We start from the raw sequence: 57671 nt of genomic DNA on the forward strand, positions 1-57671 counted from the left end.
AAAGGGCTCACTTTCACCAGTTGCCTTTGTCGAACAGGTTGTGAGTGTCATTGAACACAAAGAGCGTGATAGTGAGGACCAATGAGTACAACCGTTGTCTTATATATCGAAGATAACTCTGATAATATGTTGTTGGTGGAGCGTCTGTTAATTGCCCGTGGCTGCCAGATGGTCAAAGCGATCAATGGCTCGACGGGGATTGAATTGGCGTTGGAACACACGCCCCACATCATTTTATTGGATATTAACTTGCCGGATATTGATGGCTATGAGGTGGCGCGCCGCTTGCGCGATAACCCCATAACCGCCACGATTCCGATTGTGGCCGTAACCGCCAACGCACTCAAGGGCGACGCTGAAAAGGCCTTAGCTGCTGGCTGTGATGGCTATGTTTCCAAGCCAATTAACCTGCGCGATTTGTGGAACGCCATGTTGCAGTTTATTCAAGCGCCGTCGGCCTAAATCAAGCAGCGCTGAACCAAAAAAGCGGTAGTTGAAGCAATTCAACTACCGCTTGTGTATTTAATTGACGCTTGCGACTTAGCTATACCATGGCTTGGATTGATTGGAACCGGCGAGCCAGAGCTTGACCTTCTCCATTAATGACATAACGTCGAAGGGCTTGCTGACATAATCAGTCCAGTCGGGGGTCATCAATTGCTTGACTTCGCCAGGGCTGCAACTCGCAGTTAACGCTACAATCGGGATATGAGCCAAGTGGGGGCTGGCTTTGACCGTCCGACAGACCGTCCATCCATCCATGCGTGGCAAATTCAAATCAAGCAATACAAGGTCTGGTTGGCTCTTTTGAATAGCTTCCAGGGCTTCGACCCCATCACGAGCCATCTCGGTTGTATAACCAGACCGTTGGAGCATTATTCCTAAAAGCTGACGGTTGTCAGGCATATCATCAACAACTAAGATGGTTGGCATATGGGTATCTCCTAAAATTGTACCTTCTGATCTGCTCGTATCCAAATGTACTGTAGCAAGCGAACCTTACTAGCTAATTTACAGTAGGACTCGTGGGCGATTGCATGGTTTGTTATGGAATGCTTGCGCCAATGACGTGGATTAATAAGTGATGGTTGTTTAATTAGTAAAAGTATATGCAAGTTTCTGCATACATGCCATGGTTCAATGGTCCGTAGCCGCTGTGGAAGGAAAGAGCTAGTTTTGGGGTTTACGATCTCACTCCAGTGGGTGACATAGCGCTTGAAGGATGTTGGCGCGGTGGGTTGGGCAATGGCCTAGGCTCGATTAGCAAGATTGGGATATTTGCCAATCATCAGGCTGCCTGATATACTCAATGCGTCCTCAGTGTACCGTGGGTTTGTACTCCACGCTGCAACAAGCTGCGTGCATGCATTCCAAAACAAACGCTAAATTCTGCAAATCAATGAAAGGGAGTACGGTTGGCTAGCAGCGTTTAACGCCTGCTGATCACCGTAAAATGCAGTATGAATGTAATTATTCCTACCGCTGGTCTTGGAACCCGCCTGCGACCACATACACATACCCGTCCAAAGCCGTTGGTTCCCGTGGCGGGCAAGGCCGTGATTGGCCACTTGCTCGACAAACTCAAAGTTCTACCAATCGATGACGTGGTGTTTATTACCGGGTATTTGGGTACACAAATTGAGGAATATGTTCGCAAGAACTATAACTTCAAGAGCCATTTTGTTGAGCAAACTGAGCTTAAAGGCCAAGCCCATGCGATTGCTTTGGCCCAAGATATGGTTTCTGGCCCAACTCTGATTTTGTTTGTTGATACGATTTTTGAAGCAAACCTGAATGTTTTGAACCAAACCGATGCAGACGGCGTGATCTATGTAAGCGAAGTTGATGATCCTTCTCGTTTCGGGGTGGCATTACTCGAAGATGGGGTAATTACCAAGCTGGTGGAAAAACCAAGCACCCCCGTTTCCAACTTGGCTTTGATTGGCGCATACTATGTGCGTGAAGTAAAAGACCTGTTTGCAGCAATCGATGTCTTGATTGAAAAGAACATTCAGACCAAAGGTGAGTTTTATCTGGCCGATGCCTTGCAATTGATGATTAGCAATGGCACCAAATTCAGCGCTGAAACTGCGACCATGTGGGAAGATTGTGGCACGGCTCCCGCCTTGTTACGCACCAATCGCTATTTGCTGCAACACGAAACAGGCAATGTTGAACAACGCGACGGCGCGATTATCGTTCCACCAGTGTTCATCGGCGAACATGTGGAGATTAGCAACTCGATTATTGGGCCGTTTGTCTCGATTGCCGACCATAGCGTGATTGTCGATTCGATTGTCCGCGATTCGATTATCAACCAAGGAGCCACCATTCAATCATCAACCTTAGAAGGCTCACTCATCGGTGAAGGCGCGCATATCAGAGGCGAATTCCAACACCTAAACGTCGGCGATTCATCAGTGATTACATTTGGTAGTACGATTCAGTAAATGCATGATCAATCAGGGGACTGGATGTCCCCACCAACCAGCTTGCAGCGTGGCACCGGCTTTCACCATCTTATCGCCGACGAACATCGGTTGATAGCACAGGTGTTGACCTATTGTCATGCCGCCGGATATGCGATTCCACCCTTGTTGGTGATTGATTATCTGATTGCAATCAAGACTAGCCCCTTTGTCTTGTTGTTTGGGCCAAGCGGGCAGGGCAAGACTGAATTGGCCCGCTTGTTTGCCCAGGCTTTGGTACTGCCCTTTGATGATCAATATACCTATGTAAATCTTGGCAGTAGCCTGCAAGCAAGCGAAATACAAGATCGGTTTGGGTGGATGAAGTTTGTCGAGACATTGGAGAATGCTGCTGCGCCAGCCAACGCTGGCCGTTTGTTCTTCCTCTGTCTCGATAACCTACGGCCTCACGATATTTATACCTACTTTGCGAATGTGAGTCGTGATCCTGATGGGATTACCCGTTTGGTGATGCGCGGCTATCCGCCGCATAAATGGCCAGCCTTGCCGAGTAATGTAATTATTACTGGCACGCTGGATGCTGAACATCCGGTTGATCGCGATCAAAGCTCATTGTTGGCTCAAATTAACTGTGTCTATATGCAGCCACAATGGTTGCAAAGCAACATTCGCACAGTTAAACGCCAACAACGGATGGCTCCGGTGGGCATGCAACGCTTGTTGCTTGATCAGCAATATCGCAGTGATGAGGCAGCAAGTGATCGCTTACACACGCTGCTTGGGCCTCATTTAGATGATATTTTGCAGCCACCAAGCGAATTGATGGCGATTCTGTGGCAAAGTAATTTGACCTATACCCAGACTTGGCGCAGTACCATGTTGCGGGCTGTGGCAAATAGCTTTACCATAGAGGGACACGGATTATTCATTCCATATGATGTGCTTAACAACGCCCAGTTTGCCTATTCATTTGTGATGGCACGCCAGTTGTTGTTAAGGCTGTGGGGGCAACCGCAACATAGCGCCGCAATTGAGGCCTTGTTGCATCGTCAACTTGCCCAACTACCAAGCACCACCTTGGTAGGCCTAACCGACTCTTTGCTCTATTAGGCTAGGAAGCTACGTATGCCAGTTCACAACGATCTTGATGATACTACCGTGGACATGCTCTTTCGTGATGCATTGCAGCAAGAATTAACGCATGCAGCACCAAAAGTCAGCTTACTTCAACGACTTAAATCGACCCCAAGTTATGAGCGTCGCGTGCGCGGTGGCGGGCCTGGTGGCCAACCATGCTCAAGCTTTTACTTGCTATTTTATGTGATGAATTCATCACGTGCATCATGGAGCATTTTGCCCGCTTAGGCTGGCACACCAAACCTATTGAAAGGGGGTGATGGGTGACACATCAGGGATTATCGTTGTGTTGGTTTTCGTACTCGTTGAATTAAGGAGATAGCCTTCATGCTCAAACGTCGTTTGACCCGCTTATTGGCCTTAATGGTATTGACCGTACCAACCTTGGCCGCTTGTGGTGGCGATGCAACTCCAACGACTGCACCCGCTGCAACCGCTACCAGCGCACCTGCAACTGGTGCAGAAGCAACTGCTACAACTGCGCCTGTTGCTGAAGCAACCGCAACAACCGCAGATGCAACTGCAGAAGCAACCACTCCACCAGCCGCAACTGACGGAAACATTCTTCGGGTTCACCAAGTTGCCTATCCAGATGTCTTTGATCCACAGAAAAGCTCGTACAGCGCCGAAATCGTGTTGCTGTCGCAAAACTACGAAGGCCTAACCCGCCTCAATGACAAACTGGAAACCGTGCCTGGTGCTGCCGAGAAATGGGAAGCAAACGCTGATGGGACCGTATTTACCTTCACTTTGCGCCCTGACCTCAAATACAGCGATGGCTCGCCATTGACCTCGAAGAACTTCGCGTATTCGATTCAACGCACCTGTGACCCAGTGACCGCTGGCGAATATCAATCAATCCTGTTTGATATCACTGGCTGTGCTGATTTCGCTGGTACGACCATCACCGATACCGCCAAGTACGATGCTGCTAAAGCTGCGTTGGGTGTTAGCACCCCAGACGATAGCACGATCGTCATTTCAACCGTTCAAGCTGCTCCTTACTTGCCAACGATTGCTGGCCTGTGGGTTATGTACCCAGCCAAGCAAGAGTTGATCGAAAAAGGTGGCGAAAACTGGTGGAAAGATCCTGCTGCGCAAGTTGGCAACGGGCCTTTCCAATTCAGCCGGATTGCTGAAGACCAACAAATTGACTTTGTGCGTAACGAAAATTACTGGAACAAAGCCAAACTGGATGGCATTAGCATGATCTATATCGACGATTCATCAGTTGCCTTGGAAGCATATCGCACCGGCCAACTTGATATCTTCGCTCCAGATCCAAGCCAAATTCCAGCTGTCCAAAGCGACGCTGACCTTGGCCCATTGTACATTTCATACCCAGGTGCCAACACGACCGGTTTGCAATTCAACACCACCACGGAACCATTCAACGATCCTAAGGTGCGTGAAGCATTTGCCTATGCGATCGATCGCGATACCTACTGTGAAGTGATTCGTAACGGCGACTGTTTGCCAACCTTGACCTGGATTCCTCAAGGGATTCCTGGCTATGATGCAACCGAAGATCGCTTTGCGTTTGACCCAGAAAAAGCCAAAGCAGCTTTGGCTGAATCAAGCTATGGCTCAGCTGAAAAATTGCCAGAAATCACCATGGCTTACAGCAGCAACGACACCGCTAACCAAGCTCGCCACGAGTTCTTGGCCAACACCTTCCGCGAAGTCTTGGGTGTTGAAGTTAAGTTGTTGCCATTGCCAAGCAAAGATTTGACCGCTGCTAAGAAAGACAACTCGACCTATCCTCAATTGTCATTGGGTGGTTGGATTCAAGACTATCCCGATGCTCAAAACTGGTTGAGCGTGTTCTGGAATAGCAACGCAACCTTTGCTCAACGCCAAGGCTACGGCAACCCAGCGGTTGACGAATTCTTGACCAAGGCCGACACCAGCACCGACGAAGCAACCCGCTTGGAAGCCTACACCGCTGCCCAAAAGTTGATCGTTGGTGACTTGCCAACTGCTATGATGTACAACCGGGTGAATAAATACGTGATCAACCCACGCGTAAGCGGCTTCTCAAAGACCGCTGCTGATGATCAATTCCCTGGCCAATGGACTTCATACAGCATCGAAATCAAGTAATTGATTTAACCTTCTGGGGAGTAGCGCTGGCCTGCGCTGCTCCCCACCTAAACCTAGCTCCCACTCTTTAAATTTTTTGCAAGCACCCTGTTAAATTGCAATCAAGGCTCGCGAGGCAACACCCCGGCTCGCTCTCGCGCCAATGGAGGCATGGCATGATTGGCTTTATAATTCGTCGCGTCTTGGCGATGATTCCGGTGTTGTTTCTCGTGGCATTAATCACTTTTTTTCTGATGAAACAGGCCAAAGGTGGGCCATTCGATCAAGAGAAAGAAGTTGCCCCGTCAACGATTGCCCTACTTAATCGTAAATTTGGTTTAGATAAACCTGCGTGGCTCAATACTGCTGAATTTAATAATCGTATGAGTGCTGATGGCCCATTCGCGGCAGTTCGTGGCTTGTTCGATAGCCAATTTGGCAACTATATGCTGAACGCAGTTCAAGGTGATTTGGGGCCAACCTATGCCTCAAAAGGCACTGAAACGGTTCAAGATAAAATTAAACAAACCTTTCCGATTTCATTGCGGCTTGGCTTAATTTCGCTTACTTTTGCCTTAGTGGTGGGTTTTCCCTTAGGAATTCTCGGTGCTTTGCGCCAAAATACGATCTTCGATTACTTTAGCTTGATTATCTCGACGATTGGCTTTTCGGTGCCAACCTTTGTGACTGGTTTGGTCTTGCTGCTGGTCATGAGCAAAGTCTTTGGGGTTGCGCCGATTAAAGATCCCTCGGTTTGGGAAGGCTTTAGTATGTCGTATTTTCCCCCAGCAATTATCTTGGGGCTTGGCACAATGGCTTATATTACGCGCTTGACCCGTAGTAGTGTGCTTGAAGTAAAACGCCAAGATTATATTCGGACAGCCAAAGCTAAAGGGCTTGGTGATCGGGTGGTGATTTTGCGCCACATCCTGCGTAATAGCCTGATTCCGGTCATCACAATTCTAGGGCCGGCGGTGGCGGGCTTGGTCACTGGTTCGTTTATTATCGAATCAGTCTTCCGCGTCCCAGGCATTGGCAGTGAATTTATTGGGGCAATTGGAAGCCGCGATTATTCAATGATTATGGGTTCGACCCTGTTTTTCTCATTGCTGGTTGCATTGGGCAATATTATGGTCGACCTTTCGTATGGCTTGATTGATCCACGGATTCGTAACAGCTAGGAGACTCGAACAATGGCAACCGCATCGAATGTGGCTGGTACAAATCCGGCCCAAGCTCAAGAATTTACGCGGCCTGTTCGGAGTCTTTGGAGCGATGCATGGCTGCGTTTGCGCCGCAATCGTTTAGCAATGGCAAGTATTGTTTATTTGTTTTTGCTGGCGTTGGTCGCAATTTTCGCCCCAGTCATCGCACCCCATTCGCCTGGCCGGCCAACCACAACCGAATTACGCGAACGGGGCGTTTATCGCCAAGCAGCGTGGGTTGTTGATGAGAAAAATCCTAAACGCAGTGGGATTTGGAAGTTTCCGCTCGGCACCGATTCTGCTGGCGGTGATGTGCTGAGTCGCTTGATTTATGGAACCAGGGTTTCGATGGTTGTGGGCTTTATTCCCATGATCTTTACCTTGACGATTGGGATTACGATTGGTTTGATTTCAGGCTTTGCTGGCGGCAAACTCGATAGTTTGCTGATGCGCTTCACTGATATTATCTTTTCGTTGCCCGATATTTTGTTCTTTATTATTGTGCAAACGGCCTTCAGCCAGACCGCATTCGGCAAGACGTTTAATGGCTTGCTGCTGATTTTCTTATCGTTCTCAGCTGTCAACTGGGCCAGTGTTTCGCGCTTGGTGCGTGGCCAAGTGCTTTCATTAAAAGAAAAAGAATTTGTTGAGGCCGCCGAGGCAGTTGGCGTACGCCGTGGCTCAATTTTGTTTCGCCACATTTTGCCCAACACGCTGGCCCCAATTATTGTGGCAGGCGCGTTTATTGTGCCAAGCGCGATTGTCACCGAAGCAACCCTCAGCTTTTTGGGGATTGGGATCCAGCCTGATACCAACCCAAATAATCCGTTTCCTACCAGCTGGGGCCAGATGATTTTGGAAGGTAAGTCGGCGATTGATTCGCAACCATGGATTTTGATCGCCTCGGCGATTGCGATTGCTTCAATTACGATTGCCTTTGTGGCATTGGGCGATGGGTTACGCGACGCACTTGATCCCCGTCAATAGATCAAGGCAAATTGCTCGACATCATGAGGAGCACATATGGCTGAAGCACCTTTGCTTGAGGTCAAAAACCTACAAGTTCAATTTAAAACCGCTGATGGCGTGGTCAATGCTGTCAATAATGTTTCATTTTCGGTCAATCGCGGCGAAACGCTCGGGATCGTCGGCGAATCTGGCTCGGGCAAAAGCGTTACCTCACTTTCGATTATGCGCTTGATTCCCTCGCCGCCAGGCAAAATTGCTGGTGGCCAGATTTTGTTCGATGGCGATAATCTGGTCGATTTTAGTGAGTCGGAGATGCGTAAAATCCGGGGTAATCGGATTTCGATGATCTTCCAAGACCCCATGACTTCGCTCAATCCGGTGCTACGGATTGGCAAGCAGATGACTGAATCGCTGCAATTGCACATGGGGATGACTCCCAAACAGGCTCGGAATCGCGCCATTGACTTGCTCTCAATGGTGGGGATTCCAGCGCCAGACAAACGACTTGACGATTTTCCACATCAATTTTCTGGCGGGATGCGCCAACGGGTGATGATCGCTATGGGGTTGGCCTGTAACCCTGAGCTGTTGATTGCCGACGAACCAACGACCGCACTTGATGTAACTATTCAAGCGCAAATCTTAGAATTACTTAACCGTCTCAAGAACGAGACGGGGACAGCGATTATTTTTATTACCCACGATCTTGGGGTTGTGGCTGGCATGACCGACCGCGTGATTGTGATGTACGCTGGGCGCGTGGTCGAACAAGCTTCGACCAACGAGCTATTCCGCAATCCGCGCATGCCTTATACCATTGGCTTGCTCGATTCGATTCCACGGCTTGATGGAATTCAAACGCGGCTCACGCCAATCCCGGGGCTTCCACCGGATTTGTTGGAAAAGACCAATCGCTGCCCATTTGCGCCACGCTGCGATTTTGTGCAAGAGCAATGCTGGATCGAAACCCCAAGTTTGCGCCAAGTTGCACCCGATCACACGGCGGCCTGCTTATTCGATATTGATCGTGATCAGCGCCAAGTGATGGCTGAAAAGAAAATTGCCGAAGAAGAAGCAGTCTTGGATGCAGCACTTGAGGATGTTTTAGCCCACGAACAAGCATCGTAGAACCAGAGGAAGGCCACATGGCAGTACAAAATGAGAATCTGCTCGATATTAACGGCTTAAAAATGCACTTCCCAGTGAAATCCAACGGTTTATTACGCCGCACGGTTGGGGCAGTTAAAGCAGTTGATGGCTTGAGCTTTTCAGTTAAACGCGGTGAAACCCTCGGCTTGGTAGGTGAATCAGGCTGTGGTAAATCGACGACTGGGCGGGCAATTTTACAATTGCATCGCCCAACCGCTGGCACGGTCAACTTCGATGGCAAAGAGTTGACAAAACTTCATGGCGAGTCTATGCGCCAGATGCGGCGCAAAGTGCAGATTATTTTCCAAGATCCGTATGCTTCGCTCAATCCACGCATGACCGTGGGCGATATTGTGGGCGAGCCAATTCGGGTGCACAATTTGCGCACTGGCAAAGAGGTGCGCACGCGGGTCGAGGAATTGCTGCGCGTCGTGGGTCTCAACCCGTACTTTATCAACCGTTACCCGCACGAATTCTCTGGCGGCCAGCGCCAACGGATCGGGATTGCGCGCGCTTTGGCGGTTGAGCCAGATTTTATCGTCTGTGATGAGCCTGTTTCAGCGCTCGACGTGTCGATTCAAGCCCAAATTATCAACCTGCTGCAAGATTTGCAAGGCCAATTTGGCTTGACCTATCTGTTTATCGCCCACAACTTGAGCGTCGTAAAGCACATCAGCGATCGGGTGGCGGTGATGTATTTGGGCAAAATGGTTGAGTTGGCTCCTTCGAAGCAACTCTATGCCAACCCAATGCACCCCTATACCCAAGCCTTGCTCTCAGCAGTGCCGATTCCCGATCCTGAAGTTGAGAAACAACGCCAGCGGATTATTTTGCAAGGCGATGTGCCAAGCCCGCTTAATCCACCTTCTGGCTGTCACTTCCACACTCGTTGCCCAATTGTGATCGACAAATGCAAAGCAGAAGATCCACCATTTCAAGATTATGGTGGCGGCCATTTTGTGGCTTGCTGGCGCGCAACCGAATCGCAAGCGCAAATGGAAAAGAAGTTGCAGTAGCAACGAGGGGTCGGGGTTCAGGGGCTAGGGGCCAGTAATGCTAGCCACACTTGCTGCCGAGCGATCTAAGTTACTCAATTCAAAGGCTCCACTCTGATTCGATGAGTGGGGCTTTTGGGTTTATTCGATGGCTATAGGCTCTGGGCTTTATGCTACCAAATATTTCTATAGCTCCACCCCTGAAGCCTTCATTTCTCTGCGCTTCTGCGTTAACGAATTGATCCACGAAGGGCTGAAACCACGAAGAACGCGAAGCGCGCGAAGGACATTTTAGCCACAGATTACACAGATTAGCGCAGATTATTAATTTCCCATAGCCAAGCGCCAACAGCCCATAGCCTTATTGCTCTGCGTTAAATTGATTGATCCACGAAGGGCTGAAACCACGAAGAACGCGAAGAGCGCGAAGTAAGGCTCTCGGTTATGGTCGAGCGGAATTCTGTGGTTTTCCACCGGATGTTCCGCAAGCCAATAGCCTAGATGTAATGGTTCATTGGCTTGGCAACCGTGTCCCCTCACCCCCCAGCCCCCTCTCCCACGAAAACGCGGGCGAAGGGGGAGCACTGGTTTTTACCCACGAATTGCCCAAGAACCACGGCATTAAAGCCCCTCGCCCGTCCGACGGGCGAGGGGTTGGGGTGAGGGGATCAGGCGGTGGTTAACCCCATGTACCAGTACACCTAGAGCCTAACTGCTTAAACCTTCATACTATGTTCTATGTTCTCACTTCATCCTTCATCCCTTATCCTTCATCCCTCATCCTTCATCCCTCATCCTTCATCCCTCATCCTTGGGTTCTAGCCTTGCCAGCGTTTGAAGATTACGCTGGCGTTGACTCCGCCAAAGCCAAAGCCGTTGGATAGAGCATATTCAATTGGCATTGGCCGTGGTTCTTTTGCAACCAAATCAATGCCTTCGCTAGCTGGATCGGGATTTTCCAAGTTGAGCGTGGCGGGAGCAATTTGGTCGCGAATCGCCAGCGCAGTGAAAATCGCCTCGACCGCGCCAGCAGCACCCAACAAGTGGCCAGTTGATGATTTGGTGGCGCTTACGGCTAAACCGGAGTTCTCGCCAAATACCTGCTTGATAGCTGCCAACTCGCCGCGATCGCCAACTTGGGTTGAGGTAGCATGCGCATTCAGATGTTGAATTTGCTCGGGTGAGATTTGGGCTTGACGTAATGCTAGGCGCATTGCTCGGGCTGCGCCTGAGCCATCTTCTGGGCCAGAGGTGATGTGATAGGCATCGGCGGTTGTGCCATAGCCCACTACTTCGACCAATGGCGTTGCGCCACGGGCTAAGGCATGTTCTAAATCTTCTAAGACCAATACGCCTGCGCCTTCGCTCATCACAAAGCCATCGCGCGCTTGATCAAACGGGCGTGAGGCGCTGGTTGGATTGGCGTTGAATTCGGTTGCCAAGGCGCGAGCGGCGGCAAATCCCCCCAAACTGACCGGATCGAGTGCAGCTTCGGTGCCACCACACACCGCAACATCGGCCTCGCCGCTATGGATTAGGCGTGCGCCATCGCCGATTGCTTGCAAACTGGCGGCGCATGCGGTGACTGGTGCAGCAATTGGGCCGCGAAAGCCATAGCGAATTGAAATATGGCCCGCTGCCAGATTGATTAAAAAGGCTGGGACGGTAAATGGTGAGAGCCGCTGTGGGCCTTTGCTATCTAAAGTGCGCACTGCTTGGGTAATGGTCGAAAAGCCGCCAACGCAAGAAGCAATCAAGGTTGCTGTGCGCTCTTGAGCATCTTCGGTTTCTGGCTGCCATTGGGCTTGCTGCAAAGCCTCGGCAGCCGCCGCCAAACCCAAGACGATAAAGCGATCCATTTTGCGGAGCTCTTTGCTATTGGCGATGGCGCTTGGCTCAAAGCCAGCCTGTGGGTCAGCTGCCAAACTTGGCACAACCCCGCCAATTGTGCTGGCCAAGCCTGCCCTAATTTGCTCTGGCAATGGCCCAATTCCCGATTGGCCCGCCAATAAGCGCTGCCAAACGACATCGACTCCGCAACCCAACGGCGAAACTATTCCCATTCCTGTAATCACAACACGACGCATAGTGCTTCCTTAACAGATGTTGCTTCGGATCGGAGCAATCACAGTCAACACTATACCGCAGTTTTTTCGCCAAGATCCTCCTGCTTTTAGCTGATCTGTTGTGATTATGGCTACGCTTTATCAAACTGCTACCACAGCAGGTTATTCAGGGCAAGGATCGGGATGGTATCTTTCAATTTTCCAAACAAAGGTTTCGTTTTCATAGAACGATTTATAATCCCAAGCACATGTTAAATCGCCTGTTTTCCAGAAAACCACAAAATTACCCATCGAAACATCAAAATCTTGCTGGGTAATCACGTTGAGGATTGTGGCTACTTGTTGTTGGAGTTGCGCTTGATCTGCATTAGCTGGGCGCTCAAGCGACACATAATAGCTATAATTCATGATTCCATAGACACACTCACCACCTTCGCCATCACCGCTAATACTCACGTTTGCCTCGATGCCAGCGTCTTGGAGCGCTTGGGTAACTTGCTCCTGAGGTTCTGATGGAATACGATAATAATGAAAGTTCGTTGCGCCCAAACAAGCATAGATAGGCCGCTGGATTGGTTGAGGATTAGCCGATTGTACAACCTCTTGATGATCACAGCCCTGTGAGCCTAAAATATCTGATAAGCGTGGATACCATGCATGGCCTTGAGCATCTTCAGCATAATCATATGCCCATGAACAGCCGCCACCAAGACCTACCCAGGTAATTACCAGCATATAGGTTGGATAATCCAAGGTTGGATATTGGCGTAAATCAAGAATAATTGTTTGGATTTGATGGGCTAGATCTTCACGCATGGCGGTGGTTGCATTGGCAGGATTGGTTACATAGAAATGATAGCCTAAAAGACTTGAGCCAGCGTCGCAGGTTGTATCAGGATACAGCCGATCTGTATCGATACGATTGATTTCAGAAAATTGATCATCTCTGAAGCCGCTTCCGATAAGATCTCCATCTTCATCCGAGACTGACTCGCGGTGGGAAGCAAGGCAGGCATTGCTTGGCACAACGTCTTCGGGTACCTCACAAGCTGATTTGTGATCGATGACTTGAAGACTCACATCGGTAAGATACCATTGATATTCATCATTCGTGCTTGTTTTAAGATATTGATATCCCCATGAGCAATTATAGTCGGGATAACGCCAATGGATGTATATCTTGCCTAAACGATATTGCAGGCTTGGCTGCGTTTGGAGATCACGAATAATGGCTTGTAAGGTTTCTGCATACTGGTAGAGGGTTAATTGCTCAAGCGTATCTACTACATTAATATCAAAATCATAGCTAATCTCAGCAATTGATCGTGTGCAGTTCAGCCAATCAGATCCCCCATCCACCGACGCATCGTCAAGAAATTCAACATGCTCAAAAGCAGCATCCACGAGCTGTTCGGTTGCTGGATCAAGTTGAATCCTATTGAAATTGGGTTCGCATTCTGTATCTGTCACAAAGCCATTGTGCATTCCGCCGATTGGGTGGTCTGGAACCTCACGGTGTACCACCCGAGTAGGCGCTAGCGTACTTGTTGGGATTGGGGTAGCTGCTGGGGTTTGAGTCGCTAACTCAAGCGCTTGAACTACTGAATCAGCGGTTGCTGATTGTTGAGGCACTTGATTTCCACAACCACTCAATCCGATCAACAGCAGGCCTACGACCCTGAATCGCTTACTCCAAGCCAGCATACAACCTCCACATCATGATGCTATTGCGCCGATAGTTTCAGCATAGATCAATCAAATGGATTTTAAATGGCGCTTAATCTGCCATTTTGGGCCTGATTTGTACAAATAATCCAGAGTGTAGCCCTTTAAGCCATGCATATCCTGATACATATCGATGAAGGGCGCAGGATTCAAACTACCAAGCATGGTAAGAGCACAGCGGCTTCTTTTTGGATCAAGCTTGCAGATTAATCTCTGAATCCTGGCCCCTGCCACCTACTTGATTTCCTGTAACCAACTCTGCATTTGTTGATTTTCGGCAGTTTGGGCAGCGATCACTGTATCGGCGAAGGTTTTGAGTTCGCTGCGTTGGGTGCTGGCTTTGATGCTTTGGGCCATCGCGATTGCCCCATCGTGGTGGCTGATCATCGCGCTCAAAAAGCGCCGATCGTAGCTTTCGCTGCCTGCGGGAACATCCATCGAACCCATATGTAGTGCGCTCAGATCGCTGGCTGGAGCATCGCCAAACCAGGCTTTGCGCCATGCTTGCAGCTGGGTAATTTCTGGCTCTTGGGCTACAATAATTTGCTTGGCTAGCTCTTGTACCCGGGGATCGCTGGCTTGCGTTTGGGCATCCTTGGCCATAGCAATTGCCCCCCGATGATGCTCAATCATGCCATCAAGAAACTGTAAATCGTCCATCGTCATTGCGCCATGATCGCCTGAAGCTGTTGTTGGATGTTCGCTTCCATGATCGTCGTTGCTGGCGCTACAGCCTGCGAGCAAGAAAATAATACTTATCACCATCATCCATCGTTGCATTGTTAAGTTCCTTTCAAACCAAATATGCCTAGCCTTAGCCTACCCACATTTGGCAGCAATGGCTAGTTTTGGGCAATTTGCGGCGTTTTAGCAGGATGTGGCTGTGGCAAATGCCACATTCTGTAGCAAATGCCACATTCTGCGCTGCATTACAGTAATAATCTTATAAAAAATTGTTTGCTGAACAGAATAAATTTACAATGCTGATAACGATTGGTGTAACACGACGAGGCTGTTTTATGGTTAAAGTTGCTCAGCAACGGCATTGGTTGTGGTTTGTGCTCAGCAGCGAGCTAATCATTACGGCGCTGCATTATCTGACCAGCGCCCATCTTTTGCCCTATCATTCGATTTACCGCAGTTTGTATTATTTGCCGGTTGGCGTGGCGGCGGTGATGTGGGGTCGTAGATTTGGGCTTGGGCTGGCGTTTTTCACGGCGTTGGTCTATTTGCCGCATGCCCATTGGCTCGATGCCCATGCCGCCAATAGTTTGCTGGATAATACGCTCGAAATGGCGACCCTGATTGTGGTGGCAGCGTTGCTTGGCAGCTTGGCCGAGCGCGAACAACAGGCGCATAGCCGCGCCGAAAGCTTGCGGGTGTATATCCACGATGTGTTGGCGAGCCTGCCGGTGGGGGTTGCCACGATTGAGCAGCAGCAGTTGAAATTGCAAAATCCAACAGCGAAACATTTATTGCAACCAACTCCAAGCCTCGCCCAATTGCCGCAAACCAATGGCTATAGCGAAATGCAAATTGATCAATTAGCGTTGGCGGTGCGGCGTTCAGCATTACATAATGTTGAGGGCCAGCCAATTGGGGCGGTTTTGGTGTTTGAGGATATTCGCGAGCAGCAAGCAATCGCCGAGCGCATTCGCCAAGCTGAACGTATGGCAGCCTTGGGCCAATTGGCTGGCGGTCTCGCCCACGAGGCCCGCAATCCATTGGGCATTGTGCGCGCCACCAGCCAACTCTTGGGCCATAAATTGGCTCAAAAACCAGCCTTAGCCCACTATACAAGCGTGATTAATAGCGAGGTTGATCGTTTGGATCGCTTGATTAGCTCGCTATTGAATTATGCCCAGCCCCAAGCGTTGCAACGCCAGCCATTGGCAATCAACCAATTATTAGCCGAATTTGGGGCTACCTGTCAGCCGTTGGCAGCAGAACATGGCGTTGCCTTGCAGCTTCGCCTTGATGCGAGTGAACCATGGATTGAAGCTGATCGCGATGCAATCTGGCAAATGCTATTAAACCTGAGCTTGAATGCGCTGCAAGCCAGCCAAACTGGGCAAGTGATTCAACTTGAGAGCGTGATTGTCGGCCAACAGCTTGAAATTTTGGTGCAGGATCAGGGAGTGGGCATCGATCCGGCGATTCGCGAGCGGATTTTTGATCCATTTTTTACCACCCGTGACGATGGCACGGGCATGGGTTTGGCCTTGGTTGCGCGCAGTGTTGCCGAACATGGCGGCACCATTAGCCTCGAAGCTGGGCCAAATCAAGGCACCTTGGCTCGTTTGCGGCTACCATTGTTGCGGCAAGGAGCACGATCATGAGCAAGCGCGTTTTGGTAATTGACGATGAGGCCAATTTGCGTTGGGTGCTGAGCGAAGCCTTGAGCGACCAAGGCTATGAGGTTGCGGTTGCAGCCAATGCCAACGATGGTTTAGCGGCGATGAGTCGCCAGCCTGCCGATGTTGTGATTCTCGATTTGAAATTAAAAGGCATGGATGGACTGGCAACCTTGGCCCGTTTGCGTGAACGCTGGCCTGATGTTGTGGTGCTGATTTTGACCGCCTATGGTACGGTTGCGAGTGCAGTTGAGGCTATGCAACGAGGCGCTGCCGATTATTTGCGCAAGCCCTTTGATTTGGAAGAAATTGGTTTTAAACTGCAACGGGCGTTGGAGCGGGCTGCACTCCAGCAAGAAATTCGCTATTTGCGCCAAAGCCAAAAACAAGCCACAACTGCTGGTTTAATTGGTAGCCATCCTGTTTGGTTGGCATGTCGCGAGCAACTTGAGCGCATGATCGATCGTTTGCCATTGTTGGTGTTGGTTGGCGAAGCTGGGGTTGGCAAGGCCCAACTTGGGCATTATGCGCATGCAACGAGCCAGCGCCACAATGGGCCTTTGATTGAGCTTGATGGAGCGTTATTGACTGAGCCGATACTCGTAGCGGCGCTGCACGAGGCTGGCCAAGGCACTCTGTTAATTCGCCATGGCTTAAATTGGCTCAATTGGCTTTTGGCCCAATCGCTCCAGCCGAGGATCATATTGACCAGCCTTGAATTGCCTGAACAACCAGTGCCAACGCTTCAGGTTCCTAATCTGAACCAACGCCGTAGCGATATTGGTTTGTTTGCTAGGGCTTGGCTTGGCACGCAATCGTTAAGCGCAGCGGCGCTCCAACAGCTTGAGCAAAGCTATTGGAGCGCCAACCTGCCAGAGTTGCGCCATGTGCTGGAGCGGGCGGCTATGGCGGCGAATGGCCAAACGATTCAGCCTGAGCATTTGCCGTATGATTTGGCTTTGGCTACCGCCGAGCCAATTGCCTTGCCCGCAGCTGGCCTGCAACTAGAGTTGGTTGAGCGCAGTTTATTGCAGCAAGCGTTGCAGCAAGCCAATGGCAATAAAACTCGCGCCTCCGAATTGTTGGGCTTGTCGCGCCATCAATTGCTCTATCGGCTCGAAAAACATGGCCTGAGTTAGCCGTTGATCACTTCGCCGCCATTGGGGTGTAAGATTTGCCCCGCCATATACGAGGCATCATCGCTGGCCAAAAACACATAGCAATTGGCAACTTCTTCTGGCTGGCCTGCGCGTTTCATCGGCACATCGCTGCCGAAGGTCGCCACTTTTTCGGCATCAAAGGTTGCGGGAATCAGCGGTGTCCAAATTGGGCCGGGTGCTACGCCATTAACCCGAATGCCTTTTTCGATTAAGGATTGTGAGAGCGAGCGCGTAAAGGCCACGATTGCGCCCTTGGTTGCTGAATAATCGAGCAATTGCGGGCTGCCACGATAGGCTGTAACCGAGGTCGTGTTGATAATGCTGCTACCTTTTTTGAGCTGCGGTAAGGCTGCTTTGGTCAGGTAGAACATGGCAAAAATATTGGTGCGGAAGGTACGCTCCAATTGCTCGGCACTAATATCAGTAATCGATTCTTGCGGATGTTGCTCAGCTGCATTATTAATCAAAATATCAAGCTGACCGAATTTTGCTATTGTTTGCTCGACGAGGCTTTGGCAATAAGCTTCATCGCCAATATCGCCAGCTGAGAGCAAGCAGCGGCGGCCTTCGGCCTCGACCAAGCGCTTGGTTTCTTGTGCGTCGTCATGTTCATTCAAATAATTAATCACGACATCAGCGCCTTCTTTGGCATAAACAATCGCAACTGCCCGTCCAATCCCACTATCGCCCCCAGTAATCAGGGCAACTTTATCCTTCAGTTTATCGCTGCCTTGATAGCGGCGATCTTGGGCTTTGGGCTTGGGCTGCATTTCCGATTCGATGCCAGGCTGTTGATCTTGGGTTTGGGGTGGAAATTGCTGTTTCTTTTCTTCGTTTGACATACTATTTATCTCCTTTTAACACGTAACCACACTTCAGTGCATAGAGAAGCAAGAAACATACCAATTGCTGAAGTGGCTTCAGGCTTGCGATGGAGTGCAACGCTAGGCCAATCGGCTAGACTTGCTTGGTTATGCTAGACGGGAGCCTTTGGCAATGAAAGCATTTGATCAATTAACTGAGCGTGGTCAGCACCAGCGGCGACGGCGCTTGGCGGAGGCAGCCCTGGCTGCGTTTGGCATCCAAGCCGAACAACTAACGTTTATTAATCATGGCGAAAATACCACCTATCGAGTCAAAACTGCTGCGGCTGATGGCTCACAGACTGGGTTTTATCGCACTGGCTATTATTTGCTGCGTTTACATGGCATCAACTACAACAGCGCCGCCGAAATAAATTCGGAGCTGCAATGGCTCAAAGCTTTGGCTGAAGAAGCCAAATTGCCAGTGCCTTTGCCGGTTGCTGGCTTGGATGGGCGCTATGTGCAAAGCGTGCAGATTGCCGAAATTCCTCATCGTTACAATTGCTCATTGATGGAATGGCTTGATGGCCGTTTGCAAATCAATAATCCTACACCAGCGCATTGCCAACAACTTGGGCTACTTGTTGGCCAATTACATCAACATGCCCAAAACTGGGTCTTGCCGCGCGATTTTCAGCGTCGCAGTTGGGATTGGGAAGGTCAATTTGGAGCCAATGTGAGCAATGGCGCTGATCATGCCACAGTTTGGGCGGCGATTCCGGCGCAACATCATCAACTTTTGCAACAAACCATGGATGATTTTGCCGAAGTTGAGCGCATGCTCGGCAAAGGTCGCGATGTTTATGGCTTGATTCATGCTGATCCACATTGGGGCAATATTTTATTTGCTGATGGCGCGGCGCGTGCGATCGACTTTGATGATTGTGGTTTTGGCTATTGGCTGTATGATTTGGCGATTGCGGTGGGACGTTGGCGGATCACCCCCCAGTGGGATGGCATTTGGCAGAACTTTTTAAAGGGCTATTGTCAGCTCCAACGCTGGGACGAAGCCGCCTCCAAGCTGCTTGACGTAATAATCTCGGCCCGCTGTACCAACGTGCTACAATGGTATGTCGGCCATGCAACCTACGACCCACTTTTTGCGAGTGATGTCCATGAGGTGATCGAAACATTCACCACAAGGATTAGAACAATTTATCTACATCCCCCACTCGCCCGCTAACTACCCATAGTTGCTAGGCTAGCATATACCAACTGCGGTTATCCAAAAGCTACCCATGTAGATAGGGCCAAGTGCATAGATTCAATAAGCGATTTTCGGGTTATAATCGTGCTACATTAAGCCTTCAGTAATCGCGAGAGATGTTTATTTAGGAGGTTTAAACACCAACGGACAAGGATGCATATGGCAACACAACAAAAGTACAAAAACATCCGACGGATTGAGAACGTCGAGGCCAATTCGTATGGTTGGTGGGTGCGGGTGAGGATCGATGGTGAATTGTTCAGCAAGTTTTTCAGCGACAATGCGTTCAATGGCTCTGGTAATGCGCTGCGCAATGCTTTAGAATATCGCGATTCGATTAAGCGCGAACGAGGGCGACCCCACATTGAAACGGTTGATCCTGAGGTGCATTACAAGGGTATCAGCCGAATTGATCGTGAGATCAAACGGACACATGGCTGGTATGTGCGGGTGTTCTACAAAGGCCAACAACGAGTTAAATTCTTCAGTGATATGCTCTACGATGGTCGCGAAGGCGCTTTGGCTGCTGCTTTGGATTTTCGTGACGAAGCCGAACGCGAGTTGGGCAAGCCACGGACTGATCGCCCGGTGGTTACGGTTAGTCGCCGCAATGCGACTGGCAAAATTGGCGTGACCAGAGTGCGCCGTAAGGATCGCAATCGCAAAGGCGAGGTTTATCTGCGTGATGTTTATGAAATCACCTGGTGTCCACGCCCAAATGAAATCCATCGGACTTCGGTGTCGGTGCGCAAGTATGGCGAAGAAGAAGCTCGTAAACGAGCCTTTATGATTCGCGATAACAAAGAGCGCGAAATTTTCGGCAAAGTTGTTTCGCAAACCCCCAGCGCCGAAGAGTTGGCAATACTTGATGGTGACGAACTTGTGACATAGCCCATCACGTATTGGCTTGCGGCAGTACATGGTATTATTGCGAGAAACATGGCGGTGCCTTGGTGCATCGCCATCGTGTTGTTTTGTTGGAAGGAGCATCTATGGCACTGCTGCCCTCGATGTATATCCGCGATAGCGCCGACCACGTTGGCGAAGCGGTAAAACTTGCTGGTTGGGTCTATAACAAAACCGAAAAAGGCAAGTTGGTTTTTATTCAATTACGCGATGGTACCGACACCATTCAATGTGTGGTGTTTAAAAAGAACGTTAGCGAAGAAGTGTTTGCCCGCGCCAAGGAATTAACCCAAGAATCGTCGTGCTATATCCATGGCACGTTGCGCGCCGACGAACGCTCAAGTTTGGGTTTTGAATTAGATGTAACTGATATTGAAATTGTGCATCTAACCCAAAATTACCCAATTACCCCCAAAGAGCATGGAACCCAATTTTTGATGGAGCATCGCCACTTGTGGGTGCGCTCGGCCAAACAACATGCCTTGCTGCGGATTCGCGCCCAAGTAATTGCTGCTGCCCAAGAATATTTGAACAGCGAGCATTTTGTGCGCTACGATTCGCCAATTTTGACGGCAACCGCCGCCGAAGGCACCAGCGATTTGTTTGCAACCGAATATTTTGATTTGGGCAATGCCTATTTGGCACAAACCGGCCAGCTCTATGTTGAATCGGGCATGGCTACCTTTGGACGGGTCTATTGTTTTGGTCCAACCTTTCGGGCTGAAAAATCGAAAACCCGCCGCCACCTCACCGAATTTTGGATGATCGAGCCAGAATTTGCCTTCGCCGACCAAGACGATAATATGGAACTGCAAGAAAACTTTGTTTCGTATATTGTCCAGCGGGTGCTTGATCGCTGTGAAGATGATCTCAGAATTTTAGAGCGCGATACCTCGAAGCTCGAAAATATTGTGCCACCATTCCCCCGCATCAGCTACGACGAAGCAATCGAAAAGATCAAAGAAGGTGTGGTTGCTGGGGCGACTGTCGCTCCCGATAACGCACCATTAGCACCTTTGGAATGGGGCGACGATTTTGGCGCGCCCCACGAAACCTACTTGGCGAGCTTGTTCGATAAGCCCTTATTTATCTACAATTATCCAACCAAGGTTAAAGCCTTCTATATGCAACCAGCTGAAGGCCGCCCAGAAGTGGTGCGCTGCGCCGACATGATTGCACCAGAAGGCTATGGCGAAATTATCGGTGGCTCGCAGCGTATCCACGATGCAGAATTGCTCGAAGCCCGTATTCGCGAGCATGGCCTTGATGTCGCCGATTACCAATGGTATTTGGATCTGCGACGTTATGGCAGCGTGCCGCACTCTGGCTTTGGCATGGGCATCGAGCGCTGTGTCGCTTGGTTAGCTGGCACGCGCCACATCCGCGAAGCGATTCCATTCCCACGCCAACTCTACCGGATTTATCCATAAAGAGCATAGAACATAGAACATAGGGCTATCGGCTAAGGGCAATAGGCTATCGGAACAATAGTTGGAATTTCCAACGAATCCCCGATAGCCGATAGCCGCGTCCTTCGCGCTCTTCGCGTTCTTCGTGGTTCCCTAAACCTAATCCCTCATACCTTCGTGCTCTTCGCGTCCTTCGCGGTTAAAAAAGGCCAAAAGATTGAGCTTTGCTGCAAATGTACCAATTGTTTGTTTAAGCGCGATTCTATTGGCCCAAGGCGAATGCAACACAACTTCGCCATAATACGCGCCTGCCAACTGACCATAAATTGCCCCAGTCGTATCAGCATCGTTGCCCAAATTGACTGCCAACAAACAGCCGTGCTCAAATGAAGTGCTATGGTAAAACGCCCATAATGCTGCTTCGAGTGTGCGCGGCACATAGCCCAAGGCCTCGATTTCTGGTGGTTGGCGCTCGCGGAATGAGCCAGCGGCGATTTCGGCAATCTCAGGGCTGAGCGCTTGCTGCTGCCAATATTTGGGCAATGGATGATAATTGGCTGCTAAAAGCTGCGTTTTCGGCACTCCTTGCAATGCACCAATAATTAACCCAGTGAAATAGCGACAGGCATCGATCGCAATTTGATTGCCATGAGTAGTACGCGAGCTAGCCGCAGCGTAGCTATCGGCTAATTGGGGATTATTGACATAAGCAAGAGCAATTGGCGCAATCCGCATCAACGAGCCATTGCCCGCCGACCAACGATCTTGATCGCCTGCATAGGCATCGCCCGTTTGAATAAAATAGTTAATCGCCTCGCGAATAGTGCGCCCGCTATCGATATAGCCGCCAGTGCTGCTTAAATGGCCTGCTTTGAGCCAATGCCGATAGCGCTGCATTTGATCGACTGGATCAAAACCCTTGGATTCGATTAAACTTTCAGCAAGGCAGAGCAGCATGGCGGTGTCGTCTGTCCATTGGCCAGGAGCCAAATTGAACACACCACCACCAAGTATATCGCTGATTGGCGCGAAGCTGCCTGGGCGCTGAAATTCTAAAGTTGCGCCGAGGGCATCACCAATTGCTGCGCCAACTAAGCATGCCGCGTAGCGTTGCCACGCAATTGTTGCTTGTTGCATCATAATTCCAATTATCACAAGGATTAAGTTTTAACGCAGCGGCGCAGAGAATTAAGGATGAAATCAAAAGTCAAAAGTCAAAAGCCTATATGTAATGCTTTATTAGGTTGGCAACATTGTTCATGCCCTCACCCCCAGCCCCTCTCCCACTGGACGCGGGCGAGGGGAGCACGTGTCTCGTGGTTCCCCCTCGCCTCGCGGGCGGGAGCGGGGGCTAGGGGGGTGAGGGGAAATAGGTAGTTAAGTGATGAACCATTACAGCTATAGCCTATAGCCTTACTTCGTGATCTTCGTGCTCTTCGTGGTTTCAAGCCTTCGTGTAAAATTTGGTTCTCTGCGCCGCTGCGTTAAATTTCGCTATGTTCTATGTTCTTTGCTCTATGTTCTTCTTTACTCCCCAAACAAATAGCTCAAGAAGCGTTCGCCAACTTTTTGTTCTACTGCTTCAGTATTATTCGCTTCTTCGCGGGCAAATTTGACTGCTTGTTGCAATTTGCTAATTCGTTCGAGTAATTCGTTGACGCGACGGGCTGGCAATGCGCCTGAGAATTTAATCGTGCGCCAATAACCAACAATCACATCTTCATAATACACTTCAACTTGCGCTGGGTGTTTTTCGGTTGCCTCAGCCTTAACGTGGTTACGAGGGATTTTCTTGGTGCGTACGGTTTGCACTGGCTCGGTTGCCCATGTATCGGTCGATTGATCAAGATTCCAGCTTTCGGCTGCATCAAGGGTTGGTAATTTGCGCACAAATGTTTGTAAATCGACTAATTGTTTTTCTAAAAAGAGCAAATACGCCACTGGTACATCGCTGAGTAAGGTTTGGCCATCAACTACAACATTGGCCTTGGCAACGCAATTTGTCCAATCTTTGGTTGCAGTAACATCAAATAAACGCGTTAAAATCGTACTTGTTTGACGAATAATTTCTTCGGCGCGCATTTGGACTTTGGTTGATTCTGGCGGTAATTGTTCACCTTCTTCATCTTTTGGGCGATAGGTGCGGCTAATCCCGGCCAAGAGTGCTTGTTTTTGCAACGCTTGGTGCGCTTCGGTCAACTCGGAAAATGAGCGGCTTTTGACCCCTTTTTCGACCGCGATAATTTGATTTAATTTAGCCATTCTGGAATCCTCCAACTACTAATTAATGTAAATCTGCTCGTAGTATAGCTGATGTGACTGCGCTTGAGCCATAGCCCTCAGACGGATCAGAATCAGTCGATGGGCTTAATCCCAATAGATTGTTGGCGAGTTCTTCATAATCTTTGAACAATTATTTTCTAAACTAGCTTCAGCGATTTGAACAACCTTGACCAATAAAGGACTAGCGTATGCAGACGGCAACCAAGCCCAAAATTGGCAATCGAAACAAAACCAATTATCTCGTCGATCTGGTGATCGGAATGAGCTTCTTAATTGCAACCGCGCCCAACGCCACCGGCGAGCCAATTCACGAATGGCTCAGCATGGGCTTGTTAGCGATGATCATGGTGCACTTGCTCTTACACTGGCACTGGATTGTGGCAATCACGAAGAAGCTTTTTGGTAATGTGGCCTGGCAACAACGAATTAATTACATGTTAAATATTAGCCTGTTTATTGATCTAACAATCATCATGTTTACTGGCGTGATGATCTCCAAAACGGTTGTGCCATTGTTAGGGCTGAAATTACCTAGCAATATGACGTGGCGTAGCCTGCACGGTCTTGCTTCCAATGTAGTCGTGGTGCTGGTTGGCTTGCATTTGGCGTTGCATTGGGATTGGATTGTGCGCAGCTCGAAGCGCTATTTGCTTCAGCCAATTGCCAAACGCCTGCACAAACCAGCCACTCAATTAGCTACCAAGGAGCAATCATCATGAAACTATTAGGACGCATCGTTATTATCGCGCTGGCAGCGGCTTTGGTGATTGGAAGTTTAGTTACATTCGTGCCAAGTAGCGCAGCAACTGGCTTTGCTGCGGGGCGACCTGAACGCCAATTGACGCTTGCGGCTGACCAACTAACCACTGAGCAATCGACCAGTGCTGCCCGACCGGAATTTGCTGGCCGCGAGCGTGGTGGCGATCATCATGAAGGAGGTTTTGGCCATATCATTCGCAATGCTGCTATTATGGCAATTATTATTGCGTTGGTGGCGTTTGGCATGCGCTGGTTGCGTCGCCGCCGCGATGTTGTTTGGCTCTAGCTGTTTGTTTGCACCCGCTGCGGGAGATTGGAAACGCATAATGGCTCAAACAATTTTAGTCATCGATGATGAAGCAAAGCTGCGCGAATTGCTGCGCAGTTATTTACAAAATGAAGGCTTTAACGTTTTTGAAGCCAAAAATGGTCGTGAAGGTTTGTATGTGGCGCGTGAGGTCAAGCCCGATTTAATTTTGCTTGATATTATGATGCCCGAACTTGGTGGGCTTGATTTTATGCGTGCTTGGTATAAAGAAGCAGAAACGCCAATTATCTTATTAACAGCCAAAATTGAAGACCACGATAAAATTATTGGTTTGGAACTTGGCGCTGATGATTATATTACCAAGCCATTTAATGCACGTGAAGTTATGGCACGAGTGCGAGCCGTGTTGCGTCGAAGCTATAAAGCGCCAACTCAAGCCGATATGCTGCGAATTGGCGAGATTGTGCTGGAGCGTTCGGCATGCACCTTGCTGGTTGGCGAGCAGATTATCGACCTCACGCCATCGGAATTTGAAATTTTGGCGACACTAATGGCCGCACCTGGCCATGTATTTTCGCGCTTAGATTTGCTTGATCGCACCTCGGGACAGGCATATGAGGGCTACGAACGCACAATCGATGTGCATATTCGCAATTTGCGTAGCAAAATTGAACCCGACCCGAAAAACCCGCGTTATATCGAAACTGTCTATGGGGTTGGCTACCGCTTTGCCCGAGCGAAACGGCCAGAATGATGATGCTACGCTCATTGACTTGGAAATTGACCATTGCCTTCTTGGGCGTTGGCTTGATTGGCGCTTTAGTCGTGGCTTTGCTGGCCCGCCAAAGCGCGCGCAACGAGTTTGATCGTTTCATCTCGGAGCGCGATCAAACGGCATTAATTACTGCCGTGACCAATTATTATGTGAGCCACGCCAGCTGGGATGGCTTAGAAACCGAGATCAATCAAGCGCCAGATTTGGCTTTTTATCGGCGTAGCGCAACCCTGTTTGACCGTGATGGCAAGGTGGTTTTGGCTAATGGGCCGTATGCTCCAGGCGTAATTGTTGATCAAGCTACCTTGGATGCGACTCAACCCTTGACCGTTGCCAACCAAACCGTGGGCTATATTGCATTTGGGATTATCCAAGGTGTGCAACCACCTGCACTCAGCCCTGAAATGCTGACCAAAACGGGGCCATCGCCGGGCCAGCTAGCCTTTGATCAACGCATTACGTGGGCGATTACGATCAGTGCGATTTTTGCCACCAGCGTTGCCTTGTTGGTTGGCACGTTTTTGGCGCGGCGACTAACTCGTTCGTTGCGCGAGTTGACGGTGGCAACCCAAGCCATGGCTGCTGGCCATTTAGAGCAGCAAGTGGCGGTGCGTTCAAATGATGAAATTGGCGATTTGGCCCGTTCGTTTAATCATATGAGCGCCGATTTGAGCAAAGCCACCCATTTGCGCAAACAGATGACCGCCGATCTTGCCCATGATTTGCGCACGCCGCTGAGCATTTTGCGCGGCTATGCAGAAGGCTTGCGCGACGGCGTTTTACAGCCCTCAGAGACGATCTACACGGTGATTTTTGATGAAGTGACCCATCTTCAGCGCTTGGTTGACGATTTGCGCGTGCTTTCGTTGGCCGATGCTGGCGAACTCTCGCTCAATCGGCGTTTGGTTGACCCAGCGGCATTGCTGGAGCGCACAGTCTTGGGCGCGTTTGTGCAGGCTGAGCGCCAACAGATTGAGCTTAAATTAGAAACTGAAGCAGGCTTGCCATCGGTCTCGGTCGATACAGATCGCATGGCGCAAGTCTTGAATAATTTGGTTAATAATGCCTTGCGACATACCAAAGTTGGCAGCATTAGCCTGCTTGCCAAGCGCCAAGCCCAAACGGTGCAACTGATTATTCGCGATACTGGCAACGGAATTGCCGCTGCTGATGTGCCCTATATTTTCGCCCGTTTCTACCGTGGCGATAGCTCGCGCCAACGTGAAGATCAGGCTTCGACGGGCTTGGGTTTGGCAATTGTCAAAGCAATTGTTGAGGCCCATGCTGGCCAAATCGAGGTCGAATCGACCGTAGGCGAAGGGACGAGTTTTAGCATTACATTACCAATTGCTTGACAACAGGCGTATACTGTTTGAAACATGTGTTCGTATAGTTAAAGGGTGAATGGTATGCAAATCAAGATGACCAGCGTGTTTGTCGATGACCAAGCCAAGGCCTTGAAGTTCTATACCGAAGTGTTGGAGTTTATCAAAAAGTTTGAAGTGCCCGTTGGTGAATTTTTATGGCTAACTGTCGTTTCGCCCGAAGCACCCGATGAAATTGAACTTGTGCTCGAACCCAATAATCATCCGGCGGCCAAAGCCTACCAAGCAGCGCTCAAAACCGATGGCATTCCCTGTTTGAGTTTGGCAGTTAAAGATATTGATACAGAATATAAGCGCATGCAGGGTTTGGGCGTTGAATTTCGTAGCCCACCCACCGACATGGGGCCAACTCGCGCTGCAATTTTCGATGACACATGTGGCAATTGGATTCAAATGTATCAAAGTTAACGGGGATCGCAACCTCGAAGAGCGCGAAGAACACGAAGAAAATGCATGATGGGGAAATCGAACGATCTTCACAATCTACCAAATGAATTTTAGGGGGTGCAGGGGGCTGAAAACCCCTGCGTTTCCCTCCGGCGGAGGGACGGAAGGGTGGCGAACGATAGAAGTGAGCATTGCCATGCTTGAATATTGCCAAGGAAATCTGTTAGCAGCCAAAACTGCGGCGTTGGTAAACCCAGTTAATTGTGTTGGAGTGATGGGCAAAGGCTTGGCGCTCCAATTTCGCCAAGCCTTTCCAGCCAATTATCAAGCCTATGTCAAAGCTTGTCGGGCTGGGGCGGTGCAGCTTGGCGCGATGTTTGTGTTTGTTGAACCAAGCGCTGAGCAGCCAGTGACGATTATCAATTTCCCCACCAAACAGCATTGGAAGCAGCAATCGCGCTTGGCCGACATTGCGCGCGGCTTAGATGCTTTAATTGCTGTGCTCGCCGATCATTCGCTAGATTCGCTGGCGCTGCCTGCCTTGGGCTGTGGCTATGGCGGCTTGGCGTGGGCCGACGTTGAGCCATTGATCATCAAAGCCTTTGAGCGCGTGCCAAACGTGCATGTTCAATTGTACCCACCGCAATAGCCAAAACAAACTAGATGCCTTTAGTTGGAAGCACGCCTTGGGCGTGTTTTTCTATTTAATCCTGAGTGTGCAAAATTTGGCATTTAATTGCAGCTAATCTACTAACGATGATTAACGAAAGGATTATTAAGATGGCAAAGTCGCTATTGTATAGCCTTCAATCGTCACATTGTTGTGCTAGCCGCAGCCTCATTGTTGTTAGTCGTGAAGGCGGATTCATCACTCAAAATTGTACAAGCTGTGGCAAACCCCGCGCAATCAGACCTGAGCATATTCCTAGTGCTCCATGTACTCTTTGCTTAATTCCAATGCTTGTTAAGGTCGTTAATAAAAATTATGCCTATATTTGCCAACGTTGTACGAATATTCATATGATCTACCAGTTAGTTCCAGCGTGGGAAGAATACTTTGAATATACTGGCTTTGCTATTCCAAATCTTGATAATTATAGCTTTTGATAATTGATAGAAGCATGAAAGGATTGATTGTAATGACCACTCAAGCTTTTCGAAAAGAAACATTTGCCAGCTATTATAAAGATTTACTACTGTATTTATGGAATAATGGCACACCTCGAACAATTATAAAATCACAAATCTATCAATTGGTTGGCGCGAGTGCGTATGGGAATCATAATAAACTGAGTTTAGCTCCTTGGGCATTAGTCGAAAATTGTGATCGTAATAAAGCTCGTTGTCTAAATCAGCGTGGAATCGAATTTATTCAAGGGCATTTACAAATTCCATTGACAATTGTGCGCGATGAGACAGAAATCTGGCGAGCTGACACAGGTACACGTTTAATCCATTTTCAGGATGTGGAATAAGTTTAATTGAGCGAGTGCTGCTTTTGTGCTATAAACGTTCACGAAAGGAGCACTCAATTTATGCCTGCACAAATTCTTGATTTAGTGGTGGAGCACTTGCGAACGGTGGCTGGAGTGGAGGCCTTGGTGCTTGGCGGCTCGCGGGCACGAGGCACGCATCACGCCGAATCGGATTATGATATTGGGATTTATTATCGCAGCGCTTTGGATGTTGCGGCTTTGCAAGGACATGCGCAGGCACTTGATGATTTGCAGCGTGAGCAACTGTTGACCGACATTGGCGGTTGGGGGCCGTGGATTAACGGTGGTGGTTGGTTGACGATCCAGGCTATGCCTGTTGATTGGCTCTATCGCGATTTGAATAAAGTTGAGCAGGTGTTGGCTGCTTGCCAAGCTGGCCAAGTGACGATTGATTATCAGCCAGGCCATCCCCATGGCTTTGTTTCGGCGATTTATTTGGCTGAAGTTGCGCTTTGCCAGCCCTTGTATGATCCCCATTCGAGCGTGGCCAACCTCAAGCAACAGCTGCATGCCTACCCACCTACCTTGCAAGAAGCATTGATTGGGCGTTTTTGGGAAGCTGATTTCGCCCTTGCTAATGCGCGCAAAGCAGTGAAACACGGTGATTCGGCGTATATTGCAGGCTGTTGCTTTCGGTCGGTTATGGTCCTAACCCAGACGCTCTTTGCCCTCAATCAGCAATATTGGATGAACGAAAAAGGTTCGGTTGCGCTGGCAAGTGGGTTTAAGCAGGTGCCAGCTGCTTACGATCAGCAGGTTGCGCGGATATTTAGCCTGCTTCAGCCGCAGCCCGAATCAATTGCCCAAGCCTTAGATGAGCTAGAACAGTTGATTCGAGCGACAGCAGCCTTGTTAGCTTAGTTGGCTTGCAAGCTTTCGGCAATTTGCACGAGCTCTGCTTGGCCCAAGATGTAGCTTTCAACCGTCACGATTTGGCCGTCTTCTTCCCACAAGATCAAGTTGACTGACACCGTTTCGAGATCATCATGATACATTTTGCCACCCAAATCTTTGATGTACAACGGTACTTGCTCAACATACAAGCCTTGTTTGTTGCGCACGGTAATTGGGGTGGTGCTGGCTGCGCCAACGCTTAAGGTATCGCCTTCTTCGATTGATCGGACATGGATATAGATCGAATCGGCTGGATTTTCGTTGGCATAGTAGCGACCATTGTAGCTAGGTTTGGCAACGTAGCCTGCTGGTAAATAGCTTGGCGCGTAGACAAACTCATCGCTCAATACTGGTGGGACTGCGGTTGGCTCGTCTGGAATTGGTGTTGCCTCCGATTCAGGCTCGTTGATCAATTTTTCAACGTTGGTTGGCTCATTATTGACGGTCAACCAGCCAATTTGGTGCAAAATTTGGCTGGCATAGCTGCGTAATGGCGGCACGGCCACGGTTGCAACAATTAAGGCCATCATGAGAGCTAAGCCGATACGCAATTTCGATTTCAACATAAAACCTCCATACAGTGGTTTGCGATTACCGAGCAGCTGCTGTACTCGTTTGGCGGTAGCCGCCTGTTGAGTGCTGTTTGGCTGCAAACCGATTTGGCCTAACTGTTGGGCCAGAGCGAGTAGGGCTTGATGATCAGAGTCAGCGGACGATGGTAGTTGACCAATGTCAAGCAAATGGTCAACATCAGCATTAAATTGCTGGATTTGCTTATCGATCATTGTTCGTATCCTGTATTTGGCAACCATTGGCGGAGGCGTTGCAGGCTGCGATAAAGCATCACCCCTACATTGCTTTCGCTATGGCCGGTAATTTCGGCAATTTGGCGATTGTTCAAACGTGCCCCAAATTTCAAGGCAATCACGTCGCGTTCATGGGCTTTGAGTTTGCCCAAAGCTTGGTGCAATTGCTGATGGGTTTCGCCGCGCACAGTATCAGCCAGCAGGTCGCTATTGTCGGCAGCATGCTCACGGATAAAATCTAATGAAAGCCAACGCTGGCGGCGTTGCCGCTGAAAATGGCTGTCAACACAGTGACGGGCGATTCCAAAAATCCATGCTCCCAGCGAGCCACGATCGGCGCGATAGGTGTCGATTCGGGTCATTGCCCGCTCAAAGGTATGGGCAACGAGATCATCAGTGATACTGGGGTCGCGCACGCGATAGTCAATGTAGCGATAAATTGCCGGGTAATGCTGTGCGTACAGTTCACCAAAATCAATTTGGGTTGTGCTTGTATCAAGCGTTGGTTGCTGAATCCTAATCATCATTGCCTCACTTATCTGACGCACTTAAACTACACGCAACCAGCAAAAGTATTACAAGCACTTTCCAAATTTGGCTTGAATTGATTCACGAAGGGACTGTAACCGCGAAGGCCGCGAAGCGCACGAAGGTTAAGTTTTTTCGCCACAGATTGCACAGATTATTGTGATGCTGTTCCGCTAGCCCATAGCCATCAGCCATTAGCCATATGTTCTATGCTCTATGCTCTTTGTTCTTTTTGACTTTTGCCTTTTGACTTTTGCCTTTTGACTTTTGATGGGTGTTCGGTAAGCTTTTAACCACGAAGAACACGAAGCGCACGAAGGTGTATTGCTTTGTGACTTATTGTATGGAGAACTAGCATGGCATATGTACTTGGTTATGATATTTCGACGACGGCAACCAAGGCCCTGTTAATCGATCAACAAGGCACGGTGGTGGCCATTGGTCAGGCGACCTATGATTATGCAACGCCGCGCCCGTTGTGGAGCGAGCAAGCGCCACATTTATGGTGGCAGGCTTGTAGCGAAAGTACCCAAGAAGTGTTGGCCAAAGCAGGCGTAGCAGCCAACGAAATTGTGGCAATTGGTTTGGCGGGCCAAATGCATGGCCTCGTGTTGCTCGATCAAGCTGGCGAGGTGTTACGCCCAGCATTGCTTTGGAACGATCAACGCACGGCTGAGCAGTGCGCGCAAATTACCGAGCGGCTTGGCGCACAACGGCTGATCGAATTGACTGGCAATCGGGCATTAACGGGCTTTACTGCGCCCAAAATTTTGTGGGTGCAGCAGCATGAGCCAGAGCTGTATGCCCAAATTGCCCATATTTTGTTGCCCAAAGATTATGTGCGCTATTGTATGACTGGCGAGTTTGCCAGCGATGTGGCCGATAGTGCAGGCACATTGTTATTGGATGTGCGCAGCCGCCAATGGTCGGCAGAAGTGGCGCAGGCGCTTGAGGTCGACCTTGCTTGGTTGCCCCGTTTGTTTGAAGGCCCCTCAGTTACTGGCCAATTGCATGCCGAGGCTGCCGCAGCCTTGGGTTTGGTGGCTGGCATTCCGGTCGTTGGCGGCGGTGGCGATCAAGCGGCCAATGCAGTTGGCACTGGCGTGGTTGAAGCTGGCAGCATTGCGCTGAGCCTTGGCACGTCGGGCGTGGTTTTTGGGGCAACAGCTAGCCCAATTATCGAGCCAGAAGGCCGTTTGCACGCATTTTGCCATGCAGTGCCTGGGCGCTGGCATTTGATGGGTGTGATGTTAAGCGCTGCTGGCAGTTTGCGTTGGTATCACGATACCTTTGCCCCGCAATTAAGCTATGATCAATTGCTGGAGCCTGCCGAAAATGTGGCGGTTGGTAGTGCTGGATTATTCTTTGCGCCCTATCTGACTGGCGAACGCACGCCGCACCCCGACCCATTAGCCCGTGGTGGTTTTATTGGTTTGACTGTGCGCCATAGCCAAGCGCATCTTACCCGCTCAGTGCTCGAAGGCGTGGCCTTTGGTTTGCGCGATAGCCTTGAATTAATGAGCCAAGCTGGAATCGGTACCATTGGCGCGATTCGGGCCTCTGGTGGGGGCACGCGTAATCGGTTGTGGCGGCAAATTTTAGCCGATGTGCTTGGCGCGCCATTGGTTGGGGTAAGCACGACCGAGGGCGCTGCTTATGGAGCTGCTTTGTTGGCGGCGGTTGGAGCTGGCTGGTTTAACGATGTTGATCAAGCGGTTGCGGCGACCGTGCGCTTGAGCGACCCTACCGAGCCAAGCGCCGATCAAGCGCGCTATGCAGAATTATATGCAACCTATCGCGCAATTTATCCCGCGTTGCAACCATTGTACCCAGCCTTGGCAGCCGCCGAAGCCTAAATCGTGGTTGATTAAACTGCGCTGCTTGAATTGCAGGCAGCGCAGTTTTTTAATAGCGGATTTTGTTGCGGTTAGGAATAACCATTAATACGATCATGCCCAAAATCCCTAAGATTGATACCAAACCAAGCCATGGCGAATAGCCCTTGCTTTTGGTTGAAAAACACCAAGCAGCCACCCAAGCAATGCCAGCAAGCAAAAAAGAGATGATTGATAGCGTTCTTTCAGGCTCAATATGATTATTATTGAGCAGAAAACCACCAATAATTGACCCCACAATACACAATCCAAAGGCAATATTCGAACGTCGCCGATCGATTCTGGGATCTGTTCGCAGCAGATTCGGCACATGATAGGGATAATTGATTGGCTGATATTGGCCTTGATAGGGGTTTTGACCATAGGGCGCTTGCGCTGGATATTGGCCTTGATAGGGATTTTGGCCATACGGCGCTTGTGGTGGATATTGGGCTTGATAGGGATTTTGGCCATACGGCGCTTGCTGATATTGGCCTTGATAGGGATCTTGGGAGTTTGGTTGGTTGTTGGGTGGCGTTGGCGGGTAGTAATTGGGTTGGTTACTCATGATTATTCTCCTCAAAACGCGAATGGCTGACTATAGCATTGTTGCGTTGCCAAATTAATCCCAGTTAGTGTTGATTGTAGGCGCTATCTTTTTCAGGACGATAGTTTTAAGTTTTTATCCACGAAGCGCACGAAGGTATGAGGCATCAGGGATCAGGGATTATGTTACGGGAACCACGAAGAACGCGAAGGGAACGAAGAAATGAACATTATTTTTAGCCACAGCTTGCACAGATTATTGTGATGACGTTCCCGCTAGCCCAAAGTCATTAATCCTCTGTGCCTCTGCGTTAAACATTAATCTGCGAAGAGCACGAAGAGGAGAGGGCTATAGGCTATATGTACTGATACATTGGATTGGCAACCATGTTCCCTCACCCCCCAGCCCCCTCTCCCACTGAACGCGGGCGAGGGGGAGCCGCCGTTTTGAATGAAGAATTGCGGTAAAACCAGGGTTTTAAGGCCCCTCGCCCGCCACGTGGGAGAGGGGTTGGGGTGAGGGAATCAAGTCGTGGTTAACCCAATGAACCATTACAGCTATAGGCTTTGATAACATTCATTCCTCATCCTTCATCCTTCATCCCTCATCCCTCATCCCTCATCCCTGTGCTAATGGACAGTGGCTTGCTCCTACCGAATATTGAGCAAGCGTGCTCCGCGCCACATTATAGTGAGCGGAGCATTAGCTCTTGGTGTGGAGGCAACGATGTTAATTGGGGTTTTAGGTGTCGGTAAAGTTGGCCAATTATTTTGTGAATTGCTGGTTGAGCGGGGGCATATGGTTTTGTTGGCCAATTCGCGTGGCCCAGCCTCGTTGCAACCACTGGTCGAGCAACTTGGGCCACAGGTTACGGCGGTTACGCCAAGCGAATTACAACGGGCTGAAATGATTGTGTTGGTTGTGCGCTGGCAGCATATTCCAGCAGCCTTGGAGCCATTGGCTACGTATCAAGGGATTGTGGTTGACGTAATCAATAACCGTTTTGGGCCAAAACCTGCTGATTTTTACGATTTAGCTGGGCGTGGCTCAAGCGAAATTGTGGCTGAACTCTTGCCGCAAGCACGTTTAGTCAAGGCCTTTAATCATCAGCCATTTGCCGATTTGGCTTATTTGCAGGCAACGCCAACGCCCAAAGCCTTGTTTGTGGCAGGCGATGATCACGCAGCGAAACAGGTTGTGATTGACTTGATCGAAGCCTTGGGCGCAACTGCCATGGATTTAGGCAATTTGCGCGAGGGCGGACGTTTGTTCTCGACTGGAACAGGGCCGTTAGCTGGCCATGGTCGCGTGTTGAGTGTGGCTGAAGCTGAGGCGATTTTAGCTCAGCAGTAAATTGCCTTGCCACTTGCCCTCACCCCTCGCTAGTTGCTTAGCGAGGGGATTTTTGTTTTTGCTAGTATGTGCCGCTTGGGTTGTTTAAGCAAATCTAAAGAATATGTCTCAAATCTTTTTCTAAAATTTTTAGTAAAAAAACAACTTGACATTTAGAGCAATTCTTCTATAATAAGCACAAATTTCAATAACTCTTCAGTGAATTTCACGTTTGCGGGACATTTAGCGACTATGGCAGTGCTAAATCGGCGGTTATCGGGCTGAGAGACCGGTCTATCGCTCATAATAAAACTGCAATAGCCTCCAGAGAACTTATTTTCTTTACTAAAAAAAGTAGTTAATCTCCTACCTAAATGTTCGGCAGCTAAGACCCAGCATGCACCTGCTTGCTTCGACAACGGCATCAGAAGCACCTATCTAGCTAGCTTCTCGGTTGGAACAGGCTTGTGAGAATGATCAAGTTTGATTGTCTCTAGCTAAGGAGGCTCATCGACGATCGAATTAGCAACCCAAACGCTTAACATTGTAGTACGTCGTTTTGGATTCAATTTGCTCAAAGAAGAGGAAATTCCCATGGTAAAGAAGCCAAAAAACTTGTGGGGCCTGATTGCGCTCCTGATTCTCGTTTTGCCAATCCTCGCAGCCTGTGGCGGTGCCGCCTCAACTGCAACCACGACCGGTTCAACCCAAGCCACTCCTGCTAGCGATGCTTCAGCTACTACCGCACCAACCGCTGGCACTGATGTCCAAGCTTCTCCTGCTAGTAGCGATGTCAAAGATGTAACCGTCACCTTGCCTTTCCAACAAGGTGGGATTACCAGCCTTGACCATGCCTACTGGTCAGCTCAATTGTTTGTCTCACAAGGCGTTGTTTTCGAAGGCTTGTATGGCTACGATCAACAATTGAATATCGTGCCAAAAATCGCCGAAAGCGCTACCCCTTCAGCAGACAACACAGTTTGGACGATCAAACTGCGCAAAGATAAAAAATGGTCGAACGGCGACCCCGTTACCGCTAAAGATTTCTATGCTGCTTGGGTTCGGGCAGCTGGCCCAGAATTGAAAGATGCTCCAATGTGGGCAGGTATGATGGGTTATGTCAAAAATGGCTATGCTTTCAAAGCTGGCGCAGTTGGTGTTGATGAAGTCGGCTTCAAATTGGTCGACGACTACACCATCGAAGTTACCTTGAGCCAGCCAAACGCTGCCTTCATCAACTTCTTGCCAGTGATGAACGCCATGCCAATCAATGCCAAGAGCTTGGAAGCAAACCCAAGTGACTGGTTCGACCCCAAGAACGCTGTCTACAACGGCCCATACGTTGTTCAATCGTGGGTTAGCGGCGGCGATATTGTGCTCAAGCGCAACCCAAATTATGTTGGCGACGGCATTGGCAACGTAGGCACGATTGTGTTGCGCCCATACGCCGATGCTAACGCCCGCTTGCAAGCCTTCGAAAACCAAGAAATTCAATTCACCTTCCTTGAAGATGCAAGCCAATTGGCCTACGCTCAAGGCAACCCCGACATCAAAGACAACATCAAGAGCGAAGAAAACCCAATCGTTTGGAAGGGTATCGAATACAACCGCTCATTGGATGCTGGTCCATTGCAAGATGTAAAAGTGCGCCAAGCATTCGCCTTGTCAATCGACAAAAAAGCCATCACCGACCAAATTTTGAAGGGCTTGGCTGTGCCAACCGACACCTTCAACAGCGATGTGCGGGTCAAGGATAAAGTGAAGAGCTTGAGCTACGACGTAGCCAAGGCGAAGCAATTGCTGGCCGAAGCTGGCTATCCCGATGGCGCTGGCTTCCCAGAATTGACCTTCTATGCTCCACCATCAAACGACCCACAAATGCCTTGGATCGAAGCTGTCGTCAAGATGTGGCAAGATAACTTGGGCGTGAAGGTTGTGATTCAAAACAACGAAGGCCCAGTCTATTCAAACATCCAATGGGCAAACTACAACAAAGATATTCAACCGGGCTTCGCCACCCTTGGCGGCCCAATGAACTGGTTCCAACCACTCGACTTGACCTTGGCTACCAACCACATTTGGTACTTCATGGATTACAAAGAAGGTGGCATGGCCAAGTACGCTGAATATCAAACCCAAATCGATGCTGTGAGCAGCACCGAAGCCGTTGGCGATTGGGCTGCTTTGACTACTCGCGCCGAAGCTGCTTGGACCAAGCGCCAAGAAATCAACAAAATCGAAGAGCCAGAAATGGCCAAAATCTCGGCGAAAGCTGCTGCTGCCCCAAGCTTCAAAGAGCAATGGGATGCAATCAACGAACGCTTTACCGCTGCCAAAGACGATGCTGAAAAGCTGACCGCCTACAAAGATGGCTTGTTGTTGCTCTTGAAGGAAGAACAAGACGCAACGTGGTATGATTATCGTACCGATGAAAACAAACAAGCCCAACGCTTGATGTTGAAATTGGCTGGCCAAACCCTCGACGAAGCTTGGGAAACCTTGCCCGAAATTCAACAATTGGCAATCGACTCAGCTTGGATGATCCCCATCTACTACGACAAGTTGTACTACGCAACCGATGCACGCCTCTCAGGGATTGTGATTAACAAACTGGCTTGGGGCGGGATCTTCCAATATCAATATTTACAGTGGACTGAATAAGCTCTGCCCAACTGGCGGGTGTTGTTTCACACCCGCCAGTAACCACCACTGTACGCATTCTTCCTGACACACGGCAGTAAGAGTTGATCGCCGGCTCTGCCATGATGGAATGCACTGTTGATTACTTGTCATTTAGCAATGGTAGGGTCGTTATGCGAGTCAATTTTATTCTCTTCTTACTCAAGCGCTTGGCGATGATGGCAGTCTCGCTGGTGGTGATTATTGCAATATCCTATACCCTGCTCGCCAAAGCGCCCGGCAATTTTATGGATGTGCAGCGAGCAGTGGCCGCGATGACCACGCTCTCAAACAGTAATAGTGAAACCTTCAAAATTCAAAAAGCCCTCTTCGACGAACGCTATGGCCTCGATAAACCACTGTATATGCAAATTTGGACTTACACCAAAAATGCGGTGACCTTCGATTTCGGCCCCTCGTTTCAAAGCCCAAGTATCTTAATTCAAGATATGGTGCGTGAACGCTTGCCGCGAACCTTGCTGATCGTTTTCCTCGGGATTGGCCTTGCGCTGATCGTCGGGATTCCGCTCGGGGTGATTGCTGGCTTCCGCCGCAATTCTTGGGTTGATTATATTGTGACTGGCTTTTCGATGGTCGGCCAAGTTGTGCCGGTCTATGTTTTGGCGATTGTGCTGATCTTAGTGTTCTCTGGCCAGGTTTGGAAGATCTTGCCGAATGGTGGTTGGGATACGCCGCTGCCCACAATTAAGCAATTGATTTTGCCAGTGCTTACCTTGGCGCTGGGGCCAATTGCAGGGATTGCGCGCTTTACGCGTAACCAAGTTGCCGAAACCATGAGCCAAGAATTTATTCGCACCGCGCGCTCGAAAGGTATTTCCGAACGCCTCGTGATTATGCGCCACGCGCTGCGCAACTCCTTGATTCCTGTGGTAACAACAACTGCGCCCCAAATTGCGTATGCGTTGGTTGGCTCAGTTTGGATTGAAAACATCTTTCGGATTCCAGGGATTGGCCAATTGTTTGCCACCGCGCTTGGTGCCCGCGATTACCCATTGGTGATCACCAGCACGGTTATTTTGGCCCTTGGGGTGATGTTAGCCAACCTTTTAGCCGACATCCTGTATAGCATCCTTGATCCGCGGATTAAGCTCGAAGCCTAATTTGTTGCGCCCTAGTCTCAAAGGAGAGCTTGTATCATGGCAGTTAATCAGCTTTCACAACCACAAACCCAAGAGGAGCTTCCGGTTGCGGAATCGCTGCTCAAGGTGTTTTGGCGGCGCTATCGCCGTAATACCATGGCCTTGGTTGGCTTAGTTTTGGTCATCCTCTTTGTCATCATCGCCATTTTCGCCCCATTAATCGCACCCTATCACTATAATGATCAGAATTTGGCGGCAACATGGCAACTGCCTTCCAGCGAGCATTGGTTTGGAACTGATGATGTTGGCCGTGATCAATTAAGTCGGATCATTTATGCGGTACGTACGGCAGCGATAGTTGGCTTAGGCACTTCGATTCTTTCGCTGATCATCGGGGCAGCGATTGGCTCAGTCTCGGGCATGCGCGGTGGCTTAGTTGACACCTTTTTGATGCGCTTGGTTGAGATTTTCAATTCGTTTCCTTCGACGTTGTTGGCAATTATTTTGGCAACGACCCTCGGCCAAAAAGTAACCACGATTGTGATTGCCTTGGCGATTACCAACTGGGCAGGCTATGCGCGGTTGATTCGCGGTCAAGTGCTTTCGCTCAAAAATCAGGAATATGTGCAGGCTGCCCGCACCTTGGGGGCAAGCGAATGGCACATTATTACCAAATATGTGCTCCCCAACATTCTTGGCCCAATCGCGGTGGCGCTGAGCTTTGGGATTCCCTACGCCATGGTTGCCGAAGCTGGGCTTTCGGTGATTGGGGTTGGGATTCGGCCACCAGAGCCATCGTGGGGCAACTTGATCAATTTGGGGATCAACAAAATGCGTGGTTTTCCGCACTTGGCAGTTTGGCCAACCCTTTTGTTTAGTCTCACGCTCTTAGCCTTCACATGGTTTGGCGATGGCTTGCAAGAAATCTTCAACACGAAAGGGGAACGCTAATGAGTGCGCCATTGTTAGAAGTTAAGGATCTTAAAGTTGAGTTTAAGCGGCCTGGTGGCGTGGTGCATGCAGTCAACGGGGTCAATTTTACGCTCGAAGCTGGCCAAAGCCTTGGCATCGTCGGTGAATCTGGCTCAGGCAAGTCGGTAACGATGCTTTCGTTGCTTGGTCTAATTGGCCGCACCGGACGGGTTGTCGGTGGCTCGGCGGTCTTCAATGGCGTTGATTTGGTCAAAATGTCGCCACGTGAATTGCAAGATGTGCGTGGCCGCGATATTGCGGTGATTTTTCAAGACCCCATGACCAGCCTCAACCCAATTATGAAAATTGGCGCGCAGATTACCGAAAGTATGCGCATGCGCAAAATTTATTCGCAAGCAGAAGCCAAAGAACGGGCGATTGAACTCTTGGATCGGGTGGGGATTCCCCAGCCTGCCAAGCGGCTCAACGATTACCCGTATCAATTCTCTGGTGGCATGCGCCAACGGGTGATGATTGCACTAGCGCTGGCGCTCAAGCCCAAATTGCTGATTGCTGATGAGCCAACCACGGCCCTTGACGTAACCGTGCAAGCCCAAGTGCTGGATTTGCTCGAATCGTTGCAGGACGAAACCGGCATGGCCATGATTATTATTACCCACGATTTGGGTGTGGCCACCAATTATTGTGATAAATTGGCCGTGATGTATGCTGGCGAAATTGTCGAAATGGCGACGGTTGATCGCTTAGTTGAGCACACATCGCACCCATATGCCTTGGGTTTGCTCAACAGTACGATGGAAATTGGCCATGGCAAAACTGCCATCCAGCCAATTCCTGGCAACCCACCAAGCGCCTTGAAAAAGCATACTGCTTGCCCATTTGCGCCACGCTGTAGTTTTAAAACCAGCGTTTGCCAAGAGCGCAAGCCCGAATTAGCCACAATCGAACCGAATCACTTGGTTGCTTGTTTCCACGCTGATGAGGTGGTGAAGGCAGCGCAACAAGGTGATGCAGCAGCAGCGGAGGTGATGCTCAATGTCGCTCAACCAATCCACGCCTGAAACAGGCCAGCCCTTGCTCAAAGTTGAGGGCGTTTCCAAATATTTTATGCGCGACAAAAGCCGCTTTGCCGCAGTTGAAGATGTTTCCGTAACCCTGAATGCAGGCGAAACCTTAGGCATCGTCGGCGAGTCAGGGTCGGGCAAATCGACGCTTTCGCGTTGTATTATTCGCTTGTATGATCCCGAAAAAGGCCGCATTTTCTTCGATGGGGTTGATTTTACGTCGCTTTCGCCCAAAGCGTTGCGCACCAAACGCCGCAATATTCAGATGATTTTTCAAGATCCATTGGCCAGCCTCAACCCAATGATGACGGTGCATAGCGCGATTGAAGATCCGATGTTAATTCATAATGTGGGTTCTGCGCGCGAGCGCACCAAGCGCGTCCACGAGTTGCTAGAACTGGTTGGGCTTGATATTGGCGCTGCCAATGCCTTCCCATTTGAATTTTCTGGCGGCCAGCAACAACGGATTGGCATTGCCCGCGCCTTGGCCTTGAATCCCAAATTGTTGATTTGTGATGAAGCCGTCAGCGCGCTCGATGTTTCGATTCAGGCCCAAATTTTGCGCTTGCTGCAAGATTTGCAAAAACAATTGGGCTTGGCCTATTTGTTTATCTCGCATAACTTGGCCGTGGTTGAGCATATGAGCGACCAAATTGCCGTGATGTATCATGGCAAAGTCGTTGAATATAATACGGCTGAGGAAATTTTTCGCGCACCTAAACAAGAATACACCCGTAATTTGATTGATAGTGTGCCGAAAATTCCGCGCTCGGATACGATGCGCTTCAAACGCCCGCGCCTCAACAAAGATGCTGCGGAAGCCAAATAGTTTGTTGTTCAAACACGAAGCCTTGGCTGCTTCGTGTTTTTTTGTGTGAGGAATGATCATGACAACGTTGTCGAATCCACAAACTGCAATTAGTGATGCTCGGTTTGCCAAATTGGCGCGCGGCATCAATTTGAGCCATTGGTTTGCCCAAGATTATAGCAACCACTATAGTTTGGAGCATTTGCGCAACTACAACACCGAGGCCGATATTGCGCTGCTAGCCAAGATCGGTTGTAGCCACTTGCGTTTTACGCTCAACCCAATTTTGCTGTTGGATGAAAGTAACCCAAGTGAGTTAAATTCAGTCTATTTGGCCGAAGTGGATCGAGCAATCGATCTGATGTTGGCGCATAATTTGGCAGTCATTGTCGATTTGCATCCCGAGGACGATTTCAAGCAGCGCTTGTTTAACTCGCCAAGCTTGGTCAAAACCTTTGCGCGTTTTTGGCAAGCTTTGGCGGCACATTTGGCCCAGCGCGATCCAGAAATGCTCTTTTTAGAGGTTTTGAACGAGCCAGTTGTGACCGATGCCCAGCAATGGGCCTTTGTGCAGGCCGAATTATTGGCCGCAATGCGCGCTGGTGCGCCCAAGCATACCCTGATTGCGACTGGCCATAAGTGGTCGAGCATCGCCGAATTAATTGAACTTGAACCTTTGGCCGACCCAAATATTATTTACAATTTTCACTGCTACGATCCCCACACCTTTAGCCATCAGGCGGCAACCTGGGGTTCGCCCTACTGGCCGCATCTGGAATATTTGCCTTATCCATCAAGCCCCGAAGCCTTAGCGCCGATTGTTGCCACCATTGACGATGAGGTTGCGCGTGATGCAGCCTTGAGCTATGGCGAAGAACGCTGGAACCGCGCGGCGCTGCGCGAGTGGATTGGTCAAGCGGTGGCGTGGGCCGAAAAGCATCAAGTGCGTTTGACCTGCAATGAATTTGGGGTTTATCGCTTCAAAAGTAAGCCCGAAGATCGCGCGGCATGGCTGCATGATCTGCGCAGCGTGCTCGAAGAATTCAATATTGGCTGGACAATGTGGGATTATGCTGGCGGATTCAGCGTGGTTAACGAGCAGAATGGCCAGCGCGAAATCGATACGCTGACGGTTGAAGCTTTAGGTTTGCAGCAATAATGTTGATGCCCTCACCCCCCAGCCCCCTCTCCCACTAGACGCGGGCGAGGGGGAGGGGGAGCACCCATTTTTACCGACGAATCGTGCAAGAACTACGGAATAAAAGCCCCTCGCCCGCTGGGCGGGAGAGGGGTTGGGGTGAGGGCATCAACATCCATAGATTTAGCCAATTTGCCCACTTGATCTTTATCAAAAGCAGCATAAGATAAGGCAATGGATTAGTCCTATGTAGAGGAGGATCGATGATCCATTCGACCTACGCAGAGGTATTTAATCAGCAATTCGTCCAAGACCCCTTCCCAACCTATGCTGCACTCCGTACCGAAGCCCCTATTCACCGCATTACCCTACCCGATGGCCGTGGTTTATGGATGATTACCCGTTTTGAAGATGTTAAGGCCGCGCTGAAAGATCCGCGTTTTATCAAAAATTGGCGCAAAGTGCTTACCCCTGAAGAGCAAAAGCTCATGCCCGTGATGCCGCCAGTCGTTCAGTTGTTGTTCAAACACTTGTTGGCGATCGATCCGCCTGATCATACGCGGATTCGCGGCATGGTGCATAAAGCTTTTACGCCCCAATTGGTCGAGCAACTGCGCCCGCGCATCCAGCAAATTGCCGATGAGTTGCTTGATGCCATGCTGGCAGGCCCAAGCAGCACCGATTTGCTCACAGCGTATGCCTTTCCCTTGCCGTTGACCGTGATTGCCGAATTGTTGGGCATTCCCTTGGATCATCGCGAGAAATTCCGCTATTGGTCGGGCTTGGTTGTGACTGTCGATCCCTCGCCAGATCGTTTTACGCGCATGGCGGGTGAGATGGAAGAATTTGGCAATTATCTGCGTGAGTTATTCGCGATTAAACGGGCCAATCCCACTAACGATTTGACCAGTGCTTTGGTGCAAGTTGAAGAAGCTGGCGATAAACTGACCGAGCAAGAAATGTTTTCGTTGGTGTTCTTCTTGTTGATTGCAGGCCACGAAACCACAGTGAATTTGATTGGCAATGGCATGTTGGCCTTGTTGCAACATCCTGAGCAATTGAAATTGCTGCGCGAAAATCCCGACATGATTCGCAACACCGTCGAAGAATTGCTGCGTTTCGATAGCCCAGTCGAAACCTCAACCCTACGTTGGGCATGCGAAGATCTGGAATTTGCTGGCGTAACGATTCCGCGTGGTGAGCAAGTGCTGGCGGTCATCACTTCGGCGAATCGTGATCCGAACTATTTTGCCAAGCCTGATCAGCTTGATATTACGCGCAGCGAGCATAACCACATTGCCTTTGGCCATGGCATTCACTATTGTTTGGGTGCGCCATTGGCTCGCCTTGAAGGCGCAATTGCGATCAATTCGTTGGTGCAACGGCTGCCAAACTTGCGTTTGGCCGTGCCCGCCCAAGACCTGATTTGGCGGCCTGGCATGCTGATTCGCGGCATGATCGAGCTGCCGGTTGAGTTTTAGAGAAATTAGGTTAAGCCACTATCAACCTCGATAGTGGCTTATGAGAGAAGGGAGTGCCATGGCTTCATTGAAGGCGCTGAATACGATTCGCTTGTCTGTAACCGTGTTGAGTATTGCGTTGGCAGCTGGTCTGCTAACCTTGCTCATCGGCATGTATCGTGGGATTGAGTTGCAATATCACCAACTTGTTGATGGAGCAGTAGGCGAACGAATTACAGTTATTGTTACCGCTGATTCGCTCAATGCTGGGGTTGACGAACTTAATCGCTTGAAACCTGAAGGGCTTGATTTATTGACAAGTCCTTTTGCTGGCTCGTATGTTGACCTGAATATGGCAACGCTTCAGCCCGCACATTTAGGTATTCAGCAGATTAACAACATTCCAGGAATTAAGGGTGTCGCTTGGTCAAATTATGCTCAAGCATTTGGGGTTAATGGCACGATTAATTTGCCAGTCCAACGGGTTCCAAGCGATTTTTTTACGGTTCAAAAACTAGCATTGACTGCTGGAAGTTTTGATTCAGCAACAGACCATGTGGTGATCGGTGCAAAACTTGCTGACTATTTCTTTCCTCAGCAATCGCCAATTGGCCAGCTCCTTATCTCAGACCCTAATACGCCACCACCAGGGGCTTTTCCGACGGTTGCGAAGATGCATCCTGGGGTCGCAACTTCAGGCTTAGGCTATAGTTACAGCTTGACCGTAACTGGGGTATTGGCTCCAGTGAATCCAGCCCGTAACGTCTTTGATCGTGCTTTTGATACGACTATTTTTCTGATTGACAATAGTTTACCCACGAATTTGGCGAGTGTTGTCGTCGAGCCAGAGGCTGGCCAACAAGCTGCAGTAATAAACCAATTACAAACGCAATTAGCGCAAAATTTGCCTGCAGGCTGGCGGGTTGTTGTTGAAAGTGAACAAGCAAGCTATCAGCAAGCCCAAATGCGTGATTTACAACAACTGGTCAACAGTAATTTCCTCTGGATTGTGGCAATTGCCCTGATTCTGATGGCATGCACGGTTGGCATTAGTAGTTATTTGGCAATTGTGCTGAAACGTCGCAGCTTAGGGATTCAACGCAGCCTCGGGGCAACCAAAGTTCGCTTGTTTCGCTCATTAATTGGGGTTGGCTTATTGATTGGTGGGGTGGGTATTGCTAGCGGTTTGCTCCTTGCTTGGATTAGCCAAGGTTTTTTTGCGCGCTTAAGTGGCATTGCTCCGTTGCTTGACGGACAAACGCTGGCGATGAGTTGCCTCGTAATGCTGGCGATGGTGGTTGGCTCGTTTGGGCTAACGAGTTGGTATTTGCTGCGCGCAGCGCCAAGTGCAATGTTGCGTGAGCAACTTGTCACGACATTGGCCAAACATCGCTGGTTGGTTGGTGGGGCTAATGTGATGCTTGGCATCATTGCCTTGATTATGCTTTTAGGTTTACGCAGCGGCTTGGTCGCACGCATCGATCAAATTCTTGGTGGCACAGGTGCGAAAACAATTAGTGCAGTTTCATGGACATCCGGTTTGGAGCCATTTAAGCCTGCCATCTACCTAACCCATGAAGATTATGCCGCAGTTAAGGCCGAATTTCCCGCTTGGCAGGTTGCTTGGCGACGTTCACCGATGTACACCGTGATTGAGGCAAGTGCGAATCTGGCTGATTTGCAGCCAATTTCTTTGGCGTGTGGACGCTGGTTGAATGCCGAGGAAGAAACAAAAGCCCTGCAGGTGATTGTTTTGGGCTATGATCGGGCGCTTGAAATTGCTAAAGAACGCAAACTGGCGAATATTTGTGAGCTGAAACAATGGCGTAATCTTCCAGTGGTTGGGGTTTTGGCTGGCCTTGATTCATGGCCATTGATGATTGCGCAAGGCTTCTCGCCGCGGGCTGTCTACGCACCATTGCAGAGTAATATCAATCCAACGATCGATGAGCCGCAAAGCTACTTTCCCAAGGATATGTATCTAATCAACGGCGAAATTTTGGTGCAGATTCCCGCGACGACTGATCTTGATCAAGCAGCCAAGCGCTTAGAACAATTTTTGGCTGCTCGGCATCCTGAGGGCGTGCCAAATCTGATTTTGCCAGCAGGTATAACCCAAGAACTTTTAGCACAACGCAGCCAGATTTATTTGTTAGCTGGCCTGATGGTAAGCTTATGTTTATTGATCAGTGGCGTTGGCTTGATGAATCTCACCTTTATTAGCATTCTGAGCCGAGCGCGTGAGATCGGGATTCGGCGAGCAGTTGGCGCACCCAAACAGAGCATTTTACGCCAAATTTTGACTGAAACAATCAAGATCTGTTTGGGTGCTGCGCTGCTTGGGGGGGTGATTGGCCTTCTGCTGGCACGAGTATTACAAACCCAGCTGGGTTGGCCGCCAACGATGCCTTGGCATTTGCTGGGTGTCGCTGGCGTTACCGCCTTGCTGATTGGTGCGACGTTTGGCGTTTTACCTGCATGGTGGGCGGCCAATCTGCCCCCAACGCGCGCGATCAATGTTCAATAATTACTTACGAAGGAGTTTAGAGTGGGAAGTGCGATTCAACTCGATAAGGTTGCCAAAATATTCTCCAAAGGTTCAAGTTCAGTTGTAGCTGTTGATCATGTGTCATTACAGATTAAGGCTGGTGATTTTTTGGCAATTATGGGTTCATCAGGCTGCGGAAAATCAACATTATTGCAATTGTTGGGTGGGCTTGATACGCCAACCAGTGGCTGTATCAATTATGGCTCGGTTGATATTGCCCAAATGAATGATGCGCAGCTATCCCAATTTCGTAATCGCCAAGTTGGCTTTATCTTTCAAGCCTATAATCTCTTGCCTGAATTGACTATTTTGGATAACGTGGCTTTGCCATTGAAATATGCTGGCGTAGCCAAGCCAGAGCGCCGCAAACGGGCGGCTCACGTGCTTGAACAGGTGGGTTTGGCTGAGCGTATCCAGCATATGCCTAGCGAATTAAGCGGTGGCCAAGAACAACGTACTGCAATTGCGCGGGCCTTAGTTACCAAACCTGCGATTATTTTGGCCGATGAGCCTACTGGCAATTTAGATAGCCATAATCGTGACCATATCCTTGAGCTATTTCATGCGATCAATCAGGCTGGCACTACCTTTTTGATTGTGACCCATGATCCGGTCGTTGGTGCTGCTGCACAACGCATCCTCCCAATGCACGATGGTAAACTTGGAGAAGCTGCCCAATAACCAGCATTTAACCAAAAAGAGCACCCATGAAAATTCTCATGGGTGCTCTTTTGTTGCTTATTTGCCAACTACTGGTAAGAAGGTTGGAAGGCCAAGCCGCGAACGGAGTAGCAGAACAGCACTGCGTTGTTGGTCGGCATTGGTTTGCGCTTTAACCCAAACCTGATCGCTGCTCAGGTTTTGGCCTGCTGGCAGATCGACGCGCAGCGTGATCGTTTGGCTGGCGTTTGGTCCAAGGTTACTTGGCACGGCACTGGTGAGCGTCGTTGGCCAGGTATTGCCTGTGAGGCTGAGGCTAATTGGCACGGTTTGTTGGCTCAGATTGCGCAAGGTTAGCGTGTAGGTGATGCTGTTGCCACTGATGCTGCCTTGCTCAGTTTGTGGCGTGGTTAAGCTTAGAACACTCGATTGCACTTCAACATCGCTTGCTTTGACAAAGCCAAACCGATGATTGAAATTAATTTGATAATACTTGGTTTGACCACTCACCACGACGTGCGAACGTGGATCAAGCGTCGGCGTGTACACTGGCGACGAGTAGTAGGTGCTGGTGTAAAGCTTGGTCGCAACCACCACATTATCAGCAGGCAGGGTGTAAATTGGCGTAATTGCTTGTGGCGTGATGCCTTGTGGATAGGCGGCAGCCTCAGGATAGGCTCGCCCATAGACTGGAATGCTGGCTTGGCCAACCTTGGGCCGAACTTTTAGCCCTTGGCCAGCAGTGCTGTTCACGCCATTTGGGTTATGAAACCAGGCCTTTTGGCTGCCAAAATAGATCGCTTGCCAAGCATCTTGTTGCCCAGCCGCAACATAGGTTTGGCCAGTAACCGCTTTATTGGCCCAGTTATTGGCGTGGGTTGGCGTTGAGCCAATATATTGATTGGTAATTAATGGCGAGTTGGCGTTAGGTTGGGTGTGTAAATAGACAAAATTAGCGCTTTGGGTTGGTACTGCGCGGCAATCATTGCTCGTATAGCAGTAGGTCATGGCTGGCATGTTGGTTGCAAAATCAGGGTTGATCGTTACCAATTGTGGGTCGGGATTGCTCATTTGGGCGGGGCCACCACGCACTAAATCCATATAATGCGCCCAATCCCAAAACGGACCTGGGTCCCAGTGCATGCCTGCTTGATGCTGTGGCAGCGGGCCGGGCAACTCATCGTGGCCAATAATATGGCTACGATCTAAGGGAATTTGGTATTTATCGGCGAGATAGCGCGTGAGGCGGGCCGAAGCTTGATACATTGCTTCGCTATACCAGCTTGCACCTTCGATTGCATAACCTTCGTGTTCCAGCCCAATCGCATGGCCGTTCACATCCCAATTGCCTGCGTGCCATGGCACATTTTTGTTCTCGACCATTTGAGCAATGTGGCCATCGCTGGCGCGAACGACATAATGGGTTGAGGCCTTGGTCAATGGGTTTTGAAAGACATTGATCGTTTGGGTATAAGTAATTTCGGTATCGTGAATCAAAATATAGCGATAATCCAAGCCATCAACTGGACGGTTGGCTAAATCGTAGTTGCCATAATTGCCGCGATTATTGGGATCGTTCAAGGCATAGGCAGCAGGCACAACTTCGCAATCAAGCGTCGCTGGACAATCCACAGGGAAATCATCACCCTCCAAGAGTGGCAAATTGGCGGCGCTTTGGCGATTGAGCGTAACTGCGCTTGGCGCAAGGCTCAGCTGCTCGCCATTTTCAAGCCGACGACTTGCGCCTTGTTGCACGGTTGCATAGACGCGATCGGCGAAGGCAAAGGCAGTTGAACGCTCTTTGCTGCCACTAAACAAAACCACTGCGCCATACCAATCGCTGAGATTGGTTGGCAATGTGGGGTTGATGCTGCGGCTATATTCAGCCAAGAGCGCCGCGCCACCACGAATATTCTGCACTGGATCGTTGATCAAGGCGCTGGTTGGTTGATCAATCAATCTGGCTGCTCGGGCAAGGGTCTGAAATTCGGCGGGCTGTTTGAATGGCGTGGCCCAATCAAGCCCTTTGCTCGTTTGCCAAGCGCTAAGATCGATTTGGGTTAAGTGCATAACCCCATAGCCGCCGCTGGTGCTTGGTTGCCCTGAATGCTGCTCCCAGCGCGAAAGATTGTAGCTCAAGGCCAACAGCAATTCGCTTGGCACATCAAACTCGGCAGCAGCCTGATCAAAGGCCGCTTGCAGTGTGCTTGGGGCGGGGGTTTGGGTGTTGGCGAAGTTGGCAGCGGCAGATAGCCCGCTAGCAGCCCTAAAACCACAACAACGATCACGATTCTTGATCGTAACCACAATCGGTTCATCATAACTTCCTCAACAACTAAAAGACCCTACTCATGCAATTAAGTATAACTGTTAAAATCAATTAATAACTGAGAACTTGCTAAAGAGTTTTGATCCACCAAGGGCACGAAGAGCACGAAGCTATGAAACCGCGAAGAACGCGAAGTGCGTGAAGAGGAGAAGGCTATTGGCTCTAGGCTCTGGGCTAGCGGACAATCATTGGGATTGGCAACAGGATCATTCCCTCACCCCCAGCCCCTCTCCCACTGAACGCGGGCGAGGGGTGTACCCTTTTTGTACCCCATACATTACGCGGAACCACGGGATAAAGCCCCTCGCCCGCGCTACGGGAGAGGGGTTGGGGTGAGGGGACTATGCCATTGTTAACCTCATGTACAACCCATATAGCCCATAGCCCATAGCCTTCGTTCCTCTGCGTTAAAGCTCCATTCTCTTTATTGCTGGTTGCATTTCTGAACCCTAACCTCTGACCCCTGATCCCTCATCGCAATTGCAACTGCTCCAAAAGAATGCCATAATTAAGCATTCTCGCGCTGTAGGAGGCTGTTTATGACCATCTATCAGCATACAATTCGCCAAAACCGTTATCAATTTGATTCGCTCAAAACTCTTTTGGCCAAGGCAACCCCTGAGCGTTCGGGCGATGCCTTGGCTGGCTTGATCGCTGCCAATGCAGAGGAACGAGTGGCGGCGCAATGGTGTTTGGCCGATCTGCCATTAACCACGTTTCTTAATGAAGTGGTGGTTCCCTACGAAGAAGATGAAGTTACCCGCTTGATCATCGATAGCCATGATCAACAGGCATTTGCGCCAATTCGCCATTTGACGGTTGGCGGTTTGCGCGAGTGGCTGCTTGATTATCGTACCGACAGCCAGCAATTGGCGGCGGTTGCAGCAGGCATTACGCCTGAGATGGCGGCTGCAGTTGCCAAAATTATGCGCAACCAAGATCTGATTGCGGTTGCCAAAAAATGCCAGGTTATTACCCGCTTTCGCAATACCTTGGGCTTGGCGAGCCGTTTCTCATCGCGTTTGCAGCCCAACCATCCAACTGATGATCCGCAGGGAATTGCGGCAGCTATTTTTGATGGCTTGTTGTATGGCTGCGGCGATGCGGTGATTGGGATTAATCCGGCGACCGATAGCCCGCAAGCCATGACCAGCTTATTGCATTTAATTGATGAATTGCGTCAGCGTTATGCCATCCCTGTGCAATCGTGTGTGTTGGCCCATATCACCACTGCGTTGCAGGTGATCGAGCGTGGCGCTCCGGTTGATTTGGTGTTTCAATCGATTGCTGGCACCGAGGCTGCCAACCGCAGTTTTGGCATCGATTTAGCGCTCTTGAACGAAGCCAATCAAGCAGCTCGTTCGTTGGGGCGTGGCACAGTTGGCAATAATGTGATGTATTTTGAAACTGGCCAAGGCAGTGCGCTTTCGGCCAACGCGCATCATGGCGTTGATCAACAGACCTGCGAGGCGCGGGCCTATGCTGTGGCGCGGGCCTTTGAACCGTTGTTGGTCAACACAGTGGTGGGTTTTATCGGCCCTGAATATCTCTACGATGGCAAGCAAATTACCCGCGCAGCCTTGGAAGATCATTTTTGTGCCAAATTGTTGGGCCTGCCGATGGGCTGCGATGCCTGCTATACCAACCATGCCGAGGCCGACCAAAACGATATTGATAATTTGCTGGTATTGTTGGCAAGCGCTGGCTGTACCTATGTGATGGGCGTGCCTGGCGCTGATGATATTATGCTGAATTATCAAAGCACCTCCTATCACGATATTCGTTTTGTGCAAAGCAGCTTGGGCTTGCGGCCAGCGCCAGAGTTTGAAACATGGCTGCAACAGCTTGGCATCGTCGATCAAGCAGGATTATTGATTGCCAACGAGCGCCATCGTTTATTGCAATCAGCAGCTCAGTTAGGAGGCTGGTAATGGCCGAACAACCAGAAAGCGAGCAACTTTGGCAACGCCTGCGCCAATTTACTAATGCGCGGATTGGGCTTGGTCGGGTTGGCGATGGCTTGCCAACCAAGGCCCATTTGGCCTTTCAACAAGATCATGCTTTGGCGCGTGATGCGGTGCATGCCCAAGTTGATTTTGCGGCGCTGGCTAATGCAATACAAGCTGAATTCCCGCACATTCTCAGGCTCAAAAGCGCAGCTGTGGATCGCGCTAGCTATCTCAAGCGGCCAGATTTGGGTCGTATGCTGGATGCTGATTCGCGCCAACAGCTTGAGACATTAAAGTCTGCGCCAGCGACTATAGCCTTGGTAGTCGCCGATGGCTTATCGGCGGTGGCGATTGAGCGCCATGCTGCACCATTGCTCAAACTAATCAAGCAGCAATTGAGCGAGCTTGGCTGGTCGCTGGCTCCGTTGAGCCTAGTTGAGCAAGGGCGGGTGGCGATTGGCGACGAGATTGGCGCATTACTGCGCGCCGAGTTGGTCGTGATTCTGATTGGTGAGCGGCCTGGCTTGAGCGTTGCCGATAGTTTGGGCATGTATTTAACTTATGCGCCGCAGCGTGGCCGTAACGATGCAGAGCGCAACTGCATCTCCAACATTCACCAGCAAGGCTTGAGCTATGCCGCCGCCAGCGAATTATTGGTCTATTTGTTGGGCCAAGCGCGCCAACGGCGGCTGACCGGAGTTGGGTTGAAAGATGAGCGCCAACGCCTGAGCCAACCCACGAACCCAAGCCTTGAATAACGCTTGGTAGAAAATGTCAAATTTTGCGACCGTCAGTTTGCTATGCTGTTGCTATCACTTGAATGTAAAAGGAGCAACAGCGATCCTACGGCGCAAAAAAATCTTGTTAAGCGGATTGATCGTGCTTGGTTTGGCCCAAATTTGGCAAAGTACTCCAGTTGCCGCCGATAGCGTTGTGGTTGGCACTGGCACGCCCGCCAGCTTTAACACTGTGGTTCTTGCGCAATGCGTCGGTAAAACCAGTGCTCCCCCTCGCCCGCGTTTTCGTGGGCGAGGGGACTGGGGGGTGAGGGAACATGATTGCCAATCCACTGTACCAATACAAATAGCCCATAGCCAATTCACCCTTCGTGGATCGATTGCGCTAGTCTTGTTTGAGGGCTTGCAATTGCTCGGCAAAATGTTTAGCCTGGGCTGGGTTTGCCGTTTTAAGATAATTGACATAAGCATTTAATAAGGCCAAGGCTGGTTCGGTTTGGCCTTGCTGCCACAAAACCTGGCCCAAATGCCAGCCCGCCAAATGGAAAATTGCCGGATCATTGCGGCTTTCGGCCAATTGGCGTGTGCGTTCGAAACAGGTGCTTGCCGCAGGCAATTGATTTAATTCGACATAACGCAAGCCGACTGTGCCAAACGCATAGCCTTTGCCAAAGCCATCAGCCTCGTTGGTTGCTGGCTCGCTGGCCTGATCGGCATAAATTTGCTTGGTTAGGGCCAGTTTTTGTTGATAATAGGCGGCTGAACCTTTGGCATGGCGATTGTTGCGATAGCCCCACATCCAGCGGCCCCAACGCAAACTCATAATCACAATAATGTCGGCAATCACATAGCACACAAATGCGCCGACTGGTGGATTGGTGGTGTGTAGCAGGCCATTGAGCGGGTTCAGATCCCAGCGCCAACAGCCAAGCCAGGTGCCCATTAATTCGATGTAGAGCACCAAAAAGCCCATAATGAGGTGCAAAAGCTGCGCCCGAAAAAGCAGCAGAATCAGGCTAAACCCGAGACCAAAAATCGCGCTCAGGCTATCATCAAAGAGCAGCCAAGCCCCCAGAAATAGACTTGCATGGCCAAATAGCAAGCCCCAACGAAGCTTTTGGGTGCGTTGCTTAACCCAATCCAATTCGCTGATCAGCAGACCTGTGCCGAGCAAAATTGCATGGCCAAACGGCACATAGATGGGAATTGCTGCAAATTTATACGTATAGAGTTCGAGCAGCAAACTAAATACATATTCGCCAAGCGCCGAGAATGGCACAAATACGAGGGCAATTAGGCGCTGGTCGGGGCGCAAATGATAAAGCATCAAGCCAAAATAGAGTGGTGCAGCTATGTTGCTGATAATTTGGCCGTTGAAGCCTTGGACGTTGAGCCACGCCGAATCATTGAATAAGGCGAAGAGCACGATTGGCCAAAATCCAAGGATCAGGCCAATCTGCCAACGCTGTGGTTTGCTGCTTGCCGCCATATGTGCTCCCTCGCTAACGAACTAGGCTTATTTTAGCCGAACTAGAGAATTTAAATGGTACAAGCCCAACCATGCAACGAGGCATAGTTAGGCTTGTTGAAAGTTCGGGCTCCATTTTTTGATCCGCGAAGGTTCAGTTTTTGATCCACGAAGGACACGAAGGACAATAACCGCGAAGAACGCGAAGATCACGAAGTTAGGCTATTGGCTATTGGCTATTGGATTCATCCTTCATCCCTCATCCTTCATAATTTCGTTATGCTCTGCGCCTCTGTGTTAAAAGTTGTTCCTGATGTGGATTTCTGATTTCTACCTTCTGCCTTTTGCTATGTTCTATGTTCTTTGCTCTATGTTCTTTGTGATTTTTGCTTTCATCCTTCAGCCTTCATAATTTCGTTATGCTCTGCGCCTCTGCGTTAAAGGTTGTTCCTGATATGGATTTTTGATTTCTGCCTTCTGCCTTTTGCTTTCATCCCTCATCCCTCATCCCTCATAATTCATCCTTCGTTAGCGTTGCCGCCCCATGCGTTGGCCAACTTGGGTCACGATCTCGCTGACGCTGAAGGTTGCGTAGGCCGTGCCGCCAGCGTTGGCAGTCGTTTGGGCATAGCCGCTGGCTCTGGTTTCGAGTGTGCCGCCACTATTGATCGTATAGCTTGCGGCTTGTTGCAAGGCTGGCGACGAGAAGACCAAGGCTTGATATTGTTTGCGTGGCGTAAAGCTCACAAGCGCTTGACCAGATTGATCGAGAATTTGCACAAGGTTGCCAGCAGCTTGCGCTGAGCTATAGTTGATTAGTACTGAAGCTTGGGTTGAATTGCTATCTGGCGCTTGCACCATGCCTGCGCTGCCAGCGGCAACCAAGGTTCCGCCATTCAAGGCAAAGCCGCCATCGTAATCCAACGCGCCGTTCATTTGCGCGGTTGGCCCATGCACCAACACCAAGCCAGCGTTCATCACAATCGAACCATTGGCATCCAAGCCGTCGCCAGCAGCATCGACGACCAGCGTACCGCCGTTGATATACAAGAAATAATTGCCAGCAGCAAAACTATCGTTGCGGCCTGGCCGACCCATGCTAGCGCCTTGCATGCTCGATCCATCGCCACCAGCCACGTTCACGCCATCGTCTTGGGCTACCAAGCTAATGTTGCCAGCATTGATCGTAATCACGGCGCTTTCCAAGCCCTCGTAGGAGTTGCTGATCGTCAGATCGCCGCCGTTGATTGTGAGTGTGGCATCGGCATGTACGCCATCGTCGCCAGCAGCAAGGCCGATTGTGCCAGCATTGATCGTCACATTGCTATCGGAATGGATCGCATCTTCGGCTGCATCAATCGTGATTGTTGCCTCGGCAATAACCAAATTTTGGCCCGCCTTCAAGCCTTTGGCTGAGGCATCGGCGTTGATGCTTGTGCTACTGCCGCCACCTGCGCTAATCGTCAGCTCGCCAGCATCGATCAAAATATCGGTGATTGCGCTCAAGCCATCGCCACCAGCCGTGACATTCAACTTGCCACCAGCAATCGAAATATAGCCTTTGCTGGGATCTTCTTCATTATCAGCGGTTAGGCCATCGCCTTGGGCATTGATGCTAATTGTGCCACCGTTGACCACCAGATAATCTTTGCCTCGCAAACCATCATCCAGTGCGGTGATGTTGATTGTGCCACTGTTGATGATTAAGCCATCTTTGCTGCTAATGCCATCGTTGCCATTGGCCTGAATCGTCAAACTACCATTGCCATCAATCGAAAGATCGGCCTTGCTGTAGAGCGTCGCATTGGGCAAATCTTCAGTGGTTGTTGCATTCGCCGACGCATCGACCGTATCGGAAAGTGTATTTTGGCTGTCATCGGCCAGAATAATCGCCACCTGTTCCGCTTGCATAATTGCAATTGGCGCGCTGCTGGAGCTATGAATCGTTACGCCATTCAAAATTAAGCGCACTAAATCTTGGTCGGTGGTATTCACAATAATTTGGCCATCGCTGAGCTTGCCACTGAGTTGATAGCTGCCCGCTGCGCTAATTGTGGCGGTCGTGCCGTCGATCTTCACATTTGGGTTATTGGCGCTGATGCTGCTATCGTTGAGCTTAATCTCTACCAAATCGGCATGTTGCCAAGCCAAATCGGCGGCTGTGTCGTGAGGCGTGGCTTTACTCGCCAGCGCTTCATCAATTGATGCGACGGTTGGCACGACGCTGGTTGGGTTACTCGCTGTGGCTGAATTTGAACTTACAGCTTGACCGCTACTAGCCGAATTGACGGTAGTTGTAGCTGTTTGGTTCGTCGAACAGGCGGTTAATATGGCAACCAGCATGCTGGTGATTAATGCTCTGGCAAATGGTTTCATGCAAAAACTCCACAATAGAATTCAAGCTTGAGCAAATTAGCTGCTCAAACGTTTAATCTATGGGTAATTCTAGCCAGCAAGTGTGAGGAACTAATGAAGAGATTGTGTAGGTGCTGTGTGCGATGCGCTGTATACTGGATTTGCATCTATCCTGTGGTCAAGGAGTCGGACTATGCCAACCCATCCATTAACCTTGCTCGAGCCGCGGCTCCGTTCATTGTTGCCAGCAATGTTATATGCCTCAGTTTGGGTCGAGCCAATCCCTGAGCGCTTAATTCAGGTATTTGAGCATTTGCGCACGTTGCGGCGCATGCTTGGCGATTATGTGCCGCGGTTTGTGGCCGAAACGCCGCCAACGCCAGGTATCGCGCGTTCTGCATGGCAAGAGGGCACGTTAATGTTTACCGATTTGGCGGGCTTTACCAGCTTGATGGATGCCCACGGTGATGCGCAAGCCACCGATCAAGTGCTGAATGTGTTGAATACCTATTTTGCCCAGATGGTCGAAATTATCAGTAAATCTGGCGGCAATTTATTGGAATGGACTGGCGATGCGATGTTGGTGCAGTTTCCTGCTGATGGTGAGCGCAACCATACCGCGCTGGCGGTACGGGCTGGGCTGCGGATGCAGCGGGCAATGAGCCAATTTCATCAATTAACTACACCCCAAGGAATTATCTCGCTTGGCATGCGGATTGGCCTGCATCGTGGGCGTTTTATTGCCGCTGATCTTGGCACGCCTAAACGCATGGAATATGTGCTGTTGGGCGAGGCGGTGCAAATCACCAAATATGCTGAGGGTGCTGGTGAAGTTGGCCGTGTCTGTTTGAGCCAAGCTGCGCAACAAGCAATTGCTGGTTTGTATCGCTGTGAGCCATTGGCCGATGGCTATGCCTTGGTCTGTGATGATTTGGCCGAGCAAACCTTGGGCGAGTACGATATTGCGCCGACCAAACGTCGCCAAGCTGGCGGCTTTTTGCTCGATCGCAGCGTTGAGGCGTTGGTGCGCGAAATTGAAGAAATGTTGACCGCGATTGAGCCATTGGCCAGTTTTCTGCCGTTATCGGTGTTGGGTTTGTTGGTCGAAACCGCTGCTCAGCGCAAAGTGCCGCCACAATGGCTCCAACTGCCAGTCATTTATATGAACCTGAGCGGCATCAGCGACGCGCCCGAATATCTCGATCCTGCCGAAGAACCATTGTTGGTCACCGCCTATTCGCGAATTTTTGCCTTGATTAATGCAGCAGTGGAGACGACAGGCGGTATGCTCAAAAACGTCACCTACGATAAATCTGGCTCAAATATTTTGATTCATTTTGGCGTAACTGGGGCACATGTTGATGATGCTCTGCGGGCGGCCCAAACTGCGCTTACAATCCAGCGCTTAGTTGAACAATCGCCTAAATTGCATTTTCGCAACTATCAACAACGC

Annotated in this window: 50 protein-coding genes (2 of these 50 running past the window's edge); 37 read left to right on the forward strand and 13 right to left on the reverse strand. The window is 50.0% G+C overall.

What is annotated here, in order from left to right; translation table 11 throughout:
* Both thrC and ACFMKP_RS05635 read left to right on the forward strand, forming a co-directional pair.
* Positions 1-85, forward strand: the end of a protein-coding gene (thrC, locus tag ACFMKP_RS05630) for a threonine synthase (protein ID WP_382289845.1). 1553 nt of this gene lie to the left of the window's left edge; 85 of the gene's 1638 nt are visible here — the last part of the coding sequence; its start codon lies beyond the left edge, outside the window; its stop codon occupies positions 83-85.
* Positions 82-462: a response regulator gene (locus tag ACFMKP_RS05635; RefSeq protein ID WP_382289847.1), complete on the forward strand. Its 381-nt coding sequence runs from the start codon at positions 82-84 to the stop codon at positions 460-462. Before thrC ends, ACFMKP_RS05635 begins: the two co-directional genes overlap by 4 nt.
* Before the next feature lie 78 nt (positions 463-540).
* Here ACFMKP_RS05635 and ACFMKP_RS05640 read toward each other — a convergent pair whose 3' ends face one another.
* Complete coding sequence (locus ACFMKP_RS05640) at positions 541-933, reverse strand: response regulator (RefSeq protein ID WP_054533757.1); 393 nt, start codon at positions 931-933, stop codon at positions 541-543.
* A 527-nt stretch (positions 934-1460) separates the two neighbouring features.
* On the opposite strand from ACFMKP_RS05640, the gene ACFMKP_RS05645 reads away from it, so the two are divergent.
* The 8 genes from ACFMKP_RS05645 to ACFMKP_RS05680 all read left to right on the forward strand — a co-directional run bounded on the left by ACFMKP_RS05645 (position 1461) and on the right by ACFMKP_RS05680 (position 9987).
* Positions 1461-2450: a sugar phosphate nucleotidyltransferase gene (locus ACFMKP_RS05645; protein WP_204757591.1), complete on the forward strand. Its 990-nt coding sequence runs from the start codon at positions 1461-1463 to the stop codon at positions 2448-2450.
* 24 nt (positions 2451-2474) lie between these two features.
* The gene (locus ACFMKP_RS05650; RefSeq protein WP_204757592.1) at positions 2475-3539 is read left to right on the forward strand and encodes an AAA family ATPase; all 1065 of its coding nucleotides are present in this window, start codon (positions 2475-2477) and stop codon (positions 3537-3539) included.
* 15 nt (positions 3540-3554) lie between these two features.
* On the forward strand, positions 3555-3794 hold the full coding sequence (locus ACFMKP_RS05655) for a hypothetical protein (protein ID WP_204757593.1): 240 nt from the start codon (positions 3555-3557) through the stop codon (positions 3792-3794).
* Between the two features lie 99 nt (positions 3795-3893).
* Positions 3894-5669 carry a peptide ABC transporter substrate-binding protein gene (locus ACFMKP_RS05660; protein ID WP_382289850.1) on the forward strand — a complete coding sequence of 592 codons (1776 nt, stop codon included), beginning with the start codon at positions 3894-3896 and terminating at the stop codon, positions 5667-5669.
* A gap of 155 nt (positions 5670-5824) precedes the next feature.
* Complete coding sequence (locus ACFMKP_RS05665) at positions 5825-6829, forward strand: ABC transporter permease (RefSeq protein ID WP_110516754.1); 1005 nt, start codon at positions 5825-5827, stop codon at positions 6827-6829.
* Positions 6830-6841: 12 nt separating this feature from the next.
* Positions 6842-7840, forward strand: a complete 999-nt coding sequence (locus tag ACFMKP_RS05670) for an ABC transporter permease (RefSeq protein ID WP_382289852.1) — start codon at positions 6842-6844, stop codon at positions 7838-7840.
* A gap of 36 nt (positions 7841-7876) precedes the next feature.
* The gene (locus ACFMKP_RS05675; protein WP_382289854.1) at positions 7877-8950 is read left to right on the forward strand and encodes an ABC transporter ATP-binding protein; all 1074 of its coding nucleotides are present in this window, start codon (positions 7877-7879) and stop codon (positions 8948-8950) included.
* A 17-nt stretch (positions 8951-8967) separates the two neighbouring features.
* Entirely contained in the window at positions 8968-9987 is a 1020-nt protein-coding gene (locus ACFMKP_RS05680) for an ABC transporter ATP-binding protein (RefSeq protein ID WP_382289856.1), read from the forward strand.
* A gap of 797 nt (positions 9988-10784) precedes the next feature.
* Here the strand turns inward: ACFMKP_RS05680 and fabF are convergent.
* The 3 genes from fabF to ACFMKP_RS05695 form a co-directional block, all read right to left on the reverse strand.
* Entirely contained in the window at positions 10785-12053 is a 1269-nt protein-coding gene (gene fabF, locus ACFMKP_RS05685) for a beta-ketoacyl-ACP synthase II (protein ID WP_382289858.1), read from the reverse strand.
* A 141-nt stretch (positions 12054-12194) separates the two neighbouring features.
* The gene (locus tag ACFMKP_RS05690; RefSeq protein ID WP_382289860.1) at positions 12195-13736 is read right to left on the reverse strand and encodes a hypothetical protein; all 1542 of its coding nucleotides are present in this window, start codon (positions 13734-13736) and stop codon (positions 12195-12197) included.
* 255 nt (positions 13737-13991) lie between these two features.
* Positions 13992-14537, reverse strand: coding sequence for a DUF305 domain-containing protein (locus tag ACFMKP_RS05695; protein WP_382289862.1), 546 nt, complete (start codon positions 14535-14537; stop codon positions 13992-13994).
* 239 nt (positions 14538-14776) lie between these two features.
* Between ACFMKP_RS05695 and ACFMKP_RS05700 the strand changes: the two genes are divergently transcribed.
* Complete coding sequence (locus ACFMKP_RS05700; protein ID WP_382289864.1) at positions 14777-16096, forward strand: nitrogen regulation protein NR(II); 1320 nt, start codon at positions 14777-14779, stop codon at positions 16094-16096.
* On the forward strand, positions 16093-17250 hold the full coding sequence (locus tag ACFMKP_RS05705; protein ID WP_382289865.1) for a sigma-54-dependent transcriptional regulator: 1158 nt from the start codon (positions 16093-16095) through the stop codon (positions 17248-17250). Before ACFMKP_RS05700 ends, ACFMKP_RS05705 begins: the two co-directional genes overlap by 4 nt.
* Here ACFMKP_RS05705 and ACFMKP_RS05710 read toward each other — a convergent pair.
* Positions 17247-18113: an SDR family oxidoreductase gene (locus tag ACFMKP_RS05710; protein ID WP_204757603.1), complete on the reverse strand. Its 867-nt coding sequence runs from the start codon at positions 18111-18113 to the stop codon at positions 17247-17249. The two genes, ACFMKP_RS05705 and ACFMKP_RS05710, sit on opposite strands and share 4 nt — an antisense overlap.
* 154 nt (positions 18114-18267) lie before the next feature.
* Between ACFMKP_RS05710 and ACFMKP_RS05715 the strand changes: the two genes are divergently transcribed.
* The 3 genes from ACFMKP_RS05715 (at position 18268) to asnS (ending at position 21677) form a co-directional block, all read left to right on the forward strand.
* Positions 18268-19317 carry a phosphotransferase enzyme family protein gene (locus ACFMKP_RS05715; RefSeq protein WP_382289867.1) on the forward strand — a complete coding sequence of 350 codons (1050 nt, stop codon included), beginning with the start codon at positions 18268-18270 and terminating at the stop codon, positions 19315-19317.
* A gap of 183 nt (positions 19318-19500) precedes the next feature.
* Positions 19501-20232 (forward strand): hypothetical protein, encoded by a 732-nt coding sequence (locus tag ACFMKP_RS05720; RefSeq protein ID WP_204757605.1) that lies wholly within the window; start codon positions 19501-19503, stop codon positions 20230-20232.
* 101 nt (positions 20233-20333) lie between these two features.
* The gene (gene asnS, locus ACFMKP_RS05725) at positions 20334-21677 is read left to right on the forward strand and encodes an asparagine--tRNA ligase (protein ID WP_382289869.1); all 1344 of its coding nucleotides are present in this window, start codon (positions 20334-20336) and stop codon (positions 21675-21677) included.
* Positions 21678-21815: 138 nt separating this feature from the next.
* Here asnS and ACFMKP_RS05730 read toward each other — a convergent pair whose 3' ends face one another.
* Complete coding sequence (locus ACFMKP_RS05730) at positions 21816-22796, reverse strand: ADP-ribosylglycohydrolase family protein (protein WP_382289871.1); 981 nt, start codon at positions 22794-22796, stop codon at positions 21816-21818.
* Positions 22797-23183: 387 nt separating this feature from the next.
* Positions 23184-23918: a hypothetical protein gene (locus ACFMKP_RS05735; RefSeq protein WP_382289873.1), complete on the reverse strand. Its 735-nt coding sequence runs from the start codon at positions 23916-23918 to the stop codon at positions 23184-23186.
* Between the two features lie 209 nt (positions 23919-24127).
* Here ACFMKP_RS05735 and ACFMKP_RS05740 point away from each other — a divergent pair, with 209 nt between their 5' ends.
* The 8 genes from ACFMKP_RS05740 to ACFMKP_RS05775 all read left to right on the forward strand — a co-directional run bounded on the left by ACFMKP_RS05740 (position 24128) and on the right by ACFMKP_RS05775 (position 29870).
* The gene (locus ACFMKP_RS05740; RefSeq protein ID WP_382289875.1) at positions 24128-24658 is read left to right on the forward strand and encodes a DUF4405 domain-containing protein; all 531 of its coding nucleotides are present in this window, start codon (positions 24128-24130) and stop codon (positions 24656-24658) included.
* Positions 24655-24984, forward strand: coding sequence for a hypothetical protein (locus ACFMKP_RS05745; protein WP_382289877.1), 330 nt, complete (start codon positions 24655-24657; stop codon positions 24982-24984). Before ACFMKP_RS05740 ends, ACFMKP_RS05745 begins: the two co-directional genes overlap by 4 nt.
* Before the next feature lie 40 nt (positions 24985-25024).
* A complete protein-coding gene (locus tag ACFMKP_RS05750; RefSeq protein ID WP_382289879.1) occupies positions 25025-25720 on the forward strand; it encodes a response regulator in 696 nt (231 codons plus the stop codon).
* Complete coding sequence (locus ACFMKP_RS05755; RefSeq protein ID WP_382289881.1) at positions 25717-27096, forward strand: sensor histidine kinase; 1380 nt, start codon at positions 25717-25719, stop codon at positions 27094-27096. The genes ACFMKP_RS05750 and ACFMKP_RS05755 overlap by 4 nt, the downstream gene beginning before the upstream one ends.
* Positions 27097-27150: 54 nt before the next feature.
* Complete coding sequence (locus ACFMKP_RS05760; protein ID WP_382289883.1) at positions 27151-27534, forward strand: VOC family protein; 384 nt, start codon at positions 27151-27153, stop codon at positions 27532-27534.
* A 175-nt stretch (positions 27535-27709) separates the two neighbouring features.
* The gene (locus ACFMKP_RS05765; RefSeq protein WP_382289885.1) at positions 27710-28162 is read left to right on the forward strand and encodes a macro domain-containing protein; all 453 of its coding nucleotides are present in this window, start codon (positions 27710-27712) and stop codon (positions 28160-28162) included.
* Between the two features lie 490 nt (positions 28163-28652).
* Positions 28653-28988 (forward strand): hypothetical protein, encoded by a 336-nt coding sequence (locus tag ACFMKP_RS05770; protein ID WP_382289887.1) that lies wholly within the window; start codon positions 28653-28655, stop codon positions 28986-28988.
* A gap of 60 nt (positions 28989-29048) precedes the next feature.
* Positions 29049-29870, forward strand: a complete 822-nt coding sequence (locus ACFMKP_RS05775) for a nucleotidyltransferase domain-containing protein (RefSeq protein ID WP_382289889.1) — start codon at positions 29049-29051, stop codon at positions 29868-29870.
* Here ACFMKP_RS05775 and ACFMKP_RS05780 read toward each other — a convergent pair.
* Together ACFMKP_RS05780 and ACFMKP_RS05785 are read right to left on the reverse strand one after the other, a co-directional pair.
* Entirely contained in the window at positions 29867-30688 is an 822-nt protein-coding gene (locus ACFMKP_RS05780; protein ID WP_382289891.1) for a hypothetical protein, read from the reverse strand. The two genes, ACFMKP_RS05775 and ACFMKP_RS05780, sit on opposite strands and share 4 nt — an antisense overlap.
* The gene (locus ACFMKP_RS05785) at positions 30685-31236 is read right to left on the reverse strand and encodes a sigma-70 family RNA polymerase sigma factor (RefSeq protein WP_382289893.1); all 552 of its coding nucleotides are present in this window, start codon (positions 31234-31236) and stop codon (positions 30685-30687) included. The genes ACFMKP_RS05780 and ACFMKP_RS05785 overlap by 4 nt, the downstream gene beginning before the upstream one ends.
* A gap of 357 nt (positions 31237-31593) precedes the next feature.
* Here ACFMKP_RS05785 and xylB point away from each other — a divergent pair, with 357 nt between their 5' ends.
* Positions 31594-33093, forward strand: coding sequence for a xylulokinase (gene xylB, locus ACFMKP_RS05790; protein WP_382289895.1), 1500 nt, complete (start codon positions 31594-31596; stop codon positions 33091-33093).
* Between the two features lie 49 nt (positions 33094-33142).
* Here the strand turns inward: xylB and ACFMKP_RS05795 are convergent, their stop codons facing one another.
* Positions 33143-33679, reverse strand: a complete 537-nt coding sequence (locus tag ACFMKP_RS05795; RefSeq protein WP_382289897.1) for a hypothetical protein — start codon at positions 33677-33679, stop codon at positions 33143-33145.
* A gap of 705 nt (positions 33680-34384) precedes the next feature.
* On the opposite strand from ACFMKP_RS05795, the gene ACFMKP_RS05800 reads away from it, so the two are divergent.
* The 10 genes from ACFMKP_RS05800 to ACFMKP_RS05845 all read left to right on the forward strand — a co-directional run bounded on the left by ACFMKP_RS05800 (position 34385) and on the right by ACFMKP_RS05845 (position 47401).
* Positions 34385-35011: an NADPH-dependent F420 reductase gene (locus ACFMKP_RS05800; protein ID WP_382289899.1), complete on the forward strand. Its 627-nt coding sequence runs from the start codon at positions 34385-34387 to the stop codon at positions 35009-35011.
* A 573-nt stretch (positions 35012-35584) separates the two neighbouring features.
* On the forward strand, positions 35585-37651 hold the full coding sequence (locus tag ACFMKP_RS05805) for a peptide ABC transporter substrate-binding protein (protein WP_382289901.1): 2067 nt from the start codon (positions 35585-35587) through the stop codon (positions 37649-37651).
* 152 nt (positions 37652-37803) lie between these two features.
* Positions 37804-38790, forward strand: a complete 987-nt coding sequence (locus ACFMKP_RS05810; RefSeq protein WP_382289903.1) for an ABC transporter permease — start codon at positions 37804-37806, stop codon at positions 38788-38790.
* A 36-nt stretch (positions 38791-38826) separates the two neighbouring features.
* Positions 38827-39720: an ABC transporter permease gene (locus ACFMKP_RS05815; RefSeq protein ID WP_382289905.1), complete on the forward strand. Its 894-nt coding sequence runs from the start codon at positions 38827-38829 to the stop codon at positions 39718-39720.
* A complete protein-coding gene (locus tag ACFMKP_RS05820) occupies positions 39720-40763 on the forward strand; it encodes an ABC transporter ATP-binding protein (RefSeq protein ID WP_382289907.1) in 1044 nt (347 codons plus the stop codon). Before ACFMKP_RS05815 ends, ACFMKP_RS05820 begins: the two co-directional genes overlap by 1 nt.
* Complete coding sequence (locus ACFMKP_RS05825) at positions 40738-41595, forward strand: ATP-binding cassette domain-containing protein (protein WP_382289909.1); 858 nt, start codon at positions 40738-40740, stop codon at positions 41593-41595. The genes ACFMKP_RS05820 and ACFMKP_RS05825 overlap by 26 nt, the downstream gene beginning before the upstream one ends.
* A gap of 58 nt (positions 41596-41653) precedes the next feature.
* The gene (locus tag ACFMKP_RS05830; protein ID WP_382289911.1) at positions 41654-42733 is read left to right on the forward strand and encodes a glycoside hydrolase family 5 protein; all 1080 of its coding nucleotides are present in this window, start codon (positions 41654-41656) and stop codon (positions 42731-42733) included.
* Between the two features lie 242 nt (positions 42734-42975).
* Positions 42976-44193, forward strand: coding sequence for a cytochrome P450 (locus ACFMKP_RS05835; protein ID WP_382289913.1), 1218 nt, complete (start codon positions 42976-42978; stop codon positions 44191-44193).
* Between the two features lie 58 nt (positions 44194-44251).
* Positions 44252-46699, forward strand: a complete 2448-nt coding sequence (locus tag ACFMKP_RS05840) for an ABC transporter permease (RefSeq protein ID WP_382289915.1) — start codon at positions 44252-44254, stop codon at positions 46697-46699.
* 21 nt (positions 46700-46720) lie between these two features.
* A complete protein-coding gene (locus ACFMKP_RS05845; RefSeq protein WP_382289917.1) occupies positions 46721-47401 on the forward strand; it encodes an ABC transporter ATP-binding protein in 681 nt (226 codons plus the stop codon).
* Positions 47402-47458: 57 nt separating this feature from the next.
* On the opposite strand, the gene ACFMKP_RS05850 is transcribed toward ACFMKP_RS05845, so the two are convergent.
* Complete coding sequence (locus ACFMKP_RS05850) at positions 47459-49687, reverse strand: N-acetylmuramoyl-L-alanine amidase (protein ID WP_382289918.1); 2229 nt, start codon at positions 49685-49687, stop codon at positions 47459-47461.
* A 561-nt stretch (positions 49688-50248) separates the two neighbouring features.
* Between ACFMKP_RS05850 and ACFMKP_RS05855 the strand changes: the two genes are divergently transcribed.
* Positions 50249-51640 carry an ethanolamine ammonia-lyase subunit EutB gene (locus ACFMKP_RS05855; RefSeq protein WP_382289920.1) on the forward strand — a complete coding sequence of 464 codons (1392 nt, stop codon included), beginning with the start codon at positions 50249-50251 and terminating at the stop codon, positions 51638-51640.
* Positions 51640-52416: an ethanolamine ammonia-lyase subunit EutC gene (gene eutC, locus ACFMKP_RS05860; RefSeq protein ID WP_382289922.1), complete on the forward strand. Its 777-nt coding sequence runs from the start codon at positions 51640-51642 to the stop codon at positions 52414-52416. Before ACFMKP_RS05855 ends, eutC begins: the two co-directional genes overlap by 1 nt.
* Before the next feature lie 364 nt (positions 52417-52780).
* On the opposite strand, the gene ACFMKP_RS05865 is transcribed toward eutC, so the two are convergent.
* Together ACFMKP_RS05865 and ACFMKP_RS05870 are read right to left on the reverse strand one after the other, a co-directional pair.
* Entirely contained in the window at positions 52781-53884 is a 1104-nt protein-coding gene (locus tag ACFMKP_RS05865; protein WP_382289924.1) for a hypothetical protein, read from the reverse strand.
* Between the two features lie 507 nt (positions 53885-54391).
* Positions 54392-56239 carry a carbohydrate-binding domain-containing protein gene (locus tag ACFMKP_RS05870; protein ID WP_382289926.1) on the reverse strand — a complete coding sequence of 616 codons (1848 nt, stop codon included), beginning with the start codon at positions 56237-56239 and terminating at the stop codon, positions 54392-54394.
* 172 nt (positions 56240-56411) lie between these two features.
* On the opposite strand from ACFMKP_RS05870, the gene ACFMKP_RS05875 reads away from it, so the two are divergent.
* Positions 56412-57671 carry the 5' portion of an adenylate/guanylate cyclase domain-containing protein gene (locus ACFMKP_RS05875; protein ID WP_382289928.1) on the forward strand. Its footprint extends 267 nt past the window's final position, so only the first 1260 of its 1527 coding nucleotides appear in the window; its start codon is at positions 56412-56414; its stop codon lies off the right edge, out of view.

The organism is Herpetosiphon sp. NSE202 (genome assembly GCF_042688385.1).
GTDB lineage: Bacteria > Chloroflexota > Chloroflexia > Chloroflexales > Herpetosiphonaceae > Herpetosiphon.

Coding starts and splice junctions, on each gene's coding strand:
- ACFMKP_RS05635 (WP_382289847.1), top strand. CDS start 82: ATGAGTACAACCGTTGTCTTATATATCGAAGATAACTCTGATAATATG.
- ACFMKP_RS05640 (WP_054533757.1), bottom strand. CDS start 933: ATGCCAACCATCTTAGTTGTTGATGATATGCCTGACAACCGTCAGCTT.
- ACFMKP_RS05645 (WP_204757591.1), top strand. CDS start 1,461: ATGAATGTAATTATTCCTACCGCTGGTCTTGGAACCCGCCTGCGACCA.
- ACFMKP_RS05650 (WP_204757592.1), top strand. CDS start 2,475: ATGTCCCCACCAACCAGCTTGCAGCGTGGCACCGGCTTTCACCATCTT.
- ACFMKP_RS05655 (WP_204757593.1), top strand. CDS start 3,555: ATGCCAGTTCACAACGATCTTGATGATACTACCGTGGACATGCTCTTT.
- ACFMKP_RS05660 (WP_382289850.1), top strand. CDS start 3,894: ATGCTCAAACGTCGTTTGACCCGCTTATTGGCCTTAATGGTATTGACC.
- ACFMKP_RS05665 (WP_110516754.1), top strand. CDS start 5,825: ATGATTGGCTTTATAATTCGTCGCGTCTTGGCGATGATTCCGGTGTTG.
- ACFMKP_RS05670 (WP_382289852.1), top strand. CDS start 6,842: ATGGCAACCGCATCGAATGTGGCTGGTACAAATCCGGCCCAAGCTCAA.
- ACFMKP_RS05675 (WP_382289854.1), top strand. CDS start 7,877: ATGGCTGAAGCACCTTTGCTTGAGGTCAAAAACCTACAAGTTCAATTT.
- ACFMKP_RS05680 (WP_382289856.1), top strand. CDS start 8,968: ATGGCAGTACAAAATGAGAATCTGCTCGATATTAACGGCTTAAAAATG.
- fabF (WP_382289858.1), bottom strand. CDS start 12,053: ATGCGTCGTGTTGTGATTACAGGAATGGGAATAGTTTCGCCGTTGGGT.
- ACFMKP_RS05690 (WP_382289860.1), bottom strand. CDS start 13,736: ATGCTGGCTTGGAGTAAGCGATTCAGGGTCGTAGGCCTGCTGTTGATC.
- ACFMKP_RS05695 (WP_382289862.1), bottom strand. CDS start 14,537: ATGCAACGATGGATGATGGTGATAAGTATTATTTTCTTGCTCGCAGGC.
- ACFMKP_RS05700 (WP_382289864.1), top strand. CDS start 14,777: ATGGTTAAAGTTGCTCAGCAACGGCATTGGTTGTGGTTTGTGCTCAGC.
- ACFMKP_RS05705 (WP_382289865.1), top strand. CDS start 16,093: ATGAGCAAGCGCGTTTTGGTAATTGACGATGAGGCCAATTTGCGTTGG.
- ACFMKP_RS05710 (WP_204757603.1), bottom strand. CDS start 18,113: ATGTCAAACGAAGAAAAGAAACAGCAATTTCCACCCCAAACCCAAGAT.
- ACFMKP_RS05715 (WP_382289867.1), top strand. CDS start 18,268: ATGAAAGCATTTGATCAATTAACTGAGCGTGGTCAGCACCAGCGGCGA.
- ACFMKP_RS05720 (WP_204757605.1), top strand. CDS start 19,501: ATGGCAACACAACAAAAGTACAAAAACATCCGACGGATTGAGAACGTC.
- asnS (WP_382289869.1), top strand. CDS start 20,334: ATGGCACTGCTGCCCTCGATGTATATCCGCGATAGCGCCGACCACGTT.
- ACFMKP_RS05730 (WP_382289871.1), bottom strand. CDS start 22,796: ATGATGCAACAAGCAACAATTGCGTGGCAACGCTACGCGGCATGCTTA.
- ACFMKP_RS05735 (WP_382289873.1), bottom strand. CDS start 23,918: ATGGCTAAATTAAATCAAATTATCGCGGTCGAAAAAGGGGTCAAAAGC.
- ACFMKP_RS05740 (WP_382289875.1), top strand. CDS start 24,128: ATGCAGACGGCAACCAAGCCCAAAATTGGCAATCGAAACAAAACCAAT.
- ACFMKP_RS05745 (WP_382289877.1), top strand. CDS start 24,655: ATGAAACTATTAGGACGCATCGTTATTATCGCGCTGGCAGCGGCTTTG.
- ACFMKP_RS05750 (WP_382289879.1), top strand. CDS start 25,025: ATGGCTCAAACAATTTTAGTCATCGATGATGAAGCAAAGCTGCGCGAA.
- ACFMKP_RS05755 (WP_382289881.1), top strand. CDS start 25,717: ATGATGATGCTACGCTCATTGACTTGGAAATTGACCATTGCCTTCTTG.
- ACFMKP_RS05760 (WP_382289883.1), top strand. CDS start 27,151: ATGCAAATCAAGATGACCAGCGTGTTTGTCGATGACCAAGCCAAGGCC.
- ACFMKP_RS05765 (WP_382289885.1), top strand. CDS start 27,710: ATGCTTGAATATTGCCAAGGAAATCTGTTAGCAGCCAAAACTGCGGCG.
- ACFMKP_RS05770 (WP_382289887.1), top strand. CDS start 28,653: ATGACCACTCAAGCTTTTCGAAAAGAAACATTTGCCAGCTATTATAAA.
- ACFMKP_RS05775 (WP_382289889.1), top strand. CDS start 29,049: ATGCCTGCACAAATTCTTGATTTAGTGGTGGAGCACTTGCGAACGGTG.
- ACFMKP_RS05780 (WP_382289891.1), bottom strand. CDS start 30,688: ATGATCGATAAGCAAATCCAGCAATTTAATGCTGATGTTGACCATTTG.
- ACFMKP_RS05785 (WP_382289893.1), bottom strand. CDS start 31,236: ATGATGATTAGGATTCAGCAACCAACGCTTGATACAAGCACAACCCAA.
- xylB (WP_382289895.1), top strand. CDS start 31,594: ATGGCATATGTACTTGGTTATGATATTTCGACGACGGCAACCAAGGCC.
- ACFMKP_RS05795 (WP_382289897.1), bottom strand. CDS start 33,679: ATGAGTAACCAACCCAATTACTACCCGCCAACGCCACCCAACAACCAA.
- ACFMKP_RS05800 (WP_382289899.1), top strand. CDS start 34,385: ATGTTAATTGGGGTTTTAGGTGTCGGTAAAGTTGGCCAATTATTTTGT.
- ACFMKP_RS05805 (WP_382289901.1), top strand. CDS start 35,585: ATGGTAAAGAAGCCAAAAAACTTGTGGGGCCTGATTGCGCTCCTGATT.
- ACFMKP_RS05810 (WP_382289903.1), top strand. CDS start 37,804: ATGCGAGTCAATTTTATTCTCTTCTTACTCAAGCGCTTGGCGATGATG.
- ACFMKP_RS05815 (WP_382289905.1), top strand. CDS start 38,827: ATGGCAGTTAATCAGCTTTCACAACCACAAACCCAAGAGGAGCTTCCG.
- ACFMKP_RS05820 (WP_382289907.1), top strand. CDS start 39,720: ATGAGTGCGCCATTGTTAGAAGTTAAGGATCTTAAAGTTGAGTTTAAG.
- ACFMKP_RS05825 (WP_382289909.1), top strand. CDS start 40,738: ATGTCGCTCAACCAATCCACGCCTGAAACAGGCCAGCCCTTGCTCAAA.
- ACFMKP_RS05830 (WP_382289911.1), top strand. CDS start 41,654: ATGACAACGTTGTCGAATCCACAAACTGCAATTAGTGATGCTCGGTTT.
- ACFMKP_RS05835 (WP_382289913.1), top strand. CDS start 42,976: ATGATCCATTCGACCTACGCAGAGGTATTTAATCAGCAATTCGTCCAA.
- ACFMKP_RS05840 (WP_382289915.1), top strand. CDS start 44,252: ATGGCTTCATTGAAGGCGCTGAATACGATTCGCTTGTCTGTAACCGTG.
- ACFMKP_RS05855 (WP_382289920.1), top strand. CDS start 50,249: ATGACCATCTATCAGCATACAATTCGCCAAAACCGTTATCAATTTGAT.
- eutC (WP_382289922.1), top strand. CDS start 51,640: ATGGCCGAACAACCAGAAAGCGAGCAACTTTGGCAACGCCTGCGCCAA.
- ACFMKP_RS05865 (WP_382289924.1), bottom strand. CDS start 53,884: ATGGCGGCAAGCAGCAAACCACAGCGTTGGCAGATTGGCCTGATCCTT.
- ACFMKP_RS05870 (WP_382289926.1), bottom strand. CDS start 56,239: ATGAAACCATTTGCCAGAGCATTAATCACCAGCATGCTGGTTGCCATA.